Raw genomic sequence first — 54808 nt, 5'->3', positions numbered from 1 at the left:
GTTCACGGAGCGGTTCGGCGTCCCGCTGGTCGAGGGGTACGGGGCCACCGAGGGCGGCGCCTCCGTCCAGCGGACCCCCGACACCCCGCCCGGCGCCCTCGGCCGGCCGGGCGCGGGCGACGACCTGGCCGTCGTCGACCCGGAGACGGGCCGCGAATGCCCCCCGGCCGTCCTCGACGCGCGGGGCCGCCTGCGCAACGGCGAGGAGGCCATAGGCGAGCTGGTCAACCGCGGCCGCAGCCACTTCGAGGGCTACTGGCGCAACCCCGGGGCCGAGGCGGCCCGCACCCGCGACGGCTGGTACTGGACCGGCGACCTGTTCTTCCGGGACCCGGACGGCTTCCTCTACTTCGCCGGCCGCACCGACGACCGGCTGCGCGTCGACAGCGAGAACCTGGCCGCCGCGGTGATCGAGAACATCCTGGCCCGCTGGGAGGAGGCGGCCGCAGTCGCCGTGTACGCCGTCCCGGACGAGGCGGCGGGGGACCAGGTGATGGCCGCGGTCGCCCTGCGGGAGGGCGCGGCCTTCGACCCGGAGGCCTTCACCGCCTTCCTCGCCGCCCAGCCCGACCTCGGGACGAAGATGGCCCCGCGCTACGTCCGCGTCCTCGGCGCCATGCCCGTCACGGCGACGAACAAGGTCCACCGGGCCGCCCTGCGCCGGACCGGCTTCCTCTGCCCCGAACCGGTCTGGCACCGCGTCGCCGGCGCCTACCGCCCGCTCGGCGGGCCGGACCTGGAGGCGCTGCTGTCGGCGTACGGGGACCGGGGCCGCCGGGAGCTCCTGGAGGGCTGAGCGGAACCGGGAGGAGCGCGGAGCCCTCTTCCTCCGGGAGGGGGGTTCCCATGACGACCACACCGTCCGCCACACCGCCCGCCACGCCGTCGGCCGCGAAGGCCTGGGCGGCCGCGGCGGCCCTGCTCCTGAGCCTCGCCCTGGCGGCCTGCGGCACCCACGTCGCGGGCCGCGCGGCACCGCCCCCACCCCCGCCGCCCTCCCCGTCCTGCGCCCCCGCCGCCCCGAACCTCCCGACGGACGAGGACCCGGGCACCTCCCAGCCCCCCACGGACGAGGACACGGGCGCGCCCCGGCCCCCGACGGACGAGGACCCGGGCACCTCCCAGCCGCCCACCGACGAGGACACGGGCGCGCCCCAGCCCCCCACCGACGAGGGCCCGGGCACCTCCCAGCCCCCGACCGACCAGGACGCCGGCACCCCGCAGCCCCCGACCGACCAGGACACCGCCTCCGGCGCCCCCGCGGGCCCCTGCCCGGTCGTGGACGGCTGGTACGACATGACCCGCGAGTTCAACGCCTACTACGACCGCCACCGCACCGACGCGGACCGGCTCATGCCCTCCCGGGGCGCCCGGGAGGTCCGGGTCCGCAAGGACGGGGGAGCCGGGCAGGCCCGGCTCGTCTTCACCACCGGCTCCGTCGGCAAGGGCCTCGGCGAGGACGCGCGCCGGCTCGCGCAGGTCTTCGCGCAATGGCGCCACGAGGTCTACGGGGACACCGGCACGGTCCGGGTCCGCACCCCCGAGGGGACCGAGGTCGCGGCCCTGTCCTGGTGACCGGCGGATCTGGTTTGGAGCACCCCTCGGGAGCAGGTAGTATTTTCTCTGTCAGCAAGCGCCGCTAGCTCAGTTGGTTAGAGCAGCTGACTCTTAATCAGCGGGTCCGGGGTTCGAGTCCCTGGCGGCGCACCTGATCTTCGGGCGGTTCCCGGTTCACCGGGAACCGCCCGAAGTGCTTTCCGGGCCCGGGCGGCAGGCCCCCCGGCCCCACCCGGCGCCCCGGCTCCGACGCCGACGCCGGCCCCCGCTCAGAGCGTGAGCGACAGCAGCAGCGGCGCGGCCCTCCGGTTCAGCGCGTCGGCGGCGGCGCGCAGCCGGTGCGCGTGCTCGACGGGCATGGACAGCGCCAGGCAGCCCACGGCCGCCCCGGCCGTGATCGGGACCGCCGCGCAGACCGTGCCCACGGCGTACTCCTGGAGGTCCAGCACGGGCACCGTGGCCGGCTGGCTGTCCAGCTTCGAGAACAGGATCCGCTCGTTCACGATCGTCTTCGACGTCAGCCGCGCGATCTTGTGCCGGGACAGGTGGTCGCGGCGCCCGTTCTGGTCGAGCTGGGTGAGCAGGCACTTGCCGACCGCGCTGGCGTGCGCCGCCGAGCGGAAGTCGACCCACTCGTGGACCTTCGGGGTGCGCGGGCTGTCCGCGAACTGGGTGATCCGGACCTCGCCGTCCACGTAGCGGCTGATGTAGACGGCCGCGCCGACCGAGTCGCGCAGCCGGTCCAGGGTGTCCTGGAGCTTCTCCTGGAGGGCCTGCTGCCGGTCGCTCCCGGAGCCGAGCAGGACGAGGGAGTCCCCTATGGCGTAGGCGCCGTCGGAGACCTGGAGGACGTACCCCTCCCGGCGCAGCATGAGCAGCATCGGGGCGAGATGGACCGCGGGCAGGCCGGTCTCACGCGCGATCTGCACGTCGGTCACACCGCCGGTGTGCCGCGAGATCGTTTCGAGTACGCGAAGGGCGTACTGCACCGAGTGGAACGGCGCGGTCGGCTCGGGCTTCAGCGCCACGGTTTCCCCCTACCAGGTTGTTACCGCTTGCTCTACCACGATAGCCATCAAGAGGCCCACGTGGAGCGTGTGTTGAGGAGATTGATGGCTTGATCAAGCCCCTCTGCCTGGGTCTACCCGTCTGGCATATGCCAAGGTCATGCGCCTGCCCCGGTCTGCCGGGAATGCCCGGTGGGCGGTCGCCGTTCCCCTTCTCCGTACGGGTGCCGCGTGAGGCGCACGAGCCGGACGGAACGGGAGCGACGACGATGAGCGACAGCGAGGCCAGGGGCCCCGAGGGTACGGGACCCGGCGCGGGCGGAGCGCGGCCGGCCGGGGCGCACGCGACCGGAGCCGACCCCGTGCGCGGGACCGTCCGGGGCGGGGCGCCGGTGCCGCTGTCGGTCCTCGACCTGGTCACCGTCGGCGCGGGCGGCTCCGCCCGCGAGTCGCTGCGCACCAGCGTGGAGATATCCCGGCTCGCCGAGTCCCGCGGCTTCCACCGCCACTGGGTCGCCGAGCACCACTCCATGCCGGGGGTCGCCAGCTCCTCCCCGGCGGTGATCCTGGCCCACCTCGCGGCGCACACCTCCCGCATCCGCCTCGGCTCGGGCGGGGTCATGCTGCCCAACCACGCCCCGCTGGCCGTCGCCGAGCAGTTCGGCACCCTGGAGGCCCTCGCCCCCGGCCGGGTCGACCTCGGGCTCGGCCGGGCGCCGGGCACCGACCCCCGCACGGCCGCCGCGCTGCGCGGGCCCGGGCGGCTGGACGAGGCGGCGGAGGAGTTCCCCCGGCGGCTCGCGGAGCTGACCCGCTTCCTCGACGACGACTTCCCCGACGGGCACCCGTACGCCCGCGTGCACGCCGTCCCCGGCCCGGTCCAGGGGCCCGCCGCCCGGCCCCCGATCTGGCTGCTGGGCTCCTCCGGCTTCAGCGCCCGCCTCGCGGGGGAGCTCGGGCTGCCCTTCGCGTACGCCCACCACTTCTCCGCGGCCGGCACCCTGCCCGCCCTCGACCTCTACCGCCAGAGCTTCCGCCCCTCGGCGGTGCTGGACGCCCCGTACGCCCTCATCGGGGTCTCGGCGTTCGCCGCGGACACGGGCGCGCAGGCCCGCGCCCAGGTGCTCACCGGCGCGCTGTCGATGCTCCGGCTGCGCGGCGGGCGGCCCGGGCTGGTCCCGACGCCGGAGGAGGCGGCCGCGTACGCCTTCTCGCCGCCGGAGCGGGAGTTCGTGGACGGCTGGCTCGCGAACATCGTCCACGGCACCCCCGACGAGGTCCGCGCGGGGCTGGACGCGCTGGTGGCGCGCACCGGCGCGGACGAGCTGATGCTGACCGCCAACGGGCACGGCGGGGCCGCCCGGCTGCGCTCGTACGGGCTCGTCGCAGATGCGTACAGCATGCCCACGGACTCCTAGCCGCGGGCTCGATTCCCACCGGACGCCGGAGAACGGGGTTTGGCTGGTTTGTTGCCGAAAGCTTGCCGGAGCATGACCTAAGGCAGTCTTAAACCGCTCGTCACCAGGGGTGGCGGGCGGTTTTCGTTGTGCCCCCATGCCTCTGACGAGGGCATTTACCGCCTCAGTGGTCTAGTCCTTCTTTGGTCCAAACCATTGACTGGGGTGTGCCGTGATCGCTATCACTTCTCTCACCCGAAGCTGATGCCCTCCCCTCCCACCCCCCGGAGGCAGTTCATGCACATCCGTAAACCCCTCGTCGCGGCCGCCGCCACGGCCGCGCTGGCCGCCGGGGCACTGGCCGCCTTCGCGGGAATCGGCACCGCCCAGGCCGCCGGCGCGGCCACCGCCTCCGGAACCGCCGCCGGCGGCGTGCGGATCGCCTACTACGACCAGTGGAGCGTGTACGGCAACGCGTTCTACCCCAAGCACCTGGACACCCGGGGCATCGCGGGCAAGCTCGACGTCATCAACTACTCGTTCGGCAACATCCACCCCACCGACCTCACCTGTTTCGAGGCGAACAAGGCGGCGGGCGACGACAACAACCCCAACGCCGGTGACGGGGCGGGCGACTCGTACGCCGACTACAGCAAGTCCTTCAGCGCGGCCGACAGCGTCAGCGGGGTCGCCGACAAGTGGGACCAGCCGATCGTGGGCGTCTTCAACCAGTTCAAGCAGCTGAAGGCCAAGTACCCCAACCTGAAGATCAACATATCGATCGGCGGCTGGACCTACTCGAAGTACTTCAGCGACGCGGCGAAGACCGACGCCTCCCGCAAGAAGTTCGTGTCCTCCTGCATCGACCAGTACATCAAGGGCAACATCCCCAAGGCCGACGGCTACGGCGGCCCGGGCACGGCGGCCGGGATCTTCGACGGCATCGACATCGACTGGGAGTACCCCGGCTCCTCCGGCGGCCACCTCGGCAACCACTACGCCCCCGAGGACAAGCAGAACTTCACCCTGCTGCTCAAGGAGTTCCGCGACCAGCTCGACGCCTACGGCCAGGCCAACGGCGGCAAGAAGTACCTGCTGACCGCGGCCCTCCCGGCCGGCCAGGACAAGATCAAGTACATCGAGACCGACAAGATCGGCTCGTACCTCGACTACGCCAACATCATGACGTACGACATGCACGGCGCCTGGGACGGCGACGGGCCGACGTACCACCAGTCCCCGCTGCTGAACTCGGCCGCGGACCCGACCGACCCGATCGCCCCGGGCACCCAGAAGTACGGGGTCAAGAACGCCATCGACTCCTGGCTCGACGGCAACCCGGCCTACGGGATCGCGGGCGGCTTCCCCGCCAACAAGCTGACCCTGGGCTACGAGTTCTACTACCGCGGCTGGAAGGGCGTCCCCGCCGGCACCACCAACGGCCTCGCCCAGACCGCCACCGGCCCCTCCGGCGCCCGTCCGACCTCCCAGCAGGCCGGCATCGCCAACTACAAGGAGCTCGGCGGCATCGTCGACAACCCGGCGACCACCTTCTGGGACGACCAGGCCAAGGCCTCGTACTTCTACAAGGACGGCGAGTTCTTCACCGGCCTGAACCAGAAGTCCATCCAGGCCCGGGTCGACTACGGCAAGAGCCGCGGCCTGGCCGGCGCGATGATGTACTCCCTGCTCGGCCTGGACGACAAGACCACCCTGCTGAACCAGATCAACGACGCCCTCGGCGGCGCCACGACGCCCCCCACCACCCCGCCGACGACGCCGCCCACCACCCCGCCCACCACGCCCCCGACGACGCCTCCGACCACGCCGCCCACCACGCCCCCGACCACGGGCTGCGGCAGCACCCCGGCGTACGTCGCGGGCCAGGTCTACACCGCCGGCAACGAGGTCTCGTACAACGGCCGGAAGTGGAAGGCCCAGTGGTGGACGCAGAACGAGGTGCCCGGCACCACCGGTGAATGGGGCGTCTGGAAGGATCTCGGCGCCTGCTGATCTCCCCCCACCCGGCGCCGAGCGCCGACCGCCCCCGCGCCTGACCGCAGGCCGGGGGCGGCCGTGCGCCCGGGGGCCGTCGGCCGGCCGCGTGCGGCCGTCCGTACGGGAGCGTCAGCCGTGCCGGACGTCCGGGCGGGCGCTGATCATCTCGGCGATCCGCTCCGGGGCCACCGCGCGCGAGTACAGCCACCCCTGGCCGGTGTCGCAGCCCACCCGCCGCAGCCGGGCGGCCTGGCCCGCGGTCTCCACGCACTCGGCGGTCACCGTCAGCCCCAGCCGGTGCGCGAGCTGCACCAGGGCCTCCACGATGGTCTCGTCCGCCGGGTTCGGGTGCGTGCCCTCCTCGTAGCGGAAGCCGCGCACGAAGGACCCGTCCAGCTTCAGCACCGACACCGGCAGCCGTGAGAGGTAGGCCAGGTTCGAGTAGCCGGTGCCGAAGTCGTCGATGGCGATCCGCACGCCCATGTCGCTGAGCGCCTGGAGGGCCTGCAGGGGCCGCCCGGCGGAACCCATCACCGCGGACTCCGTCAGCTCCAGCTGGAGCAGCTGGGGCGCCAGCCCCGTCTCGGCGAGGATCTCCGCGACGTCGCCCACCAGGTCGGAGTCCCACACCTGGCGCACCGCCACGTTCACGGAGACGAACACCGGCGAGTCACTGGGCTGTTCGATCTGCCAGCGGCGCGCCTGCCGGCAGGCCGTGCGCAGCACCCACTGGCCCAACTGCACGATCGAGCCGTCCTCTTCGGCGATGCCGATGAACCGATTCGGCGTCAATGTGCCGAACTGCGGGTGGTTCCAGCGCACCAGGGCCTCCACCCCGCGCACCACCCCGCTCTCCAGGTCCACCAGCGGCTGGTACTCCAGCTCGAACTCGCCCTGCTCCACCGCCGGGCGCAGCGAGCTCGACAGGGCCTGGCGGGTCATCCGGTGCGCGTTGCGCTCGGGGTCGAAGAGGGTCCAGCGGGCCTTGCCGTCGGCCTTCGCCCAGTACAGGGTCGTGTCCGCCGCCTGCATCAGCCCCGTGGCCGAGGTCCCGGCCGCGTCGCGCTCGACCACGCCGATCGACGCGGACACCGACAGCCGCTGCCCGGCCAGGTCGAAGGGCTCCTGTACGGCGGCCAGCACGCTGCGGGCCAGGTCGGCGAGCTGCTCGGTGCCGGTGGAGTCCTCGACCAGCAGCGCGAACTCGTCGCCGCCGAGCCGGGCGACGAGGTGCCCGCCCGAGCGCCCGTACCCCGACTGGTCGGCGCAGTGGGTCAGCCGGGCCGCGACGGCGGTCAGCAGCCGGTCGCCGACCCGGTGGCCCAGGGTGTCGTTGACGGCCTTGAACCCGTCGAGGTCCAGGTAGCACAGGCCGATCCGGCCCGTCCCGCCGCTGCCGAACGCGGACGCCTCCAGGGCGGCCGAGAGCCGCTCGAAGAACAGCGCCCGGTTGGGCAGCCGGGTCACCGGGTCGTGCATCTGGAGGTGGCGCAGCCGGGCCTGGAGGTCGCGCCGGTCGCTGATGTCGGCGACCGACAGCAGGACGTCCGGGGTGCCGGGTACGGGGCCCAGGGTGACCTCGGTCCACAGCGAGTGGCCGTCGGGGTGCTTGAGGCGGCGCGTGCAGCGCAGCCGGGCCTGCCGGCCGCGCAGCACCTCCTGGTAGGCCTGCCAGGTGCGGGCCTCGGCCGCGAGGTCCACCAGGTCGGCGGCGCTCTGCCCGGTGAGTTCGTGCGGCTCGCCGCCCAGGAGGGAGGCGAGGGCCCGGTTGGCGGCGATGACGTCGCCGCCCCGGCCGACGAGGGCCATGGGCAGGTGGGCCGCGTCGAAGGCGGCGCGGTAGTCGCGGGGCCGGCCCGCGGCGCCGCCGATCACCCCGGCCGCCCTGAGGTCGGCGCCGGGGTCGGTCCGGGCGTCGGCGTCGGCGGCCCGGGCGGTGAGCCTCGGCGGCGGCGCCGCCATGCCCGGCACGGCAGGCACTGCTTGGTGACGTTCCGTAAGGGCCGAGCGGATGCCGTCGGCGGCCGAACCGGTTCCCTCTGAGCTTCCGCTCACCGTTGGCTCCCGCGGTGTTCGTGAGTGTCGGTGCAGGAAAGTGTGCCGATCATAGAGGCTGACGGAGGCCCTATCCAGCGGCGTCGCCGTGTGGGGCACGGGTCGTCGCCGTGCTGACGCCCCGTCGGGCCGGAGCTGACGCCGTGTCGGCCGCCGCCGCGTGACTGATTCCGCACGTCCGTGAGCGCAGCGAGTTCGAGTCTGATCCCGGGTGATCGTTCGTGACGTTCCGTAAGAGGGGCTGTCAACGTCGGGCGTCACCGGCTTGCCGTAGTGCTCACCCGTGTGGGGCAGGGGAACCATGCATAAATAAGACAATCACCTCAAGGTGGATGGAACAGGACGAATCCATCACCGGAGGTCGATGTGCCGCGACAGCTGACACCCGGGGGAGTGGACCGCTCCCGCATGCGAAGTACGGCGGCCATCCTCACCTCGATGACGGCGCTCGCCGCCATGTCGCTCGTCGCGGGACCCGCGGTGGCCGCCGGCCCCGTCTCCGGCGGGCCCTGCGCGCTGACCCGCACCGCGGCGCACCACTCCCTCGGCCTGGACACCTGGAACCGGGCCTACCCCAGGCCGGTGCGCACGCTCCACGCGGTGATGGTCTTCCTCTCCTTCCCCGACCACCAGACCGCCGTCACGCCGAAGGAGCTGGCCGCCGACTACTTCCCGGCCACGAGCGACTTCTTCGAGCGGGCCTCCTACGGCCGCTTCCGGCTCGTCCCGCACCCGCAGGAGGCGTGGATCCGGATGCCCCGCCCGTCGACCGCGTACGGGATACAGCGCGACTGGGCCCCGGACGCCCGGGCCGCCTACCTGAGGGACGCGGTGGCCGCCGCCGATCCCTCGGTGGACTTCAGCCAGTACGACATCGTGTACTTCGTCGCCGACCCGAACGCCCCGGGCGTGGACTCCGACGCCACCAAGGTCGTCAACTTCGACCGCCCCCTGCGGGCGGACGGCACCGACCTGCGGCGGATCGTCACCGTCTTCGAGCGGCACCCCCCGGACCGCAACGTGCTGGCCCACGAGACCGGGCACGTGTTCGACCTGCCCGACCTCTACCACCGCCCGGCGGACGGCAAGGGCGACTGGGACACCTACGTCGGCGACTGGGACGTCATGGGCAGCCAGTTCGGCATGGCCCCGGACCTCTTCGCCTGGCAGAAGTGGAAGCTGGGCTGGCTGGACGCCTCCCAGGTCGACTGCGTGCGCTCCGGGACCTCCCTGCACACCCTCCAGCCGCTCTCGCAGCCCCTCAAGCCCGGCGCTACGGGCGGAACCCGGCTCGCCGTGATCCGTACGGGGCCCGGCAGCGCTATCGCGGTCGAGGCGCGGGGCTCCTCCGGCAACGACGGGGACACCTGCACCGAGGGGGTCCTGGTCTACCGGGTCCGCAACGAGGCGGCCTCGGGCGGCGGCCCCATCGAGGTCCTGGACGGCCACCCGCGCACGGAGGCCTGCTGGGACCGCTCGGTGTACCCGCCGCTGGCCGACGCCCCCCTGGAGGTCGGGGAGACCTTCACCGTCCCCGGGGAGCGGATCACCATCGAGGTCGCGGACCGGACGCTGTCGGGGGCGTACACGGTGAAGATCACGACCTGAGGCCCGCCGGGCGGCCGGGACCGGCCCCCGGACACGGAGAAGGCCCCCACTCGTTGAGTGGGGGCCTTCTCCCGTCTGTGCGCCGCCAGGGACTCGAACCCCGGACCCGCTGATTAAGAGTCAGCTGCTCTAACCAACTGAGCTAGCGGCGCTTGCTGACGAGGTAGACACTAGCATCCGAATCCGCCGAACCGAAAATCGATACCGGGGCCGGACCCCGTGCGGCGTGCAGGAACGCCCACAGGAGGCAGTCCGGGCCGGGCAGCCAGGGCAGCCGGGTGTCCGGCGCGACCAGCCACCGGGAGGGCCCCGCTCCCGGCCGCAGCGGCGGCACGGTGACGGCGTCGCCGTGGCCGTGACACAGAGGTGCCGGAGCCGGGGCGGCGGGCCCCCACTCCTCCCAGGCGAGCAGCGCGGGGAGCCGCTGGGCGGTGCCGGGCGAGGCGAAGAGCAGCATCCGCCCCCGGTGCACGGCGGCGGGCCCGGAGCCGGGGCCGCGCTCCCACAGCAGGTCGAGCATCCGCCGCCCGAGGACGAGCGGGACGTTGACGACGTCGAAGGCGGTCCCGCAGGGCAGCACGGCGGGCGCTTCGGGCCGGCTCTCCCACACGGCGAGGGTGCTCCCCGGATGCGCGGAGGCGGAGGCCAGCCAGGCGGCGCCCCGGGGGGTGACCTGGGTGGCGGGCGCGGTGCGCGCGTCGATGCCGTCGAGGGCGGGGCGGGCGGCGGCCGTCGTCAGGATCGTCATATGCCAATGTCTACCGCGCGTAGTGTGTCGGTTCCCACGAGTTACCGAAAACCGGGACGCGGGGGCGTCGGCTGCGGTAGGTTGCGCGCCGCATATGCCGGGGGTGGGCCGCCGCCCCGCGCCGCGACCCCTCCCGCGCCCCCGTGGCCCCGGCCCGGTTCAGCGCTCCGTGGGCGTGCCGCGCTGGAGGTCCTCGCCGAACTCGATCATGCGGCGGGCGTAGTCCTCGGTCCACTCGGCCGCCTCGGCGATCGCGGACGCGGGGAGGCGGTCGAAGCGGCGGGGGTCGGCCAGTTGGGCCGCAGCGAGGGCCTGGAACTCCTCGGCCCGGTTCTGCGCGGCCCGGAAGGCGAGCGTCAGCTCGGTCGCGCGCGCCAGCAGTTCCCGCGGGTCCTCGATCGACTCCAGGTCGAAGAAGTGCTCCGGGTCCGCGACGGCCTCCGAGGGCTCGAAGAGCAGGGGTGCGGGCCGCTGCCTCCGCTCGGTCCGCTCGGGCTCTGCCATGCGTGTCCTCCTGCGCGTACGAATTCCTCCGGGGCCACCCTCCATTGTCGCGTGCCGCGCAAGGGTGCCGGGCGTCACGCCGCGGCGGGCTCCTTCACCAGGGCCGCGATGTCGTCGAGCACGCCCGCGACCTCGGCCGCCAGGCCCTCCGGGGCCTCGAAGCCCGCGGCGCCGACCAGGCCGCCGACGCCGGGCACCGCCACGGAGCGGGCGGCGGGGACCAGGCCGACCTGCTTGAGCACCGGCAGCAGCATCTCGGCGGCCGGGGCGCCGCCCGAGCCGCCCGCGCTGTAGCTGACCAGGCCGACCGGCTTGCCCTGCCACTCGGCGTACAGGAAGTCCACGGCGTTCTTGAACGGGGCGGTGAAGCCGCCGTTGTACATCGGCAGGACGAACACGAACGCGTCGGCGGAGTCGACGATCGCGCTCCAGTCGCGGGTGTGCTGGTGGGCGTAGTTGCCGCTGGAGGGGAACTCCGGCTCGTCCAGGAACGGGAGCGCGATCTCCGCGAGGTCGACCGGGGTGACCTCGAAGGCGCCGTGCTCGCGGGCGAGGTCGGCGACCCAGCGGGCGAGGGGGCGGCCGGAGGAGGTGGGGCGGTTGGCGGCGGAGATGACGTGCAGGCGGGTCATGCGGGTGAACTCCCTCGGGGCGCTGGCGTGATGTGCGGTGCCCAGTCTTGTTGTTGACGTGTCACCTAGGGAAGCCGGTGGTGCATGATGTGTCAACTAGGTAGGTGATGTGTCACCAAAATGGCTAGGCTGCCCCCATGACGGAAGTGCCCGAGCCCGCCCACCCCCGCTGGCTCACCGAGTCCGAACAGGACGCCTGGTACGCCTGGCGCCGGATGTTCCCCCTGGTCAACGCGGAGATCGCGCGTGACCTCCAGCAGGACAGCGCGCTGTCCGAGGCCGACTACGACGTGCTCTCGGTCCTCGGCTCCACCGACGGACACCGCATGCGGATCACCGCGCTCGCCGCACTGATGAGCTGGTCCCGCAGCCGGCTGTCCCACCAGCTCACCCGCATGGAACAGCGCGGCCTGGTCCGCCGCGAGGAGGTCGCCGCCGACGGCCGGGGAGCGGAGGTGGTGCTCACCGCCGCCGGGGAGACGGCGATCACCGCGGCCGCCCCGCCGCACGTGGAATCCGTACGCCGCCACCTGATCGACGTCCTGACCCCGGATCAGCTGCGCACCTTCGCCGAGGTGGGCGAAACCCTCCGCCACCACTTCGGCGCCACCCGCAAGTAGCCCCTACGGCCGCCGGCCCACCCGGTGTCCGGTCTACGGCCGCCGGCCCACCCGGTGTCCGGTCTAAGGACGCCAGCCCACCCGGTGTTCGGCCAGGTGGGACAGGACCGAGTGGTTGGCCTCCCACCCGTCCGGGAACTTGATCTGGGCCCCCAGCTGGACCGGTTCCGTCGACGGGTGGGCGTCCAGGAGGTCCGCTATGCCCGCCCGGGCCACCACCACGCAGGCGTGCCGGTGCCGGGAGGCCAGGACGCACAGGCGGCCCGTCTCCAGGTGGAAGGCCGTGGCGTCGGGGCGGCCCGACAGGGGGTGCAGGACCACCGTGAGGTCGTACTCGCGGCCCTGGAGCCGGTTCGCGGTGTCCACCGTGACGCCGCCGACGCCCAGGGACGCCAGGGCCGCCCGGACGGCAGCCGCCTGGTCGCGGTGCGCCGTGCCCACCGCGATCCGGGACGGCGTCAGGGGTACGGGCGCCGGGGACTGCTCGTCCGAGGTCACGGCCCCGCGGTCCAGGGCGCGCCGGACCACCAGGGCCACCGCCCGCACCGCCTCCGGGTCCGTGCGCGGGGTGTGCCGGGCGGGCAGCTCCAGCAGCCCCCAGCCCGACTCCGCCGCCTCGTCCAGCACCCGGTCCGGCCCGGACCCGTCGGAGGCCACCCCGTACGCGAGCCGCCGCTCGCCCGGGCCCGTCCCGCTGCGGAACCGCGAGTACGGGTAGAAGGCGCGCGAGACCAGCGGCGCGGCCGACGCCGGCAGCCGCCAGGACACCGGCAGCCGGTGCTGCGGCAGCTGCGGGTTGTGCGCCAGCAGCGTCGAGACCGCGGAGGCGGACGGGTCGTAGGACAGCCCGGCCCACTGCTCCGCGCCCACCACGCTGAACGGGTCCAGCTGCCCCGGGTCGCCCACGAACAGCGCCCGCTCGAACAGCCCCGCCACGGCCAGCAGCGCGTCGGAGCGCATCTGGTACGCCTCGTCGACGATCGCGTGCTCCCAGGGCTCCGCCTTCACGTACGCCCACTTCGCCGCCGTCGAGACGGTGACGGGCAGCTCGGCCAGCTCCGCCGGCTTCGCCGAGAGGGTGACCGACGGCAGCTCCCGCAGGGCCGGGTCGTAGGCGTCGGCGTCACTGCTGTGCAGCCGGCCGACCTTCAGCTCCGGGTCCTTCGCGGCCAGCCGCAGCACCAGGTCGTCCACCTGCGCGTTGGTCTGCGCGACCACCATCAGCCGGCGCCCGGCGGCGGCCAGCTCCCGGGCCGCGCGCACCACGAGCGTCGACTTCCCGGCCCCGGGCGGGGAGTCGACGACCACGCCCCGCTCCGTGCCGTGCAGGGTGTCGTGGAGGATGGCGGCGGTCGCCCGGTCGGCGGCAGCGCCCGGGTCGAAGGCGGTGGTCACAGCAGGTCCTCGTCGGTCACGGCGTCCAGGGCGGGGGCGGTCGGGGATCCCGGCGGGCCGCCGTGGGTCCACGGGGTGTTCTCCCGGTCGGGCAGCTTCGGGCCGCCGCGCGCGTCGTGCTCGAACAGGGTCCAGCACACCCGGTCGCCCTTCTCCGGCACCGAGCCCGCCACCGGCTCCCGGCCCGCGCCCATCTTGTCGAGGACGCGCAGCAGCAGCCGCCCGTCCTCCTCGCGGCCGGCGAACTCGAAGGCCTGCTGGCGGCCGTCCAGCGAACGGAACACCTTGCCGCCGCCCTCCTCCGCCAGCTGCGGAAGGTCCTCGGTGGCCACCGTCAGCAGCGGGCGCGGACGCGGCCGCTTGCCCTCCGTCCACTCCATCGTCACCTCGGTGACCTCGCCGGCGAAGGCCTCGCCCGCGAACCGCCGGCCCGCCATCACGAGGGGATCGTCCAGCGCCTCCTGCGCGTCGAGCCGCACCTGCTCGGTCTCCCGCGTGGCCAGCTTCTGGGCCGCCGTCACCGCGTCGTCGCGGCGCGGCTGCGGCGGTTCGCCCGCACGGACCCGGTCGCGGTGGCCGGTGAAGGACCAGCGGTCGCGGGTCCAGCGCTCCCCGGTCCGCTCGCCGGGCGGCAGGGCGCGCAGCAGGCCGATCGCCTCCCACGTCTGCCACCAGGTGTGCTCCATCTGGCCCACGACCAGCCGGCGGATCGCCCGCTCGGCGAGCCGGGCGCCGTCCCCGTCGCGGGGCTCGCCCGCCGCCCGGGCCGCGTCGAACCGGGCCATCGCCGGCGCCAGCAGCTTGTTGTCGAAGGCCGGGTCGGTGGCCGGACCGGCCGGCGGGAACAGCAGCTGGCCGTCCCCGTCGCGGCCGAGCTCCACCCGCAGCGCCCACTCGGCGCCCGAACACCCCTCGGGCGGGGAGATCCAGCCGAGCAGGGAGCCCAGGTGCTGGTCCTCCAGGCTGCTCTGGCCGGTCGCCCAGTGCCGGGAGAGCAGGTCGGTGGCGGACAGCAGCATGGCGGAGCCGGGCACCCGGGAGCGCTCGGCGAGGTGCGTGAACCAGCGGCCCAGCAGCGGTACTCGAGAGGGCGCCGGGTACGGGTTCTCCGGGTCCTCCTCGGCGGTCCGGCGGAACCGCATCGACCGGCCCAGCAGCCGTACGTACTCGACGCCGGCCCGGCTCGGCACGATGATCTGCGGCGCGTCCACGCACAGTTCGGCCTCGACCTTGGTCTTCCGGCCGGTCTCCGGGTCGGTCTCGGTCCGCTCGGCGGGCTCGACGACGTCCGTGTACGACTCGATGTACGGCATCAGCAGCCGTGCCAGCTCGCCCAGGAACTCCCAGCGCAGGTCCCGGTCGCGGGGCTGCGGTATGACGAGGATCCGCGGCTCGTTCGGGTCGGTGCCCAGCATCGCGCCGAGCGGGGCGCCAGCCTCGCCGGCGGTGGTCAGCGGTACGAGGACCAGCGGCTCGGCGCTCAGGTGGCGGTGGCGGACGGTCGCCAGCGGCCGGGCGTGGCCCGCGCGGACCGCCTCCAGCCGGGCGAGGGTGCTCAGCAGGGGCATTCGGGGTTCTCCGGGGCCTCGTACGGGGGTCGGGCGGCGGCGGCCGCTTCCAGGGCCTCGGCGCGCAGCCGGGCCGCCCGGCGCAGCGCGTCCGCGGTGGGATCGCCCTCGGGGCCCGCGCCGGAGGCCGCCGCCAGGGCCTCCTCGACACCGGCCAGGCCGCCCAGCTCGCCGCGTACGGACCGGCCGAGCAGGGCGGGGTCCCCGGCGGCGCGGGAGCGCTCGCGGCAGTGGAAGGCCAGCTCGCAGGCGGCCAGGCACTCGGGGGCGTAGGAGGCGGAGACGGCGGACACGGCCTCGGTCAGCTCCTCGGCGCTGCGGGAGGGGTCGAAGCAGAGGCCCTCGGGCAGGCCGGCGGCCAGGTCCTCGATCCGGGTCAGCCGCTCCAGCTGGCGGCGGGTGACCTGGTGCTCGCGGCGGACGTCGACGGGTTCGGCGGTGGGCTGGTTGGAGAAGTCCCTGGGGCACACCAGCAGGACCCGGTGGCCGACCTCGGCTCCCGGCAGCTTCGCGGCGGTCTGCTCCAGGGCCAGTACGTACACGGCGGCCTGCCGGGCGGCGGCCCCGACCTTCGCGGCGTCGGCGGCCCCGTCGATCATCGGGAAGGACTTGATCTCGACGACGGTCCAGCGACCGTCGGGATGCACGACGACCGCGTCCGGCTCCAGGTAGGCGGGGGTGCCCGCCACCTCCAGGGCCAGCATCGGATGGTCCAGCAGGGTCCAGGTCCGCGCGGCGGTGGCCTCGCGCAGGGCCAGCGCGGTGCGGGCGGCCCGCCCCTCCGGCCCGGCGGCGGTCAGGTCGGGCACGCGGGCGTCCGCGCCGGGGGGCTCGGCCCCGCCGCCGAGGCGGGCGTGCACCAGGCGCAGCAGTTCGGCCCCGCCGTCGCCCTTGACCTTGGCCTCGAAGGAGTTCCCGCGCACGATCGCGAACTGGGACTGTCCGAAAGCCGCCGGTGTGCCGAGCGCCGCGGCCAGGGCGGTCTTGTCCACCCCGCCGCCGTCGAGGACGGCCCGTCTGCCGCACCCCGGGTTGGCGGCGAGGGCGGCCAGCGCCCGGGCGTCGAGCGGGCGGGGCGGCACGGCGGGGCCGCGCAGGTCGGCGAGCCGCTGCCGCAGTGTCGTCGTCTGGGGCGGGCCGCTGGGCGGGTAGGAGCTCACGGGCGGAAGTGTCCCATCCGCCACTGACAATCGGGGACGTACGGCCGAAACGGACCGGTTCCCGCCGCCGTCCGGCGGGCGGGCGGGGCGCGGGCCGATCCGGCGGCTCGTGGATGATGGACGGACCACGGATTCGCGCATCCCAGGGCGAACCACCACGGACCGGGAGAAACACAGATGGCCCCCCGCATCCTGCTGGCCCGCCACGGCCAGACGGCATGGTCCCTGCTCGGCAAGCACACCGGACGCACGGACGTGCCCCTGCTGGAGGAGGGCAGGCAGGGCGCGAAGCGGCTGGGCGAGCGGCTCGCCGGTGAGCCCTGGGCCTCGCTGCGCGGCATGGAGGTGCGCACCAGCCCCCTGGTCCGGGCGAGCGAGAGCTGTGACCTGGCGGGGTTCGGGGTGCGGGCGGAGCCCTGGGACACCCTCATGGAGTGGGACTACGGCGACTACGAGGGGATGACCCCGGCCGAGATCCAGGCCGTCCGGCCGGGCTGGCTGATCTGGCGCGACGGGGTGCCCGGCGGCGAGTCCGTCGCCGACGTGGCCGCCCGCGCGGACGAGGTGGTGGCCTGGGCGCGGTCGGCCGAGCGGGACGTCCTGGTCTTCGCGCACGGACACGTCCTGCGCACCCTGGCCGCCCGCTGGCTGGGCTTCGAGGCCTCCTTCGGCGCCCGGATCCGCCTGGAGCCGACCTCACTGTCGGTGCTCGGCTGGGCTTACGGGGCGCCGGCGCTGGAGCGCTGGAACGACACCGGGCACCTGGAGGGGTAGTACGGGCTCAGGCCTGGGCGTGGCGGGTGAGGAACGCGCCCACGCGCGGGGAGCGCTGGTGCGGGACCAGGGTGCGGGCGGTGCCCGCCAGCATGGAGCGGATCCGGGTCGACTGGACCTCCGCCAGCAGGTCCAGCACCCGTCCGCCGGCCCAGGCGGCCTCGTCCGGCGCTCCCGCGCGGGCCAGGTCGTCGGCGAGCTCGGCGGTGTAGAGGGCGACGTTCCGGGCGAAGTGCGGGTCCTGGAGGTCGGCCGCCCGGCGGGCGTGCCGGGCCGCGCGGGCGTACTCGCCGAGCGCCGCCCAGCAGCGGGACTCCAGGGACTCCAGTTCGGCCTCCCCGAAGAAGGACATCCACTCCGGGTCGGCGGCGCGGGGCCCCCGCGCGAACTCGGTGTGCGCCCGGGTCAGCGCCTCCTCGCAGGCCCGCCGGTCCCCGAGCCCCGACCAGCCGCCGGCCTCCCGCAGGGCCAGCAGCGACAGCAGCCGGGGCGAGCCCAGCGAGCGGGCCGCGCGCAGGCCCGCCTGGGCGGCCCGCACCGATTCGCGGGGGCGCCCGCAGTCGCGGGCGAGGAAGGCCATGTTGCTGAAGGCGTGCGCCTCCAGGCCCGCGTCCCCCGCCACCCGGGCGGTGGCCAGGGCCTCGGCGTAGTGCGAGCGGGCGTCCTCGAAGCGGCTCGAGTCGTGGGCCAGCCAGCCCACGGAGACGGCCAGCTCCCCGGCCCCCGCGTGCAGCCGGTCCTCGGTGGACTGCCGGGTGGCTCCCGCGTCGAGCAGGGCGTAGGCGGTGCGCAGGGGCTGGGCGGCCCGCCGGTAGAGGGCGTCGGCGCCGTGCCGGTCGTCCAGCAGCCGGATCTGGCGTACGGCGTCCTCGACGGCGTCGGCCTCGGCCTCGCCGGCGCGGGAGGGGAGCCGGCGGCTGTCGCCGAGCAGGGTGAGGCTGAGCGTCGCGGCCGCCACGGTCGCGGAGCCGCCCGCCATGAAGGCGCGCCGCAGCACGTCGCTCTCCTTGGAACGGTGGGTGAGGTGGGTGAAGACGGGTGGTTCGGGCAGGGTGCGCTGGGCGGCCCGCCCGCGGACCGCCTCGCGGGGGGAGAAGCCCAGGTCGGCCAGGGTGCGGCCGGGGAACATGTGGAGGAAGACGCGTTCGTAGGCGTAGTTGGGGCAGCGGATCTCGCCCGATTCGACCCGGCCGATGTAGCGGGCGTCGCAGGAAACCGTTTCGCCGATCTCCCGTGCGGCCCGGCGCACCATGCCCGCGAACTCGGCCGGGGAGTGTGCTCCGCGCAGCCGCCGGAAGCTGGAGTTGGGTGAGTGGGGTGACGCCGCCATGGACGCTGCCTCTCTGGACATGCTCGCCCCGGAGTCGGGTGCTCCGGCGCGCATGAACGTACCGCCGGGGAAGGGGGCCCCACGCGGTGTTTGGCTACAAAACGGATATCTCACCCGCGATCCGCCATGAACTGCCATCCTTTGCGGCGTCTTGCCGCCGCACCTGTTGACGCTTCGCCGCGTTGAACCCATGCGGACACGGATCGAGGAGGGGTTCCCTTGGTGGAGGCCGGCATGGACAGCATTGGTACGAACACCGCGCCCGAGGCCGGCGCGACCCCGCTCACCGTCCAGGCGCCGGTCGCGGGGTCGGCCCCGGACCTGGTGACCGTCTCCGTCCGGCAGGGGCTGGAGGCCGTGGACATCATCCGGCGCGGCGCCGGGGCGGCCGTGCCCGCGGTCGGGCCCGTGCTGCACGACGGCTCGGACGGCACCCTCGGCTTCCTGGTCCCGCCCGGCACGGCCGACGCCTGGGACCTGCCCGGCAGCGCCTGTACGCAGACCAACGGGCGCGGGATGCGCTTCGACCTCGCCGCCGCGCCCACGGCGGGCGGTACGGGGTGGCTGCTGCCGCCCGAGGCGGTGGGGCCCGTCACCGATCCGGAGGTGCTGCGGGCGGCGCTCGGCGAGGCGGCCCGGCTCATCGAGGCGGCCGACAACTGCCGGTAATGCTCTGGCCAGCGATAATGGGGGCGTGGCAGGCAAGGGCATAGGCAGGGACAAGGGCAGGAACCGCGACGGGGGCCGGCGGGGCACCGCCGATCCGGTCGCCGGGCAGGTGGGCGGCGGTCTGGCCGAGCTGTCCCCGGACCGCGAGCGCGCCCGCGCCTGGACCCTGCTGATCGACGGGGCCCCGCAGTCCCACGTGGACCTGGACGACCCCGGCCACCTCGACTTCGCGTACCAGCGCCGCATCGGCCACCTGATCGACCTCATCGCGCCCGCCCGGCAGCCCCTGAACGTGGTGCACCTGGGCGGCGGCGCCTTCACCCTGGCCCGCTACACGGCCGCCGCGCGGCCCCGCTCCGCGCAGCAGGTCGTGGAGATCGACGAGGCCCTGGTGGCCTTCGTACGGGAGCACCTGCCGCTGGACCCGCAGGCGCGGGTCCGGGTCCGGGCGGTGGACGCGCGGGCCGGGCTGGCGAAGGTGCCGGACGGCTGGGCGGACCTGGTCATCGCGGACGTCTTCAGCGGCGCGCGCACCCCGGCGCACCTGACCAGCGCCGAGTTCCTGGACGACGTGCGCCGGGCCCTGTCGCCCACCGGGTGGTACGTGGCCAACCTCGCGGACGGGCCGCCGCTGACGCACCTGCGGGGCCAGGTCGCCACCGCCGCCTCCCGGTTCGAGCGGCTGGCGCTGGCGGCGGACCCCGTCGTCTGGCGGGGGAAACGTTTCGGCAATGCGGTGCTCGTGGCCTCCGACCGGGAGCTTCCGGTGGCGGAGTTCACCCGGCGCGTGGCGAGCGACCCGCACCCCGGCCGGGTGGAGCACGGCCGGGCCCTCGCCGACTTCACGGGCGGCGCGGTCCCCGTCTCCGACGCCTCGGCGACGGCCTCGCCGCAGCCCCCGGCCTCGGTGTTCCGCTAGGGAGGCGCGGGCGTGCGGGTATGCGTACCGGTGCGCCCTACGGGTCGACGGTCTCCACCGTCGGCGGGTGGTCGTGCCAGGTGCAGAACACCGACACCTCGCGGCCGTCCCGGGTGAAGGTGACCCGGATCCAGAAGTCCTGCTTCCACACCTGCACCCGCCACCCCGCCTCCGGGGTCGCCGAGACCAGGGCCGCCGAGGAGGTCCCCAGGTCGAAGACCACCCGGCCGCCCGAGACCGAGTACCCCTTCACGTTCCCGGACCCGCCCTGCCCGCCGCCCTCCTGCACCGGGCGCTGCTGCCCGGGCGGCGGCGCGGACCTCGACCGCGCGGGCGCCGAGGAGGAGGCCGGCGCCGAGGAGGCCCCGGGCGCGGAGGGCGGTGACGGGGACGGGGACGACGGCGAGGGCGACGCGGACGGGCCGGGCGGCGAAGGCTCCGCGCCCCGGGTGGAGGAGGACAGCGGCCGCGTGGCCAGCGGAACCGCGAGCGGGGGGTCGTAGGCGGTCCCGGACATCACGGTGCGCACGCCCCACCACGACAGGGTCACGGCGGCCGCGGTGGCCGCCACCCAGGCCATGGCGTGTACAAGTCCTCGTCGCATCAGGGCACATACTGCACCACACGTCACAAGCCCGTCCCGGCCCCTCCCGGGGTCGCCCGAATGGACTACCGTGCGGCCATGGCTAGTGTGCTCGTGGTCGAGGACGACCAGTTCGTACGTTCCGCCCTGATCCGGCACCTGACCGAGGCCTCCCACACGGTACGGAGCGTCGGCACGGCCCTGGAGGCCCTGCGCGAGGTCGCCCACCACCGGTTCGACGTGGTCATCCTCGACCTCGGACTGCCCGACCTCGACGGCTCCGAGGCCCTGAAGATGCTGCGCGGCATCACCGACGTGCCCGTCATCATCGCCACCGCCCGCGACGACGAGGCCGAGATCGTCCGGCTGCTCAACGACGGCGCCGACGACTACCTCACCAAGCCGTTCTCCGTCGAGCACCTCTCCGCCCGGATGGCCGCCGTCCTGCGCCGCTCCCAGGCGGCCGCGGCCGAACCGCCGCCGCGGGTGCTGCGGGTGGGCGGGCTGGCCATCGACCCGCTGCGCCGCCAGGCCGAGCTGGACGGGGCCGTACTCGACCTCACCCGCCGGGAGTTCGACCTGCTGGCCTTCCTCGCGGGGCGGCCCGGGGTGGTCGTGGCCCGGCGCGAACTGCTCGCCGAGGTCTGGCAGCAGTCGTACGGGGACGACCAGACCATCGACGTCCACCTGTCCTGGCTCCGCCGCAAACTCGGCGAAACCGCCGCCCGGCCGCGCTACCTGCACACGCTGAGGGGTGTCGGGGTGAAGCTGGAGCCGCCGCTGTGAGATGGGCGCTGGTCAAGGTCTGCCTCGCCGTCACCACCATGGTGGTCGTGGCCTTCGCGGTGCCGCTGGGGCTGGTGGTGCAGGAGATGGCCAGTGACCGGGCCTTCTCCAACGCCGAGCGGCAGGCCGCCACCATGGGGCCGACCCTGTCCATCACCACCGACCCGGTGCAGCTGCGCAAGGCCGTCGAGTCCACCGAGATGGGCGCCGCCCGGCGGATGGCCGTCCACGTCCCCGCCATCGACGGGGCCGCCCCCGTGGACATCGGCGACGGCTGGGCCGGCGCTCGCGCGGTCGCGGAGACCCGTTCCATGGGCCGTGCCACCACCGCCGAGGCCGCCGGCGGGGGCTCCGCGCTGCTCCAGCCCATCGCCCTCGGCTCCGGGGACATCGCCGTCATCGAGATCTACGTGCCGGAGAGCGAGGTCAGCAACGGGGTCGCCACCGCCTGGCTGATCCTCGCCGGCGTCGGCCTCGCCCTGGTCGTCGGGTCGGTGGCGGTCGCCGACCGGCTCGGCGCCCGGCTCGTCCGCCCGGCCGAACGGCTCGCGGACGCCGCGCACCAGCTGGGGGAGGGGCGGCTCGGGGCCCGGGTGCCCGAGGACGGGCCGAAGGAGCTCCGCTCGGCCGCCGTCGCGTTCAACTCGATGGCCGACCAGGTCGTCGAGCTCCTCGCCAACGAGCGGGAGCTCGCCGCCGACCTCTCGCACCGGCTGCGCACCCCGCTGACGGTGCTGCGGCTCAACGCCGCCTCCCTAGGCGACGGCCCCGCCGCCGAGCACACCCGGGCGGCCGTGGAGCAGCTGGAGCGCGAGGTCGACACGATCATCCGGACCGCCCGCGAACAGCGCCCGCCCGCCGCCGCGGCGGCCACGGCCGGCTGCGACGCCTCCGAGGTGATCCGGGACCGGATGGCCTTCTGGTCCGCGCTCGCGGAGGACGAGGGCCGGGAGGTGCGGCTCGCGGGCGTGGACCGCACCGTACGGGTCCCGGTGGCCCGGCCCGAGCTGGCGGCCGCCCTGGACGCCCTGCTCGGCAACGTCTTCCGGCACACCCCCGAGGGCACCCCCTTCGCCGTCGACGTGCACGACGCGGGGGACGCCGTCCTCGTCCTCGTCTCGGACGCGGGCCCCGGCATCACCGACCCGGACGCGGCCCTGCGCCGGGGCAACGACGGAGCCCGCGACGGCTCGACGGGGCTCGGCCTGGACATCGTGCGCCGGGTCGCGGAGTCCACGGGCGGCGACGTACGGCTGGGGCGCTCGGTGCTCGGGGGTACCGAGGTGCGGGTGTGGCTGGCCCTGGACGACCGGGCCCGCCGCCGCGGCCCGGGAGGCCGCCGCGCCCGCCGCACGCGCGGCAGGCGCCGGGGCGAGCGGACCGACCCGGCGGGGTGAGGGTGCGCTGCGTGCCGCGCGGGTGGAATACCGTACGGTCCCAGCCAGTTGGGGGCCGGTGTGCACCGGTCGTCCCGCCCGGCCGCATCCCGCGCACGGCTCGTGTCACATCCTTCCCGATTGGACGTACGCATGCGTTACGCAGTTCTCGGCACCGGCATCGTCGGCCGTACGGTGGCCGCCCGCCTGGCCTCCCTGGGCCACGAGGTGGTCATCGGCACCCGCGATCCGCGCTCCACCCTCGACCGGGCGGAGTACGCCGAATGGCAGGAGGCCCACCCCTCGGTCGGCCTCGCCACCTTCCCCGAGGCCGCCCGGCACGGCGAGACGCTGGTCAACGCCACCGGCGGACGGGTCAGCGTCGAGGCGCTGACCGAGGCCGACGCCGCCCACCTCGACGGCAAGGTCCTGATCGACATCGCCAACCCGCTGGACTTCTCCCAGGGCTTCCCGCCCCGCCTGGACCCCGTCGACGACGACAGCCTCGGCGAGCTGATCCAGCGCACCTTCCCGCAGCTGCGGGTGGTCAAGACCCTCAACACGATGAACTGCCAGATCATGGTCGACCCGGCCCGGGTCCCGGGCGAGCACTCCGTCTTCCTCTCCGGCGACGACTCCGACGCGAAGAAGGCCGTGCACGGCCTGCTGAGCTCCTTCGGCTGGTCCGACCGGTCGATCATCGACCTCGGCGGGATCGAGACCGCACGCGGCACGGAGATGCTCCTGCCGGTGTGGCTGCGCCTGATGAACGCGCTCGGCCACGCGGACTTCAACTTCCACGTCCAGACGGCCCGCCCCTCCTCCTGACCCCGTGACCCCGTGATCCCGCCCGGACGGGGGCGCAGATGTTGCCGCGCCCCCGGCCCGTGCGGAGGGTGGGGGTGACGGAGGGAGCCACACGTGAGAGTCATGCTCAGGGCCCATCTGGACACGGCCGCCGCCAACGAGGGCATCAAGACGGGGGCGCTGGTCCAGGCCCTGCGGAAGTTCATGGAGCGGGTCCGCCCGGAGGCGGCCTACTTCGGCCTGCACGAGGGCGTGCGCTCCTGCTGGATCGTCTTCGACCTCCAGGACAGCGCCCAGGTGCCGCTGCTGACCTGGGACCTGTTCAGCCGCTTCCACGCCGAGGTGGAGATCTCCCCCGTCACGACGGGGGAGGAGCTGACGGAGATCCTCTCCGAGGTCCGCACCCTGGCCTAGGGCGCGCCCGCCCCCGGACATGCGGAAGGCCCCGGCTCGCTCGCGCGAACCGGGGCCTTCCCACAGGGTGAGTGACGGGACTTGAACCCGCGGCCACCTGGACCACAACCAGGTGCTCTACCAACTGAGCTACACCCACCATGTCCGGTCGTGGAACGACCGGCTCGAAGAAAAGGGTACAGGGTCCGGGAGTGTGCTCGCTCCCCCCTTTTCCCCGCACCCCCTCCTGCGGTGTCCCGGGCGGTCCTACTCGCCGGCGACCACGTGTTTGGCGGCGATGGCCTTGGCCGTGTCCGAGTCGGGCCCGGGCTGCGGGACGAAGACCGCCTCGCGGTAGTAGCGGAGCTCGGCGATGGACTCCTTGATGTCCGCGAGCGCCCGGTGGTTGCCGTTCTTCGGCGGGCTGTTGAAGTAGGCCCGCGGGTACCAGCGGCGCGCCAGCTCCTTGACCGAGGACACGTCCACGATCCGGTAGTGCAGGTGGCCCTCCAGCGCCGGCATGTCGCGCGACAGGAAGCCGCGGTCGGTGCCGACGGAGTTCCCGCACAGCGGGGCCTTGCGCGGCTCCTTGACGTGCTCACGCACGTACGCCAGGACCTGCGCCTCGGCGTCGGCCAGGGTCGTGCCGCCGGCCAGCTCGTCGAGCAGGCCGGAGGAGGTGTGCATCTCGCGCACCACGTCCGGCATGTTCTCCAGGGCCGCGTCCGGCGGGCGGATCACGATGTCCACGCCTTCGCCGAGCACGTTCAGCTCCGAGTCGGTGACCAGTGCGGCCACCTCGATAAGTGCGTCGTCCGTCAACGAGAGCCCGGTCATCTCGCAGTCGATCCACACCATGCGATCGTTCATGCGCCCCACCTTATGCCGAAGGCCCCCGCGGTGGTGTCCGGCCGATGCGGGGGCCTTCGTCATGCGTCTTCCGGATGTTTCCGGACGGCGGGTGCTACGCGTGCTCGCGCAGGACCCGGCCCGGGGCGTACAGCTCCGTCACGCTCGGACCGGAGGCGGCCAGGGCCGCCGCGGCCCGCTGGGGCTGCGGGGTGCGCTGGTGCGGCAGCGGGCTCCCCGAGAGCTCCGAGACGGGGGAGACGTCGGCCTGCGGCCGGCGCGCCCGGTAGGCGGAGCGGTAGGCGGCCGGGGAGGACCCCAGCTGCCGGCGGAAGTGACCGCGCAGGGCGACCGGCGAGCGGAAGCCGCAGCGCCCGGCGACCTCGTCGACCGAGTAGTCGGAGGTCTCCAGCAGCCGCTGGGCCTGGAGCACCCGCTGGGTGATCAGCCACTGGAGCGGAGCGCTGCCGGTGAGCGAGCGGAACCGCCGGTCGAAGGTGCGCCGGCTCATGTAGGCGCGGGCGGCCAGCGTCTCCACGTCGAACTGCTCGTGGAGGTGTTCCAGGGCCCAGGCGACGACCTCGGCGAGCGGGTCGGCGCCGATCTCCTCGGGCAGCGACCGGTCGAGGTAGCGCTCCTGGCCGCCGGTGCGGCGCGGCGGGACGACGAGCCGGCGGGCCAGCGCCCCGGCCGCCTCGCTGCCGTGGTCCGTGCGCACGATGTGGAGGCACAGGTCGATTCCGGCCGCGGTGCCGGCGGACGTCAGCACGTCGCCGTCGTCGACGAACAGCTCGCGCGGGTCGACGTGGACGGACGGGTAGCGCTTGGCCAGCGTCGGCGCGTACATCCAGTGCGTCGTGGCCGGCCGGCCGTCGAGCAGTCCGGCGGCGGCGAGCACGAACGCCCCCGTGCACAGACCGACGATCCGGGCGCCCTCCTCGTGCGCCAGCCGCAGGGCGTCGAGCGCCTCCGGCGGCGGCGGGGAGGTGATGGAGCGCCAGGCCGGGACGACGACCGTGCCCGCGCGGGCGATGGCCTCCAGTCCGTACGGCGCCGTCAGTTCGAGTCCGCCGGTGGTCCGCAGCGGACCGTCCTCCCCGGCGCACACGAGCAGTCGGTAGCGCGGCACTCCGGCGTCCTGGCGGTCGATGCCGAACACGGACAGCGGAATGGAACTCTCGAAGATCGGCCCGCCGCTGAACAGCAGCACGGCGACGATCTCTCTGCGGCGACGCCCCGCGAGCTTCCTGCCCGCGTCGGCGATGACTGCGGTGGAATCCTGGCTCATGGCGCTAAGCCCCCCTTGGGTGTCGCGACTCCTTGGTCTGGTCGCACCTGCACGTTTCCCCTCGGCCTTGCACGTGGATCCCCCGCCGTAAATACATGATCGAATCTACTGCGTCCCGTGGTGTCGGCGTGACAAGTTCAGCACGCAGCGCTATGTCGACTTGGCAACTTGGCGAAAAGCATTCGATCAGGAAGCGTTCCACTCCGCTACCCGCAGGGGAACCTCACGATCCGGTCGTGGCCAGTACCCATGGGGTGTTTTCGCCCCCTTCGCTCTGTCGTCGCTGGTGGTGGGGGGGTTGGGGGGACATTCCGGCAAGGGAAGCATCCGGTCCGGAAGTTGGCTGAAAACAACCGGGTGTGTACGTGCGAATCGGTCAGTCGTGAGGGGACGTGCCCGGGGAGGAGTGGCAGCCGCGGTGGCCGCCGGACCCGCTGCGGGAGTGCCGGCCGCGGTGTCCGTGCGCGAGCGGCTCCTCCGCCGCGACCCGCACGGCGGCCCGAGCGGTCTTCTCCGACTGGCGCAGCAGCACCCGGCAGGCGGCCGTGACGGCGGCCAGCCCCAGGGTCGCCACGGCGGCCCCGCCGTACGAGGTCCCGTAGACCACCAGGACCACGGGTACGAGCAGGCAGCTGAAGGCGGCCCAGCGCACGACGTCACCCGCAGGGTCGTCATCGGGCCGCCCCGCGGCGGACCGCACGGACGGGTGAAGCCGGGGACGGGCCGGCGGGGGGAGGGGAGCGGGGCGCCCGGAGGGGGCGGACCGCGTCGGCGGAGCGGGCTGGACGGGCTGGACGGGGTGAACCGGATGGCCGGGCACGGCGTACTCCCTGCGGGCTCTTCCTGGACGGTCGGACTCCTGTCCAACGTCCGTGCGCAGGTCCCGGTCACTGCGCGCACGGGTGGCGCGAGGGCCTTCGGTCACTGGCTGTAGGGGACAGCGGCCATTGCCAAGGGGGCTCCGCTCCGGCATGCTCCCTTGGACGCTCTCCAAGGGCGGCATGCCCTGTGCAGGACGGGAGTGTCGCCGTACCCTGGTGGGTAAGGGCTTGGAAAGATGCTTCCTGGACAGAGCTCCGTCACGCAGCGTCGCCAAAACGCCCTCGTCATCGTCAGAAAGCCCGAGTCGCCGAAACCGCCCCTGTCGCTTCCCCCGAGGACTTTTCGCCGAGACATCCATGGCCGGTCACGAATTCTTCGAACCCGCGGACCGCAAGCGCAAACACCAAATCGCCGATTCCGTATCGAGCGACCTGCGCGCGGTGGAACAGACACGTATGCCCTGCGATCCGGCCTTCCGGCACGGGGTCGTCGTGGGCTTCGACGGCTCCACGTCCAGTGAGCGCGCCCTCGCGTACGCGATCGGCATGGCCCGCCGCTCCGGGTCCGGCCTGATCATCGTGCACGTGGCGAACCGGCTCCCCACCACGGTGTGGGCCGGCTGCGAGCCGCCGGTTTTCGTGGACGTCCCCGACCACCGCACCGAGGTGCTGGGCCTGGAGCTCGCCTGCGCGGACTACCTCTCCGAGGTGCCGTGGATCCTCGTCGAGCGCGGCGGCGACATCTGCCACGAGCTGGAGGAGGTCGGCCGGGAGTACTCGGCGGACGCGATCGTGGTGGGTTCCACCCACGGCATCGTCGGCCGGATCTTCGGCTCGGTGGCGGGCCGTCTGGCCAAGCGCGCGCAGCGACCGGTCGTTGTCATTCCGTGACCGTCTGTATTCCGGTTGTGCGGTTGTGAACCCGTGTAAAGGGTAAATAAGTGCTGCTGGGACGCAGCAAACAACTGCAGATCGAAGGGAGCCCGCCGTGGACAATGGTGTCTCTGCGGGAAGCACGGCCTCGACTTCGACCCTGGGGAACATCGCCCTGGGTCTCACCCTTCTCGCGTTCGGTATCGGCCACACCGGCGTCCTCTCCGGTGTCACCGCCGCCAACTCCGTGTCGCTCGCGATGTACGTCGGCGGCGCGGCCCTCTTCCTCCTCGGCCTCATGGAGTACCGGGGCGGCAACGGGTTCAACGGCACCGCGTTCGCGGGCCTGGGCGTCTTCTGGTTCACCTGGGCCAAGGGTGCGGGCGCCTCGGTGTCCGACGAGGCCGCCGGAACGTTTCTGGTCCTCTTCGCGCTGCTCGCGCTGACCCTCACCCTCGCCGCGTCGAGCGGCCTGTTCGGGCAGGGCGTCTACGGCCTGCTCACCCTCTCCCTCGTCCTGCTGGCCATCGCCTCCTTCGCGGACAGCGCCGGCCTGGCCAAGGCGGGCGGCTGGGCCGCGGCCGTGTCCGGGCTGCTGGCCTGGTACGGGGCGACCGCCGCGCTGGCGCACTGGCCGACGGCCTTCGGCAAGGCGGCGGGCAGGGGCGCGGTCGCGGCGGGTTGAACCCCGCCCGCCGCGCGGGCGCAACGGGCAGGGGCGCCACCGGAGTCACCGGTGGCGCCCCTGTCGTGTGCCGTGGGTGCGGCGGGTCTCAGCCGCGGGTCTGCCGGGGGAAGGGGGCGAGGTCCGGCTCGGTCCAGGCGGCCTTCGCCTCCTCCGAGGACAGGACGGCCGCGCTGTAGAACCGCTTCGGCAGCTCCTTGTCCAGGAGTTCCGGGTGGCGGGCGGCGAACTCCTCGAAGTCCCGGGCGGGTTCGCCCCCGCCCTCCGCGCGGGCGACGAGCTCGACCCAGGCACGGGTGAGGGTCGCGTGGAACTTGCCGGGGACGCCCGCCCGGGTGGCGGTCGCCAGGATCCCCTCGCCGACCAGCTCCACGGTCGCCGCCGGGCCGTGGGCCCGTACCGCCAGCCACGTCAGGTGGACGTGCTCGCGGTGCCCGAAGCGGCCGGTGGCGGCCGTGGCCTCGGCCATCAGTTCCTCGAAGCGGCCGGGCGCGGTCATGCGGGTACCTCGTTCAGGTGGAAGGCGTGCGGGAAAAAAGGGGGACGGCCCCGGGGAGCTCCCCGGGGCCGTCCCGCGTCTGCGGTGCGGGTCCTACTCGACCGTGACGGACTTCGCCAGGTTGCGCGGCTTGTCGATGTCCCGGCCCAGGGCCAGAGCGGTGTGGTACGCCAGCAGCTGGAGCGGGATGCCCATCAGGATCGGGTCCAGCTCGTCCTCGTTCTTGGGGACGAGGATCGTGTGGTCGGCCTTCTCCTGCACCCGGTGGGCGACCGCCAGGATCCGGCCGCTGCGGGCCTTGATCTCCTCCAGCGCCGCGCGGTTCTTCTCCAGCAGGTCGTCGTCCGGGACGATCGCGACCGTCGGCATCGCCGGCTCGATGAGCGCGAGCGGGCCGTGCTTGAGCTCGGAGGCCGGGTAGGCCTCGGCGTGGATGTAGGAGATCTCCTTCAGCTTGAGGGAGGCCTCCAGGGCCACCGGATAGCCGCGCACCCGGCCGATGAACATCATCGACTTGGCCTCGGCGTACTCGGCCGCCAGCTTCTTGATGTCCTCCTCGCCCTCCAGGATCTCCTGGATCTGGCCGGGGAGCTTGCGCAGGCCCTCGATGATCCGCTTGCCGTCGGCGACGGACAGGTCGCGGATGCGGCCCAGGTGCAGGGCGAGCAGGGCGAAGGCGGTCACGGTGTTCGTGAAGCACTTGGTGGACACGACGCAGACCTCGGGGCCGGCGTGCACGTACACGCCGCCGTCGGCCTCGCGGGCGATGGCGGAGCCGACCACGTTGACCACGCCGAGGACGCGGGCGCCCTTGCGCTTGAGCTCCTGCACCGCCGCGAGCACGTCGTAGGTCTCACCGGACTGGGAGACGGCGATGTAGAGGGTGTCGGGGTCCACGACCGGGTTGCGGTAGCGGAACTCGGAGGCCGGCTCGGCGTCGGCGGGGATGCGGGCGAGGCTCTCGATGAGGCCGGCGCCGATCATGCCCGCGTGGTACGAGGTGCCGCAGCCGAGGATCTTGACCCGGCGGATGCCGCGCGCCTCGCGCGGGTCCAGGTTCAGGCCGCCCAGGTGCACGGTGGAGAAGCGGTCGTCGATCCGGCCGCGCAGCACGCGGTCGACCGCGTCGGGCTGCTCGGAGATCTCCTTGTGCATGTAGGTGTCGTGGCCGCCCATGTCGTAGGAGGCGGCCTCCCACTCCACGGTCTCGGGCGTGGCGGTGGTCGTCGTACCGCTCGTGGTGTACGTGCGGAAGTCGTCGGCCTTGAGGGTGGCCATCTCGCCGTCGTCGAGGGTGACGACCTGGCGGGTGTGGGCGACGAGCGCGGCGACGTCCGAGGCGACGAACATCTCCTTCTCGCCGATGCCGAGGACGACGGGGGAGCCGTTGCGGGCGACGACGATGCGGTCGGCGAAGTCGGCGTGCATGACGGCGATGCCGTAGGTGCCCTCGACGACCTTGAGCGCCTCGCGGACCTTCTCCTCCAGGGTGACGGCCTGGGAGCGGGCGATCAGGTGGACGAGCACCTCGGTGTCGGTCTCGGAGACGAAGACCACACCGTCGGCCTCCAGCTTGGCGCGGAGCTCGGCGGCGTTGTCGACGATGCCGTTGTGGACGACCGCGACCTTGTTCTCGGCGTCCAGGTGCGGGTGCGAGTTGATGTCGCTCGGCGCGCCGTGGGTGGCCCAGCGGGTGTGGGCGATGCCGGTGGTGCCGGCGAAGCGCTTGGGGACGCGGGACTCCAGCTCGCGGACCCGGCCCTTGGCCTTGACGACCTTCAGGGCCGCCGACTTCGGGCTGTTGACGACGATGCCCGCCGAGTCGTAGCCGCGGTATTCCAGCCGCTGGAGGCCTTCCAGCAGCAGTGGTGCCACGTCGCGCTTGCCGATGTAACCGACGATTCCGCACATACGGTGTTGCCCCTCCTGAAGTTCGGTGTCCGTGCCCGGAGACGATGCGGCGTCTCAGCCGTAGACGATGCGGCGCAGCTGCCGGAGCGAGAGCTCCGGGGGCGCCACCGCGCGGTGCGGCAGTTCTGCCGCGATCCGCTCGAAGATCTCCGCGTTGACCGATCCGCCGGACTGAAGCTCGCGATGGCGGCGACGGACGAACTCCTCGGTCGTCTCGTCGAAGTACGCGAGCACGTCGAGCACCACCCGGGAGGCCTCGCCGCGCTGCAGCGCGGTCGTGCGTACCAGGTGGTCGACGAGGTCGTCATGGGACGGTCGGCGGTCGAGCACCAGTAGATATTGACGGTCCAAGGGGTGGAACGCAAAAATCCTGCCCGGAATCGGGCAGGATCATGCTGGTCTGGACCAGGGAATGGGTGATTCCGGCCTCGTTGGGCTAGAAACCGCCCAAAATGGCAGCCTTCGCCGCCGAGAACTCCTCCGCCGTGAGGACCCCGCTCCGGTGCAGCTCCCCCAGCTCGCGCAGCCGGCGCAGCAGCGTGTCGTGGTCGGCCGGCTCGCCCGCCAGGGCCGGGGCCGCGTCCGCGAGGGGGAGGGCGGCGGGGGCCTCCGCGGCCGGGGCCGGGGCCGCCGGGTGGGGCATCCGTACCGCCACCGCCGCCGCGACCAGCGCCATCAGCGGGTCCTTCTTGAAGCCGAAGAGCTCCACCGCGCAGGGGTCGTACTTGGGCGCGGGCGCCGACGGGGCACCCGTCAGGGTGAACCGGAGCCAGCCGTTCTCCAGACCCTTCGACGGGGCCCACTCCACCGTCCGCAGGTCCCCGACGCGGAACTCGCGGGGGCCGCCCGAGGACTTCGCGTCCTCGGTGGTCCAGTTCCACTCCAGCACCACCCGGTCGCCGTCGAAGGCGGCCGTCCCGTCGCCCGCGCCGACCGTGATCGGCACCGCCGGGCCCGGCAGCAGGTACGCGTCCGAGGGGCCGGGGTCCACCCCGTCCAGCAGCAGGGCGTTGCGGACCTCGTCCACGAAGTACTCCGCCACCCCGGCCCGGTCCGCCTCCACGGTCAGCCGGTAGGGGTCCGAGGACTCGGGCAGCCGCCCGCCCGTCACCTGGAGCAGCGGGTCCGCGCCGTCGCGCAGCCGCAGCCGCAGCCGGCCGGACTTGCGGCCCGGCTCGTAGCTGATCCCCGCGATCGCGCGCAGCGGCACCAGCACCTCACCGAGCTGCTGCCGCAGCAGCCCCACCCCCTTGTCGCGGCCCGGCACGATCCGCACCGCGTCCCCGTCGAAGGTCCACGTACCGTCCTTCTGGATGATTTCCGCCATCCGGGGATTCTCGCACCGGTATGTGGGGCCCGGGTGGAGACCGTTTGGCCTATATCTGGGCACATGAGAGTCCCGCGAGTACCGCGCCGCACGCTCGGCACCCTCTGCTCCCTCCTGCTCCTGAGCGCCGCCGTCTCCTGCACCGCGGCCCACGGCGACGACGCCAAACCGGCCGCCGCCGCCCTCACCCCCTACGAGCGGCTCCTGCCCGCCCCGGCCTCCGTACGGGCCGAGGGCCCCGGGTACGGCTTCGGGGCGGGCACCGTCATCCGCGCCGGCGGCCCGGGCGCGCCCGAGGAGGTCCGCCGGATCGGCGAGCTCCTCGCGGAGCAGCTGCGCGGACCGACCGGGCTGCCGCTGCCGGTGGCCGACGGGCCGGACGGGGCCGGCGGGCCGGGCGGCGAGGGCGGCGACGGGGTCCGGCTGCGGCTCGACGGCGGGGCCGGGGAGCTGGGCGAGGAGGGGTACCGGCTGCGGACCACCCCCGCCGGGATCACCCTCACCGCCCGCACCCCGGCGGGCCTCTTCCACGCGGGCCAGACGCTGCGCCAGCTGCTGCCGGTGAAGGGCGCGGGGACCGTCCCGGGCGGAACGGTGACGGACACCCCCCGCTTCGCCTACCGCGGGGCCATGGTCGACGTCGCCCGCCACCACTTCCCGGTGGCGCAGGTGAAGCGGTACGTCGACCAGCTCGCCCAGTACAAGATCAACACCCTGCACGTGCACCTCACCGACGACCAGGGCTGGCGGATCGCCGTCGACTCCTGGCCGAGGCTCGCCGAGTACGGCGGCGCGAGCGAGGTCGGCGGCGGCCCGGGCGGCTCCTGGTCCAAGGACGAGTACCGCGACCTGGTCGCCTACGCGGCGGACCGCTACGTCACCCTCGTCCCCGAGATCGACATGCCGGGCCACGTCAACGCCGCCCAGGCCGCCTACGGCGAGCTGACCTGCGACGGCAAGGCACCCGCGCGCTACACCGGCGTCAAGGTCGGCTTCAGCTCCCTGTGCGTGGGCAAGGAGCGCACGTACGAGTTCATCGACGACGTCCTCGGCGAGATCGCCGCCCTCACGCCCGGCCCCTACCTGCACATCGGCGGCGACGAGGCCCACTCCACCCCGGCGGCGGACTACGCGGCGTTCATGGACCGCGCCCAGGCGGTGGTGGCCCGGCACGGAAAGACGGTGATGGCCTGGCACCAGCTGGCCGCCGCCCGCCCGGCACCCGGAGCCGTCCTCCAGTACTGGGGCCACGACCGGACCCCGGCCGCGGAGAAGGCGGCCGTGGCCGCCGCCGCCAAGGCGGGCCACCGCCTGGTGCTCTCCCCGGCGGACCACGCCTACCTGGACATGAAGTACGACAAGCAGACCGGTCCCGGTCTGGCGTGGGCCGGATACGTCCCCGCCCAGCGCGCCTACGCCTGGAACCCGGGCTCCTACCTCCCCGACGTCCCCGAATCGGCGGTCCTGGGCGTGGAGGCCCCGCTCTGGACGGAGACCATCTCCACCCGCTCCGACTGGGAACTGATGGCCTTCCCCCGCCTCCTCAGCCTCGCGGAACTCGCCTGGTCCCCGGCGACGGCCCTCTCCTGGCCCGCCCACCGCACCCGCCTCGCCGCCCAGGGGCCCCGCCTGGACGCCCAGGGCATCACCTACTACCGCGCCCCGGAGGTCCCGTGGTCGTAGCCCGTCGCTCGTCGGCCGATCTCCTGACGGCGGAGCTACATCCGAGCTAGTGTGGATGTCATGCCTGCGGCCTTTGAGGACGTCTCCTTCAGCGAACTTCTCCACCACCCCGCCGCGACGACCCGCAGACTCGACATGTTCCGCGCACTAAGGCTGCGGCGCCGAGGTGCGGGAGACCTCGCCCTCATGCGGCTGGACCGTATGGAGCGGGACGCCTCGGTCGTGGACTTCACCTCGCGTCTGCTGGCCGGCCTGCTCCGGACGGAGAACACCGACGTCTTGCGCCAAGCCCTGCCCGACGCCCTGCCATGGATCACGTTCCTGCCCGACGGCGACGTGGACGCCTTGCTCTCCGAGCTGGTCGACACGGCCCGCGGCGCGGCCGCCCTGGAAAACCTCGCGCCGATCGCGAGCCTGCTCACGCAGTGGCGCCACAGTGCCGAGATCTACGCGGATCCCGAGTTGCTCGCCGCTCTCACCCGTGAGCCCGAGGGCGACTTCGGTCCGGTCCCGGCGCCCGGTCCCGGAGAGTGAGCCCGAAGCGCGGAGACCGTGCCGCACCGCCGCCGGTCGGGGACGAATACGACCTGCGCTTCGCCGGCGCCGAGGCCGCCGCAGGCTGGGAGGACCTGAGCCGTCAGGCGGCCGGTAACCTGCGCCGTGCCTTCGAGAAGATCCGCAGCGCTCCCCGCGCTACGGACAGTCCGGACCGCCAGCACCGCTTGAAGGGCGCCCTCGGTACCGGCACCTTCAAGGGGCAGGGGCTGGAACGCTGGCAGTACGAGGTCACAGGAGGCGGCCGTCTTTGGTATCTCGTGGACGAGGCCACCCGGACGGTCTGGATCACCTACGCCGGTACGGGCCACCCGAAGGCGACGGACTGAGGGTAGGGCGGGCGCTCCTGCGAGGGACCGTAGTCGCAGGGGCGCCCGCCCGTTGATCACCGTCGCGCGGCGAAGGGCGCGACGGGGTTCTGGAGGGTGCCGATCAGCTGGAGGGCCGCGGCCGGGTCGGCCAGGTCGACCATCTGCTTGTTGTTGCGCAGCTGGAGGCGGTTGAGGCAGGACAGCTGGAACTCGGGAGTGAAGAGGTCGTAGCGGGCGAAGCGGTCCGCCAGGGCGGGGAGGGACTCCTGGTAGCCGTGGGCGCAGTCCGCCACCGCCTGCCAGAAGGTGGACTCGTCGCAGATGCCCTCCGTGACCAGGATCGAGTTCAGGAAGCGGAAGAAGCAGTCGAAGACGTCCGTGAAGATCGACAGGAGCTTCATGTCCTCCGGGATGTCGGCCCGGATGCGCTCCACCGCCGGCGGGAGGACCGCGTCCGGGTCCATGACCACGATCTCCTCGGCGATGTCCTTGAAGACCGCCCGCTGGACCACCCCGTCCTTGATGACCAGGATCGTGTTCTCGCCGTGCGGCATGTAGGCGAGGTCGTACTGGTAGAAGCAGTGCAGGAGGGGGAGCAGGTAGGCGCGGAGGTACGGCTTCAGCCACTCGGCGGGGGTCAGGCCCGATTCGGCGATGAGGGCGCCGACGAAGGACTTGCCGTCCGCGTCCACGTGGAGGAGGGAGGCCATCGTGGCCAGCCGCTCCCCGTCGCGCAGGGAGCCCACCGGGGACTCGCGCCACAGGGCGGCCAGCATCTTGCGGTACGGGGAGTAGCGGTCCGTCGCGCGCTCGTACTGGCGGTGGTGGTAGCCGATGGCGGCGCGCTCGCGGATGATCGAGAAGTCGACGGAGCGGAGCACCTCGTCCGACTCGATCAGCTGGTGCAGCCAGTCGTTGATGGCCGGGGTGGCCTCCATGTAGGCGGCCGACAGCCCGCGCATGAAGCCCATGTTGAGGACCGAGATGGCGGTCTTCACGTAGTGCTTCGTGGGGGTGGTGGTGTTGAAGAAGGTGCGGATCGACTGCTGGGCGAGGTAGGCGTCCTCGCCCTCGCCGAGCAGGACCAGGCGGCGGTTCGCGATCTCGGCGGCGAAGGTGACCGCGGTCTTGTTCCACCACTGCCAGGGGTGGACGGGCAGGTAGTGGTAGTCCGACGGGTCCAGGCCGAGGGCCGTCAGCTTCGCCGCGAAGCCGGCCAGGGCCGCCTCGCCCAGCTCCTCGCGCATGAACGCGTCGTGGTCCAGGCCCGCGCCCGCCGTGAAGGTGGAGACGTCCTTGTGGGCGGCCGCCCACACCAGGTGGACCGGGTTCGCGGTCTCCGGGGCGTACGCGCGGTACTCGTGGACGCCGAAGCCCAGGCGGCCGTTGTTGGCCACGAAGCAGGGGTGGCCCTCGGTCATGCCCGTCTCGATGTCCTGGAAGGAGGACTTCGCGAGGACCGCGGAGGGGGTCTGGGGCTTGGTGTACTTGTAGCCCGTGCCGGCCAGGGTGGAGGAGATCTCCTCCAGGTAGACGGGGAGCACCTCCGCGCTCAGGCCGAGGGTCTCCCGGAGTTCTATGTGGAAGTCCAGGGCGTCGAGCTCCGCCTCCGCCCCGCCGAGGCGGCGGGTGACGGAGTCCTCGTCCACGGACCAGTGGTCCAGGGCGTGGCGGACGGCGCGGAAGCGGTACTCGACGGCGCCGTCGTCGGACAGGACGCGGTAGTGGTCCTCGCCGAGGGGCTCCGGGGTCAGCAGGCGCTCGTGGGAGAACTCCGCGAGGGCCTTGCGGACCAGCGCGCGGTTGGCGCGGGCCCACAGCTCGGGGCTGAGGTGGGCGATGTCGGCGGACAGGTTCATATCGAGACCCCGGTGGTGAGGGCGGTGGCCGCCTCGAACTGGGCGCGGGTGCAGAAGCTGAGGAGGGCTTCCTTCTCCGGCTTGGTGACGGGGCCTTCGGCCACGAAGCCGACGGCCTCGTTGAGGGCGTGGACGGCCGTGTTGCGCACGTCCGGCTCGACGACGACGCGCTCGGTGGCGGGGTCGGCGAAGAGGGCCGCCATGACCGTGGTGATGACGGCGCGGGTGAAGCCGGAGACGGGGGTGTCGGTCGGGGCGACCAGGAAGTGCATGCCCACGTCGCCGGGGCGCGCGTCGTACAGGCCGACGAGCTCCAGGTGCGCGGGGTCGTAGCTCTCCATCAGGAAGGCCGGGCGGTCCTCGTGGAAGCCGAGGAAGGCCTGGTGGTGTTCGTGCGCGGTGATGCGCACGTACTCGCGTTCCACGTCCGGGAGGGTGGCGTCCTGCATCATCCAGAACGCGGCTTTCGGGTCGGTGACCCAGGTGTGGAGCAGTTCCGCGTCCGAGAAGGGGTCCAGGGGCCGGATGGAGAAGGCGCCGAGGACGGGGTCGGTGCGGGTGAAGAGGGTTTCGGCGGTGCTCATGCGTGGGTGCCTTCCGGGGCGGCGAACTGCTGGAACGCGATGGACTTCTCGACCTTGTAGTACTCGCGGCCGAGGAGCTCTCCGACGATGTACGCGTTGCGGTACGCGGCCATGCCCAGGTCGGGGGAGGTGAGGGAGTGGTTGTGGGTGGTGCCGTTCTGGAGGTAGACCCCGCGGCCGGTGACGTCGACGGCGTAGTTGCGGCCGGCGTCGAGGCGGCCGTGGCCGTCGAAGACCAGGCGGTCGCGGACCGGGGCCAGGAACTCGGGGACGCGGTACTTGTAGCCGGTGGCGAGGACCAGCCCCTCGGTGGTGAGGGAGAAGTCGCGCTCCTGCTCCTCCTGGCGCAGGCCGAGGGTGTACGCGCCCGTGGTGGTGTCGTACGCCGTGCTGTTCAGGGAGGTGTTGGTGAGCAGGGTCGTGGGGACCGGGCCCGGCATGGTGATCTTCTTCTGGTAGAGCAGGTCGAAGATGGCGTTGATGAGGTCGCCGTCGATGCCCTTGAAGAGGTTCTTCTGCTGGGTCTCCAGCCGGTAGCGGGTCTCCTCGGGGAGGGCGTGGAAGTAGTCCACGTACTCCGGGGAGGTCATCTCCAGGGTGAGCTTGGTGTATTCGAGCGGGAAGAAGCGCGGGGAGCGGGTCACCCAGTTGAGCTGGTAGCCGTGGACGTCGATCTCGGCGAGGAGGTCGTAGTAGATCTCGGCGGCGCTCTGGCCCGAGCCGACCAGGGTGATCGACTTCTTCTGCTGGAGGGCCTCCTTGTGCTCCATGTAGGAGGAGTTGTGGAGGAAGTCGCCGCCGAGGTTCTCGCAGGACGCGGGGACGTGCGGCGGGGTGCCGGTGCCGAGGACCAGGCGGCGGGCGAGGAACGTTTCGCCGCGGTCGGTGTGGACCTCGTAGAGGCCGGCCGTCTCGTCGTACGCGACCTCGGTGACGGAGGTGGAGTAGCGGACGTTGTCGAGCCGGTCGGCGGCCCAGCGGCAGTAGTCGTTGTACTCGGCGCGCAGCGGGTAGAAGTTCTCGCGGATGTAGAAGGAGTACAGCCGGTCCCTGTCCTTCAGGTAGTTCAGGAAGGAGAAGGGCGAGGTCGGGTCGGCGAGGGTGACCAGGTCCGACATGAACGGCGTCTGGAGGTGCGCGCCGTCGAGGAACATCCCGGCGTGCCACTCGAAGTGCGGCTTCGACTCGATGAACAGGCCGTTCAGCTCGTCGATCGGCGCGGTGAGGCAGGCGAGTCCCAGGTTGAAGGGGCCCAGGCCGATGCCGATGAAGTCGTAGGGCTTAGCGGTGGACGGCAAGGGACTCTCCCAGGAACTGCTCGGCGTGTGCGGCGACGAGGTCGAGGACGGCCGTGATGTCGGCCGTCGTGGTCTGCGGGTTGAGGAGGGTGAACTTCAGGTACTGCTTCCCGTCGACCTTGGTCCCGGCGACGACGGCCTCGCCGGAGGCGAACAGGGCCTTGCGGGCGTGCAGCTGGGCCTCGTCGAGGAGGTCGGCGCGCGGGGCGTCGCCGCCGGCGCCGGCGTCGGGGACGTAGCGGAAGACCAGGGTGGAGATCTGCGGCTTGACGACCACCTCGAAGCGGGGGTCGGCGTCGAGGATCTCCCAGCCGGCGGCGGCGAGGGAGACGACCTCGTCGAAGAGGGAGCCGACGCCGTCGGCGCCCATGATGCGCAGGGTCATCCAGAGCTTGAGGGCGTCGAAGCGGCGCGTGGTCTGGATGGACTTGTCGACCTGGTTGGGGATGCGCTCCTCGGCCATCCGGCGCGGGTTGAGGTAGTCCGCGTGGTAGGTGGCGTGCTTGAGGGTGTCGCGGTCGCGGACCAGGACGGCGCTGGAACTCACGGGCTGGAAGAAGGACTTGTGGTAGTCCACGGTGACCGAGTCGGCGTGCTCGATGCCGTCGAGGAGGTGCCGGCGGGTGGGGGAGACCAGCAGTCCGCAGCCGTAGGCGGCGTCCACGTGCATCCACGCGGAGTGCTCGGAGGTCAGGCGGGCGATCTCGGGGAGCGGGTCGATGGACCCGAAGTCGGTGGTGCCGGCGGTGGCGACGACGGCCATGGGGAAGAGGCCCTCGGCGGCGCAGTTCTCCAGCTCCAGGGCGAGCAGGGAGGTGTCCATGCGGCGGTTGCGGTCGACCGGGACCGAGATGACGGCCTCGTAGCCGAGGCCGAGCATGGCGGCGGACTTCTGCACGCTGAAGTGGCTGGCCTCGGAGGTGAAGATGCGCAGCCGCGGCAGGAGTTCGGCCTTGGTGAGCTCGGTGCCCGCGTCCAGGGCGCGCTTCATGACGCTCCGGCAGGCCTCGTCACGGGCGAGGAGCAGCGCGTGGAAGTTCGACTGGCTGCCGCCGGAGGTGAAGACGCCGTCCGCGCCCTCGCCGAGGCCGATGCGGCGGGCGGTCCAGTCGATGAGGCGGCGTTCGATGAGCGTGCCGCCGATGGACTGGTCCCAGGTGTCGAGCGAGGAGTTGACGGCCGACAGTACGGCTTCGCCGACCACCGCGGGGATGACGACCGGGCAGTTGAGGTGGCCCAGGTAGCGCGGGTGGTGGAAGTAGACGGCGTCGCGCAGGTACACGTCCTCGAGCTCGTCGAGGGCGGCGGAGGCGTCACCCAGCGGGCGGTCGAGGTCGATGCCCTCGATGACCGGGGCGAGTTCGTCCACGGAGATGCCGGTGTGGGGGCGGCGCGTGGTCGCGAGTTTGGCGGCGACGCGGTCGACGCCCTCGGTGACGTTGCGCCGGTACAGGTCCGCGGTCGTCTCGTTCAGCAGATGCGAGCGCATCAACTTTCCTCCGGGCAGGGGGAGCGGGGGGTGGGGTGCGGGATTTAGGTTAGCCTAACCTAAGTTAGATCACAAATGAGGAAGGGCCCCGGCTGATGCCGGGGCCCTTCCTCGAATGCGTTGTGGACAGCGGGAGTTGACTACAGGTCGGAGCTCGGGTCCTCGCTCGGGGCCCGGCCCGCGTACGCCTCGGCGAGCAGCTGCTCCTCGCTCGCGCCGAGCTTCCAGTAGCCGGTGAACCGCACCGCGCGCCGGTCGAAGGAACGTTCCTGCACGAGGTGGCGGCGTACCGCCCTGACCGTCCCCGCCTCGCCCGCGAGCCAGGCGTACGGGGTCCCGTCGTCGGGCAGCCGGGCCGCCCGCAGCTCGGACAGCACCCTCTCGGTGCGCGCCGGCCCGCCCGCGCCCTTCTCGCGCACGATCCAGGTGATGTCCGCGTCCGCGAGGGTGTGCAGGCCGAGCCGGTCGTCCGGGTGCGGGACCTCGAAGAAGGCCTTCACCCGGGTCCCGGCGGGCAGCCGGTCCAGGATCGCGGCGGCCGCCGGCAGGGCGGTCTCGTCCGCGTACATCAGCACCGTGCCGGCGCCCTCCGGCCGCTGGAAGCGGACCGACTTGTTCGCCGCCACGGCCGGGCCGATCGCCATGATCCGCCGGCCGGTGACCGCCCGGCCCGCCCAGCGGGAGGCCGGGGAGCCCGCCGCGGCAGCGGCTGATGTCTCCGTGCCGTGGAGGACGAAGTCGACGTCCACCTCGACCGCCCCGTCCGGCGTGCGCCGCTGCTCGCGCACCGTGTACGAGCGCATCACCGGGCGCTCCTCGTCCGGCACCGCCCGCCAGGCCCCGAACCAGGTGTCCTCGTCGGTGGACGGGAGTTCGGTGTGCTCCCGGTCCCCCACGGGGAGGAAGAGCGAGAGGCTCTGGTCGTAGCCGCCCGAGCGGAACTCCGCGAGGGACTCCCCGCCGAAGGTCACGCGCAGGAACGAGTGGCCCAGCCGGCGGGTGCGCAGGACTTCGAGGGTGAAGAAGCGGAAGTGCGCGGCGGCCGGGGCCGCGTCGGCGGCGTCGGGAGCGGTGGCGGAAGCGGTGGCGGTCATGCGGAGGTCCCCCCTGGGTTACCGGGTCAGCCGAGCTTCTTGGCGTTCTGGATGGTCTTCGCGAGGTCCTCGAGGATCTGCGCGCACTTCTCGTACGAGTAGATCGGCTCGGTCACGCGCGGGGCGACCTGGCCCGCCTTGACCGCCGGGAGCTCGTTCCAGGTCGGCTTGGCCTTCAGGGCCTCGGGCTGGAGGGCCTGGGTGCGGTTGTCGAGGAGGATGACGTCGGCCTTGTACTTGCCGGCGTTCTCCCAGCTGAGGCTCTCGAAGAAGCCCTGCGGGTCCAGCTTGTCCTGCTCCGGGCTGACGAACTCGACGCCGAGGGACTCGAAGTACTTCAGGTCCGCGGAGGTCTTCGGGGTGGAGACGTAGAACATCTGGTCGGAGCCGGAGCCGACGAGGACCTTGACGCCCGGGTTGGCCTTGACGGCCTCGCGGACCTTGGCGGAGGCGGCGTCGAAACGGGCCTTCGCGTCGGCGCTCTTCTTGGTGTTGAGGTCGGCGCCGAGGGACCTGGCGAGGTCCGCGGTGCGCTCCAGGGCCTTGTCCATGGAGACCTTGTCGCCCACGCCGATGGCGGCGGCCGGGGCCAGCTTCAGGATCTTGTCCTTGGAGGCCTCGGGCACGTACCAGTACGAGCCGTCCCAGGTGTTGGTGGCGAGGAGGTCGGGCTTGAGGGCCGCGTACTTCTCGACGTTGAACTCGTCGTAGACGTTGCCGAGGATCTCGACCTTGGAGATGTCCATCGTGCCGGCCATCGGGTCGGGCTTGCCGTCCGCCAGCTTGGTCGGGCCGAAGACGCCCTTGACCTGCACGCCGTAGTCGTACAGCGCGGCGGCGGTGCCGGTGTAGGCCACGATGTTCTTCGGGGTGGCCTTGGCGGTGGCCTCCTTGCCCAGGTCGTCCTTGAAGCTCCAGGCGCCCGACGCGGCGCTCGCGCCCTTGTCGCCGCCGTCCTTCGCCTTGTCGCCGCCGCCGCACGCGGTGAGCGCCGCGACGAGGCCGAGGGCGCCGCCGGCCGCGATGAGACCGCGGCGGGAGAGGAAGGTGGAGCTGGGCTTGGGCATGTCGGTGTCCGCTTTCGTACGTGCTGGGCGCTGCGAGGGTAGGCCGTTCGGGGGGAAGGTTAGCCTAACCTTGGCCGAAAGCGGTAAGGCGGCCCTAACTTCTTTCGGGGGCGCACGGGCGCACGAAGCGCGAACGGCCCGCGCCGGGGGCGCGGGCCGTTCGTCGGGAGGGTGTTGCGGAGGGCCCGGATCAGCCGGCGAAGCCCAGTTCGCGGGCGATGAGCATGCGCTGGACCTCGCTGGTGCCCTCGCCGATCTCCAGGATCTTCGAGTCCCGCCACATACGGGCCACCGGGTACTCGTTCATGAACCCGTACCCGCCGTGGATCTGCGTGGCGTCGCGGGCGTTGTCGACGGCGACGGTGGAGGAGTACAGCTTCGCGATCGCCGCCTCCTTCTTGAACGGCTCGCCCGCCACCAGCCGCGAGGCCGCGTCGCGCCAGCCCAGACGGGCCATGTGGGCGCGCGTCTCCATGTCGGCCAGCTTGAACTGGATGGCCTGGTTGTCGCCGATCGCCTTCCCGAAGGCCTGTCGCTCCTTGGCGTACTTCACCGACTCGTCCACACAGCCCTGCGCCAGACCGGTGGCCAGCGCCGCGATGGCGATCCGGCCCTCGTCGAGGATCCGCAGGAACTGGGCGTAGCCGCGGCCCTCCTGGCCCACCAGGTTGGCGACCGGCACGCGGACGTCGGAGAAGGACAGCTCGCGGGTGTCCGAGGAGTTCCAGCCGACCTTGGAGTAGGGGGCCGCCACCGTGAAGCCCGGGGTGCCGGACGGGACGATGATCGAGGAGATCTCCGGGCGGCCGTCCGCCTTGCGGCCGGTGACCGCGGTGACCGTGACCAGGCCGGTGATGTCCGTACCGGAGTTGGTGATGAAGCACTTGGAGCCGTTGATCACCCACTCGTCGCCGTCGCGGACGGCCGTCGTGCGGGTGCCGCCGGCGTCGCTGCCGGCGCCGGGCTCGGTCAGGCCGAACGCGCCGAGGACCTCGCCGGAGCACAGCTTCGGCAGCCACTCCCGCTTCTGCTCCTCGGTGCCGAAGAGGTAGAGCGGCATGGCGCCCAGCGAGACGCCCGCCTCCAGGGTGATGGCCACCGAGGAGTCGACGCGGGCCAGCTCCTCCAGGGCGATGCCGAGCGCGAGGTAGTCGCCGCCCATGCCGCCGTACTCCTCCGGGAAGGGCAGGCCGAACAGGCCCATGCGGCCCATCTCGCGGACGATCTCGTACGGGAACTCGTGGCGCTCGTACAGGTCGCCGATCTTGGGCGCCACCACATCGTGCGCGAACGCCTCGACGGTACGGCGGAGTTCCTCGTGCTCGGGGGTGAGCCGGTGGTCGAGGGGCATGGCTTCGTTACTCCTTGTGGGAGAGGGCGCGGACGGTACGGGAGGGGCTGGGACGTCCCAGCCGTTCGGCCATCCACACGCTCGTGGCGGTGAGGGCGGCCAGGTCGACCCCGGTCTCGATGCCGAGGCCGTCGAGCATCCACACCAGGTCCTCGGTGGCGAGGTTGCCGGTGGCGCTCTTGGCGTACGGGCAGCCGCCGAGGCCGCCGGCGGAGGCGTCGACCGTGGTCACGCCGCACTGGAGCGCGGCGAGGGTGTTGGACAGGGCCTGGCCGTAGGTGTCGTGGAAGTGCACGCCGATCCGGTCGGTGGCCACCCCGGCCGCGTTCAGCTCGCCGAGGAGCGCCTGGACGTGGCCGGGGGTGGCGACGCCGATCGTGTCGCCGAGGCTCAGCTCGTCACAGCCCAGGTCCAGCAGGTCCTTGGCCACGCGGACCACCTGGTGGACCGGGACGGCGCCCTCCCAGGGGTCGCCGAAGCACATCGACAGGTAGCCGCGCACATGCGCCCCCGCGTCCTTGGCGCGGGCCACGACGGGCTCGAACATCGCGAGGGACTCGGCGACCGTACGGTTCAGGTTGCGCGCGGCGAAGGTCTCGGTGGCCGAGCCGAACACCGCGATGCGGGTGGCCCCGAGGGCGAGCGCGCGGTCCAGGCCGCGCTCGTTGGGCACCAGGACGGGCAGGTCCGCCGGGACGTCGGAGAGCAACGGGAAGAGCTGCTCGGCGTCGGCCAGCTGGGGCACCCACTTGGGGTGGACGAAGCTGGTGGCCTCGATCGTGGTCAGGCCGGCGGCGGCCAGCCGGCGGACGAACTCGGCCTTCACCTCGGTGGGTACGGCCGTCTTCTCGTTCTGCAGCCCGTCCCGGGCGCCGACCTCGTGGATCCGCACCCGGGGCGGGAGCCCGGCCGGCGCCGGGACGGTCATGGGCAGCCCGTTCACGCGCTCGCCTCCGCGTTCTCGCCGGCGTCGTCGGCGTCCGGGGTGACCACGGCCAGGACCTGGTCCATGGCCACCGTGGAGCCGGGGACGACGTCTAGTTCGGTGACGGTGCCGGCGTGCGGGGCGGAGATGGCGTGCTCCATCTTCATCGCCTCGACGACCAGCAGGCTCTGGCCCGCCGCCACCTTGTCCCCGACGGTCACCTTCACGACGGTGACGGTGCCGGGCATGGGGGCGGCAAGGGTGTCGGCGCCCGCGCTGGCCGCGCCCTTCGCGGTGACGGGGTCGTGGTGCTGGAGGTGCCAGCTGTCGGCGTCGCGGCCGAGCCAGGTTCCCTCCGGGGAGGTGGCGTGGGAGAAGCGGTGCGTGACGCCGTCGAGTTCGAGGGTCAGGGTGTCGTGGCCGAGGCTGACGATGCGGCCGCGGGCCGGTGCGCCGGGGCTCTGCCCCAGACCCCGCGCCTCAAACGCCGGCGAGGCTGGAGTGGCCTCGTCCAGCAGGATCTCCTGCTCCGCGCCCCGCTGTCGGGTGCGGACCGTGATGGGGTCCTGGCCCGGGAGGCGGAAGTGGTGGACCGTCCAGGCCGGGGTGCCGCCCAGGCGCCAGCCGTTGGCGGCGGAGAACGGGTCCGCCCATGCCCCGGCCACATCCAGCCCCGCCGGGGCCGCCTGGGCCAGCAGGGCCGCGGCGGCGTACACCTCGGCCGGGACCCCCTCCGGCAGGAGGGACGGCAGGTCGCGCTCCACCAGCCCGGTGTCCAGGTTCCCGGACACCACGTCCGGGTGCGCCAGCAGCCTCCGCAGGAAGCCCGCGTTCGTCTGGACGCCCAGGATCACCGTGTCCGCGAGGGCCCCCCGCAGCATCCGCAGGGCCGTCGCCCGGTCCGGGCCGTGGACGATCACCTTCGACAGCATCGGGTCGTACGTGGACCCCGTGTCCACCCCGGCCACCAGCCCGGAGTCCGTCCGCACCGCCCCGCCCGAGGGCTCGGACAGCGCCAGGACCGTGCCGCCGGACGGCAGGAACCCGCGCGCCGGGTCCTCCGCGCAGACGCGGGCCTCGATGGCGTGCCCGGTGAGGGTGACGTCGGCCTGGCCGAAGCCCAGTTCCGCCCCGGCCGCCACCCGCAGCTGCTGCTCCACGAGGTCCAGCCCGGTGATCAGCTCCGTGACCGGGTGCTCCACCTGGAGGCGGGTGTTCATCTCCATGAAGTAGTACGAGGACGGGTCCCCGCCCGGCACGATGAACTCCACCGTGCCCGCGCCGACGTACCCGCAGGACCGCGCCGCCTCCACCGCCGCCGCGCCCATCGCCGCCCGGATCTCCGGGGTCAGCAGGACCGACGGGGCCTCCTCGATGACCTTCTGGTGGCGCCGCTGGAGCGAGCACTCGCGCTCGCCCAGGTGCACCACGTTGCCGTGCGCGTCGGCCAGCACCTGGATCTCGATGTGCCGCGGCCGGTCCACCCAGCGCTCCACCAGCAGGGTGTCGTCCCCGAAGGAGGACCGCGCCTCGCGCCGGGCCGCCGAGATCTCCTCCGCGAGCAGGTCCGCGTCCCGGACCAGCCGCATGCCCTTGCCGCCCCCGCCCGCCGAGGGCTTCAGCAGCACCGGCATACCGATCTTCTCGGCGGCCTCGGCCAGTTCGGCGTCCGACAGCCCGCTGCCCGAGGACCCGGGCACCACCGGCACCCCGGCGGCCTTCACGGTCTCCTTGGCCCGGATCTTGTCGCCCATCAGGGAGATCGCCGGGGCGGGCGGCCCGATGAAGGCCAGCCCCGCCTCCGCGCAGGCGGCCGCGAAGGCCGCGTTCTCCGCGAGGAAGCCGTAGCCGGGGTGGACGGCCTCGGCCCCCGTGCGGCGGGCGGCGTCGAGCAGCCTCTCGACCGACAGGTAGCTCTCCGCGGCCGCCGCCGGGCCGATCCGGACGGCCGTGTCGGCCTCCCGTACGTGCCGGGCGTCCGCGTCGGCGTCGCTGAAGACGGCCACGGACCGGATCCCGAGCTCCCGCAGGGTGCGGATGACCCGTACGGCGATCTCGCCCCGGTTCGCCACCAGAACAGTGCTGAACATCTGTGAGGTCCTCACGTCACAAGTCACAAGTCACGGGTCACATGCGGAAGATGCCGTAGCCGCGCTCGCCGAGCGGGGCGTTCGCGCACGCGGTCAGGGCCAGTCCCAGCACCTGCCGGGTCTCCAGGGGGTCGATGACCCCGTCGTCCCACAGGCGCGCGGTGGCGTAGTAGGCGTTGCCCTGCTCCTCGTACTGCGCGCGGACCGGGGCCTTGAAGGCCTCCTCGTCCTCGGCGGGCCACTCCTGGCCCGCGCCCTCGATCTGGTCGCGCTTGACCGTGGCCAGGACGGAGGCCGCCTGCTCGCCGCCCATGACGGAGATCTTGGCGTTGGGCCACATCCACAGGAAGCGCGGCGAGTACGCCCGGCCGCACATCGAGTAGTTGCCCGCGCCGTACGAGCCGCCGACCACCACCGTCAGCTTCGGGACCCGGGCGCAGGCCACGGCGGTGACCATCTTCGCGCCGTGCTTGGCGATGCCGCCCGCCTCGTAGTCGCGGCCGACCATGAAGCCGGAGATGTTCTGGAGGAAGAGGAGCGGGATGCCGCGCTGGTCGCACAGCTCGATGAAGTGCGCGCCCTTCTGCGCGGACTCCGAGAAGAGGATGCCGTTGTTGGCGATGATGCCGACCGGGTGGCCGTGGATCCGGGCGAAGCCGGTGACCAGGGTCTGCCCGAACTCCGCCTTGAACTCCTGGAAGCGGGAGCCGTCCACGACGCGGGCGATGATCTCCCGGGCGTCGTAGGGGGTGCGGGAGTCGACGGGGACCGCGCCGTAGAGCCCGAGCGGGTCCACCTTCGGCTCCTCGGCCGGCTCGACCGACCAGGGCAGGGCCCCGCGCTCGGGCAGGGTCGCCACGATGTTCCGGACGATCCGCAGCGCGTGCGCGTCGTCCTCCGCGAGGTGGTCGGTCACGCCGGAGGTGCGCGAGTGCACCTCGCCGCCGCCGAGCTCCTCGGCCGTGACCACCTCGCCGGTGGCGGCCTTCACCAGCGGCGGGCCGCCGAGGAAGATCGTGCCCTGGCCGCGCACGATGACGGCCTCGTCGCTCATCGCCGGGACGTACGCCCCGCCCGCCGTGCAGGAGCCGAGGACGGCCGCGATCTGCGGGATGCCGGCGCCGGACATGCGGGCCTGGTTGTAGAAGATCCGGCCGAAGTGCTCCCGGTCGGGGAAGACCTCGTCCTGCATGGGCAGGAAGGCGCCGCCGGAGTCGACCAGGTACAGGCAGGGGAGCCGGTTCTCCAGCGCCACCTCCTGCGCCCGCAGGTGCTTCTTCACCGTCATCGGGTAGTAGGTGCCGCCCTTGACCGTGGCGTCGTTGGCGACGATCACGCACTCGCGGCCGCTGACCCGGCCGATGCCCGCGATGACGCCGGCCGCCGGGGCCGCGCCCCCGTACATCCCCTCGGCGGCCAGCGGGGCCAGCTCCAGGAAGGGCGAACCGGGGTCGAGGAGGGCGTCCACGCGGTCGCGGGGCAGGAGCTTGCCGCGCGCGGTGTGCCGGGCGCGGGCCTTCTCCCCGCCGCCGAGGCTGGCCGCGTCCAGCCGGGCGCGCAGGCCCTCGGCGAGCTCGCGGTGGGCGGCCTCATTGGTCCGCCAGGCCTCGGACGCCGGGTCCGCGGCGCTCGTCAGCACTGGTGCCTGCTGCATCGGTCGAGCTCCCTTGCTCGGTACCTGCTGTGTTAATGACCGTTAACGCGTGTGGGTCACAGGTTAACGAGCGCTAACCGCCCTGTCTAGAATGGATTCCCATGAGCACCAGAGCTGCCACCCCGACCCGCCGCGAGCAGATCCTCCGAGAGGCCGCTCGTCTTTTCGCGGAGCGCGGCTTCCACGGCGTGGGCGTGGACGAGATAGGGGCCGCGGTCGGCATCAGCGGCCCGGGCCTCTACCGGCACTTCGCGGGCAAGGACGCGATGCTCGCCGAACTGCTCGTCGGGATCAGCGAGCGGCTGCTGACGGGCGGCCGGCGCCGGGTCGAGGAGGCCGCGGGCGACCCCGGGGCGCTGCTGTCCTCCCTGGTCGAGGGCCACATCGACTTCGCGCTGGACGACCGGGCGCTGATCACCCTGCACGACCGGGAGCTCGACCGGCTCAAGGACGAGGACCGCAAGCTCGTACGGCAGCTCCAGCGCCAGTACGTCGAACTGTGGGTGGCCGTCGTACGGGAGCTGCACCCCGCGGTCGGGGAGGCCGAGGTGCGGGTCGCCGTGCACGCGGTGTTCGGCCTGCTGAACTCCACCCCGCACCTGGGCGCGCTGAGCCGCGAGGCGACGGAGTCGCTGCTGCGCCGGCTCGCGCACGGGGCCTTCGGGGCGCTGTCGGGGTGACGCGGGGGAGGGGCGGGGGCGAGGGCGGCGGCGAGAGCCGGAGTGAGGGCCGGGGCGAAGGCTTGAGGGCGGCTTGGCGGAACGGACGGATCCGGCCGCGCGGCGGCAGAATGGGCCGCATGCCGAAGCCGACAGAGCCCATAGAGACCCCCAGCCGAGCGCAGCTCGTCGACCACCTGGTGCGCACCCGCATCGCCGGACAGGTCGCGACCCCGCGCGAGAACAACCTCTCCCACTACCGCAAGCTCGCCAACGGCGACCGGCACTACTGGCTCGGCCTGGAGCTGGGCGACCGCTGGACGGACGAGCAGGACGTCCTGGCCGTGATGGCGGAGCGCGTCGGCGTCGTCGACGACCCGGCGCACCGGGCCGGGCAGGACACCATCGACCCGGAGCTGACGGCCGCGGGCCTCGACCGGATGGCGGCCCGCCTGCGCAAGGCGGCGCTGGACCGGCAGAGCGTGCTCTTCGCCACCGGGCACCCGGGCGGGCTGCTGGACGTCCACCGGGCCACGGCCGACGCCCTGCGCGCGGCGGGCTGCGAGATCGTCCGGATCCCGGCGGGGCTTGTCGCGGACGAGGGCTCGGTGTGGCAGTTCGCCGACGTGGCGGTCCTGGAGCGGGGCGCGACCCTGTGGCACACCCACTCCCCGGCCCCGATGGCGGCCATCCTGGACGCCCTGGCGGCCGAGGGGCGCCCGCAGCCGGAGCTGGTCGTCGCCGACCACGGCTGGGCGGGCTGCGCGGCGCAGCGGGGGGTGGACGCGGTGGGCTACGCCGACTGCAACGACCCCGCGCTGTTCCTGGCGGAGGCGGAGGGGACCCTCCAGGTGGCGGTGCCCCTGGACGACCACGTCCGCGACCCGCGGTTCTACGACCCGATGGTCGCGTACCTCCTCACCGCGGCGGGCCTGCGGTAGCGGTCCGCGCATCGGGACGGCTCAGCGGAGCCAGCCGCCCATCTCCGTCTGGACGGCCGAGCCGTCCAGGTCGGCGAGCTTCGTGCCCACGAAGGCGCGCGCCCAGTCGGAGGTCTGGATCCGGAACGGCATCCTCTCGGCGGTCAGTGCCTCGACGACCGGCGCCGCCGCCTGCTCCGGGGTCTGCGCGGTGTCGCTGCCGAAGGACCGCATGGCGTGGTCGATGTAGCCCTGGAGCTGGGCGGCGTACGGGCCGGCCTGGGCGAGCAGCGCCGGGATGTCGAGTCCGACGTTGTTGACGAACTCGCTGGAGACGGCGCCCGGTTCGACGACGGAGACCTGGACGCCCGCGGCCGCGGCGACCGGTGCGAGGGACTCCATGAAGCCCTCGACGGCGAACTTGGCCGCGCAGTAGGACTCGTTGAAGGGCTGGCCGACCACGCCGCCGACGCTCGTCACGGTGATCACCCGGCCGCCCGAGGCGCGCAGGTGGGGGAGGGCGGCCCGGGTCAGCTCGACGACGCCGAAGAAGTTGACCTCCATCACGGAGCGCACCTGCTCCATCCCGTGCTGCTCGACGGTGCCGACGAAGCCGGCGCCCGCGTTGTTCACGACGGCGTCGAGACGGCCGTGCTCGGCGACGACCTCGGCCACGCAGGCGGCGACGGAGTCCGCGTCGGTCACGTCCAGCCGCTTGACCTGGACGAGGCCGTCGACCCCGGCCTCGGCGGCGGCCTTGAGCAGGGCGTCGGAGCGGGTGGTGTCGCGCATGGTGGCGACGGTGTGCCAGCCGGCCCCGGCGGCCGCGACCGCGGCGGCGAGTCCGATGCCGGAGGAGGTGCCGGTGATGAGGACGGTCTTGGCGGTGGTGGCGCTCATGGAAGGCTCCCTAAAGGTTTGTGCGTGCACACACACATTAATGATGTGTGCGTGTGCACGCAACCCGGTACCCTGTCCCCATGGCGCACACGAACCTCAACCTGGACGGCCTCACCCCCCGTGACCACGCCTTCTACGGCCTGGTCTGGGCCGGGACCACCCTCACCGCCCGGGTCGACCAGGCGCTGACGCGCCGCCACGACCTGCCGCTCTCGTGGTTCGAGGTGATGCTCTGGCTGAGCGTGCAGCAGGAGCCGGTCGCCCCCTCGGAGCTGGGCGCGAGGACCCTGCTCAGCCGCAGCCAGGTCTCCCGCGTCGCCGACTCGCTCCAGGCCCGCGGGCTCGTCGAGCGGATACCCTCCCCGACCGACGCCCGCTCGGTGGGCATCGCCCTCACCGGGGCCGGCCGCCGCCTCTACGCCGAGGCCGACGCCACCCGCCGCGAGGCCCTGGCGGAGGTCTTCGACGACCGGCTGGACGACGCCGACATCGCCGCCCTGGAGGCGGTCTGGGCGAAGCTCAAGGCCCGCCCGAAGGAGTAGCGCACGCCGAAGGCCCCCGGACGCGGTCCGGGGGCCTTCGGGAAGCGGCGGGTCAGGCGCGCGGTACGCGGACCACGCCCTCCTGGATGACGGTGGCGGCCAGCCGGCCGTCCTGGGTCCAGATCCGGGCCTGGCCCAGGCCCCGGCCGCCGTGCGAGGTGGGGGAGTCCTGGTCGTACAGCAGCCACTCGTCCGCCCGCAGCGGCCGGTGGAACCACATCGCGTGGTCCAGCGAGGCCCCGACCACGTCGCCCACCGCCCAGCCGCCGCGCCCGTGCGCGAGCAGCACCGAGTCCAGCAGGGTCATGTCCGAGACGTACGTGGCCAGGCACGTGTGCAGCAGCGGGTCGGCGCTGTCCAGCTTGCCGGCCGTGCGGAACCACACCTGCGAGCGCGGCTCCACCGGCTCGCCGATCGACCCCCACGGGGGCGTCGTCGCGTAGCGCAGGTCCACCGCGCCCCGCGCCTCCAGCAGCCGCTCCACCGTGCCCGGGTCCCGGAACAGGTCCCGGTAGGCGGGCAGGGCCTCGGCGGCCGTCGGCAGGGTCTCCGGGTCGGGTGCGTCGGGCATGCGGATCTGGTGGTCCAGCCCCTCCTCGTACACCTGGAAGGAGGCCGAGAGGTGGAAGATCGGCTGCCCGTGCTGCACCGCGACGACCCGGCGGGTGGTGAAGGAGCGCCCGTCGCGGATCCGGTCGACGGTGTAGACGATGGGTGCGCCCGGGTCACCCGTGCGCAGGAAGTACGAGTGCAGCGAGTGCGCCGTACGGTCCCCGGGCACGGTGCGGCCGGCCGCGACCAGTGCCTGGGCCGCGACCTGTCCGCCGAAGACGCGCGGGACCAGGGAAGGACGGCTGGTCCCGCGGAAGATGTTCTCCTCGATCTGCTCCAGGTCGAGCAGATCGAGGAGGCCGCCGAGCGACTCGTTCAACGGGACTTACAGACCCATCGACTTGGCGATGATCGACTTCATGATCTCGCTGGTGCCGCCGTAGATGCGGTTGACGCGGTTGTCGGCGTACAGGCGGGCGATCGGGTACTCGTTCATGTAGCCGTACCCGCCGTGCAGCTGGAGGCAGCGGTCGATCACGCGGTGCGCGACCTCGGTGCAGAACAGCTTCGCGGAGGCGGCCTCGGCCGGGGTCAGCTCGCCCGCGTCCAGGGCCTCCAGCGCGCGGTCGGCGACGGCCTGGGCGGCGTCCACCTCGGCCTGGCAGGCGGCCAGTTCGAACTTGGTGTTCTGGAAGTGCGCGACCGGCTTGCCGAAGACCGTGCGGTCGGTGACGTACTGCTGGGCGAACCGGACGGCCGCGGCGGCCTGGGCGTAGGCGCCGAAGGCGATGCCCCAGCGCTCGGAGGCCAGGTTGTGGCCCAGGTAGTAGAAGCCCTTGCCCTCCTCGCCCATGAGGTCCTCGACCGGGACCTTGACGTCGACGAAGGCCAGCTCGGCGGTGTCGGAGGTCTTCAGGCCGAGCTTGTCGAGCTTGCGGCCGATCGAGTAGCCCTCGGACTTGGTGTCCACGGCGAACAGGGAGATGCCGAAGCGGCGGTCGTCCTCGCTCGGGGCAGAGGTGCGGGCGCAGACGATCACGCGGTCGGCGTGGACGCCACCGGTGATGAAGGTCTTGGAGCCGTTGAGGACGTAGTGCGTGCCGTCCTCGGAGAGCTTGGCGGTGGTCTTCATGCCCGCGACGTCGGAACCGGTGCCCGGCTCGGTCATCGCGAGGGCCCACATCTCCTCGCCGGAGACGAACTTCGGCAGGAAGCGCTTCTTCTGCTCGTCGGTGGCGAGCATCTTGATGTAGGGCAGGGCGAGCAGCACGTGCACGCCGGAACCGCCGAAGTTCACGCCCGCGCGGGAGGTCTCCTCGTAGAGGACGGCCTCGAACTTGTGGGTGTCCAGGCCCGCGCCGCCGAACTCCTCGGGGACGTTGATGCCGAAGACGCCCAGCTCGCCGAGCTGGTAGTAGAACTCGCGCGGCGCCTGGCCGGCCTGGAACCACTCGTCGTAGACCGGGACGACCTCGGCCTCGATGAAGGCGCGGAGGGTCTCGCGGAACGCCTCGTGGTCCTCGTTGAACACCGTACGGCGCACGGCCGGCTCCCTTCGTCGCGGCGGTCCGCCGCTTATGTCTAAGCGCTTGCTCATACCTAAGTTACCGGCGGGTTGTCGATCCTGTCCAGACTCGGGCCCCCGGCGGTGAATCCTTTCCGCGGGCCGCTGTCTCTTATCCCCGTACCGCGACGGACGCGGGTACGGAACGGGGCCTGGAGGTCGCCATGATCATCGGTATCGCCATCGGCGTGGGCGCGGTGCTGCTCTGCACGTGCGTGTTCGTCCTGAAGCGGGGGCGGCGCGGTGCGCGTGGCTGAGGCCTCCTGGCCCGGGGAGCGGCTGATCGCCGCCGCCCAGGGGGGTGACCTCGACTCGATCACCGCCCTGGTCTCCGGTTCGCACCCGAACGTACGGCGCTTCGCCCGCTCCCTGTGCGCGACGCCGGAGGACGCCGAGGACGCGGCGCAGGAGGCCCTGATCATCCTGTACCGCAAGATCGGGATGCTGCGCGCGTCCGGCGCCCTGGCCTCGTGGATGTTCCGCATCGTCCGCAACGAGTGCCTGCGGCGCGCCCGGGCCGTCGTCCGCGACCGGGAGCGCCCCGAGGCCCCGGAGACCGCCGTGGACTCGGCCGAGGACGAGGCGCTGCGGCGGCTGGAGGCGGGCAGGGTGGCGGCGGCGGTCGCGGCCCTGCCGCCCGACCAGCGGCGGGTGCTGATCATGCGGGACGTCCAGGGCCACAGCGGGCGGATGGTCGCCGACGCGCTGGGCCTGAGCCAGGCTGCGATGAAGTCCCGCCTCCACCGGGCCCGCGCGGCGGTCCGCGCGACGCTCCTCACCCCACCCGAACCGGCCCCCGGAGGGAAGGCGCCATGACGGCCACGAGGACCGGCCCCCGGAGGGAACGCAGCCTGACGCCCGCGAAGACCGACCTCCGGAGGGAGCGCAGCATGACGCCCATGAAGACCGGCCCCCGCCCCGACTTCGCGAGCGCCTCGCTGCCCCGGCACCTGGTGCGCGGGGTGCTCGGCTTCGGCGCGATCGCCCTGGCCGTCGTCCTCCTCCCGTACGCCTGGCCGGTGAGCCTGGCCCTGCTGCCGGCCGGGCTGCTCGCGCTGCGGGGCTGCCCGATGTGCTGGGCGGTCGGGCTGGCGCAGACCCTCTCCCGGGGCCGGCTGGAGCGGAGCTGCGAGGACGGGCGGTGCACGCTGACCCCGGCCCGGTGAGCGCCGCTCCGGCGCGACCCGCCGTCAGCCGAGGGGGCCGGCCGGCCGCTCCGGCGCCGGGCCGACCCAGCGCAGGGCGAACCAGAGCTCCATGCGGGTGTCCGCGTCGTCCAGGTCGGCGTCGCCGAGCAGGGCCGCGCAGCGGGCGATCCGCTGGCGGACCGTGTTCCGGTGGAGGCCCAGGGCCGCCGCCGCGCGGTCCCAGCCGCCGTGGTGGGCGAGCCAGGCGCGCAGGGTCTCCCGGAGGGCGGGGGAGAGGGGGCCGAGGAGGGCTTCGGCGTGGGCGCGGGCCTCCGCCTCGCCGACCAGCCCGGTGACGCCGGGGTCCGCGTGGCGGGCCAGGGGGGTGCGGGAGGCCTCGGCGCGGGCCAGGGCCGGGACGGCCGGCTCCCCGGCGCGGAGCCGG

At 73.1% G+C, this 54808-nt stretch carries 54 protein-coding genes and 3 tRNA genes (1 of these 57 cut by a window edge); 24 read left to right on the top strand and 33 right to left on the bottom strand.

The window, feature by feature from the left end; all coding sequences use genetic code 11:
* From AB0O29_RS09755 to AB0O29_RS09745, 3 genes are all read left to right on the top strand, one after another.
* Positions 1 to 796, top strand: the 3' end of a protein-coding gene (locus tag AB0O29_RS09755; protein WP_365148739.1) for an AMP-binding protein. The gene continues 923 nt to the left of window position 1, outside the view; only the last 796 of its 1719 coding nucleotides appear in the window; its start codon lies beyond the left edge, outside the window; it ends in the stop codon at positions 794 to 796.
* 50 nt (positions 797 to 846) lie between these two features.
* Positions 847 to 1575 carry a hypothetical protein gene (locus AB0O29_RS09750; RefSeq protein WP_365148738.1) on the top strand — a complete coding sequence of 243 codons (729 nt, stop codon included), beginning with the start codon at positions 847 to 849 and terminating at the stop codon, positions 1573 to 1575.
* Positions 1576 to 1633: 58 nt separating this feature from the next.
* A tRNA-Lys gene (locus AB0O29_RS09745) sits at positions 1634 to 1707 on the top strand.
* A 119-nt stretch (positions 1708 to 1826) separates the two neighbouring features.
* On the opposite strand, the gene AB0O29_RS09740 is transcribed toward AB0O29_RS09745, so the two are convergent.
* On the bottom strand, positions 1827 to 2585 hold the full coding sequence (locus AB0O29_RS09740) for an IclR family transcriptional regulator C-terminal domain-containing protein (RefSeq protein WP_365148736.1): 759 nt from the start codon (positions 2583 to 2585) through the stop codon (positions 1827 to 1829).
* Between the two features lie 248 nt (positions 2586 to 2833).
* On the opposite strand from AB0O29_RS09740, the gene AB0O29_RS09735 reads away from it, so the two are divergent.
* Both AB0O29_RS09735 and AB0O29_RS09730 read left to right on the top strand, forming a co-directional pair.
* A complete protein-coding gene (locus AB0O29_RS09735) occupies positions 2834 to 3982 on the top strand; it encodes an LLM class flavin-dependent oxidoreductase (protein ID WP_365148733.1) in 1149 nt (382 codons plus the stop codon).
* 276 nt (positions 3983 to 4258) lie between these two features.
* Positions 4259 to 5974: a glycosyl hydrolase family 18 protein gene (locus tag AB0O29_RS09730; protein ID WP_365148730.1), complete on the top strand. Its 1716-nt coding sequence runs from the start codon at positions 4259 to 4261 to the stop codon at positions 5972 to 5974.
* 114 nt (positions 5975 to 6088) lie between these two features.
* On the opposite strand, the gene AB0O29_RS09725 is transcribed toward AB0O29_RS09730, so the two are convergent.
* Positions 6089 to 8014, bottom strand: a complete 1926-nt coding sequence (locus AB0O29_RS09725) for an EAL domain-containing protein (protein ID WP_365148727.1) — start codon at positions 8012 to 8014, stop codon at positions 6089 to 6091.
* Positions 8015 to 8422: 408 nt separating this feature from the next.
* On the opposite strand from AB0O29_RS09725, the gene AB0O29_RS09720 reads away from it, so the two are divergent.
* Entirely contained in the window at positions 8423 to 9622 is a 1200-nt protein-coding gene (locus AB0O29_RS09720) for a M6 family metalloprotease domain-containing protein (protein ID WP_365148724.1), read from the top strand.
* Positions 9623 to 9700: 78 nt separating this feature from the next.
* On the opposite strand, the gene AB0O29_RS09715 is transcribed toward AB0O29_RS09720, so the two are convergent.
* The 4 genes from AB0O29_RS09715 to AB0O29_RS09700 all read right to left on the bottom strand — a co-directional run bounded on the left by AB0O29_RS09715 (position 9701) and on the right by AB0O29_RS09700 (position 11506).
* Positions 9701 to 9774, bottom strand: a tRNA-Lys gene (locus AB0O29_RS09715).
* Complete coding sequence (locus AB0O29_RS09710) at positions 9765 to 10370, bottom strand: bifunctional DNA primase/polymerase (RefSeq protein ID WP_365148721.1); 606 nt, start codon at positions 10368 to 10370, stop codon at positions 9765 to 9767. Before AB0O29_RS09710 ends, AB0O29_RS09715 begins: the two co-directional genes overlap by 10 nt.
* A 159-nt stretch (positions 10371 to 10529) precedes the next feature.
* Complete coding sequence (locus AB0O29_RS09705) at positions 10530 to 10874, bottom strand: hypothetical protein (protein WP_365148718.1); 345 nt, start codon at positions 10872 to 10874, stop codon at positions 10530 to 10532.
* Between the two features lie 74 nt (positions 10875 to 10948).
* A complete protein-coding gene (locus tag AB0O29_RS09700; RefSeq protein ID WP_365148715.1) occupies positions 10949 to 11506 on the bottom strand; it encodes an NAD(P)H-dependent oxidoreductase in 558 nt (185 codons plus the stop codon).
* A 137-nt stretch (positions 11507 to 11643) separates the two neighbouring features.
* Here AB0O29_RS09700 and AB0O29_RS09695 point away from each other — a divergent pair, with 137 nt between their 5' ends.
* A complete protein-coding gene (locus AB0O29_RS09695) occupies positions 11644 to 12126 on the top strand; it encodes a MarR family winged helix-turn-helix transcriptional regulator (RefSeq protein WP_365148713.1) in 483 nt (160 codons plus the stop codon).
* Positions 12127 to 12189: 63 nt separating this feature from the next.
* Here AB0O29_RS09695 and AB0O29_RS09690 read toward each other — a convergent pair whose 3' ends face one another.
* From AB0O29_RS09690 to AB0O29_RS09680, 3 genes are read right to left on the bottom strand one after another with little or no spacing between them, the layout of a single operon-like run.
* Entirely contained in the window at positions 12190 to 13521 is a 1332-nt protein-coding gene (locus AB0O29_RS09690; RefSeq protein WP_365148710.1) for an AAA domain-containing protein, read from the bottom strand.
* Positions 13518 to 15089: a hypothetical protein gene (locus AB0O29_RS09685; RefSeq protein WP_365148707.1), complete on the bottom strand. Its 1572-nt coding sequence runs from the start codon at positions 15087 to 15089 to the stop codon at positions 13518 to 13520. The genes AB0O29_RS09690 and AB0O29_RS09685 overlap by 4 nt, the downstream gene beginning before the upstream one ends.
* Positions 15077 to 16249: a hypothetical protein gene (locus AB0O29_RS09680; RefSeq protein ID WP_365148705.1), complete on the bottom strand. Its 1173-nt coding sequence runs from the start codon at positions 16247 to 16249 to the stop codon at positions 15077 to 15079. Before AB0O29_RS09680 ends, AB0O29_RS09685 begins: the two co-directional genes overlap by 13 nt.
* Before the next feature lie 177 nt (positions 16250 to 16426).
* Between AB0O29_RS09680 and AB0O29_RS09675 the strand changes: the two genes are divergently transcribed.
* Positions 16427 to 17023, top strand: coding sequence for a histidine phosphatase family protein (locus tag AB0O29_RS09675; RefSeq protein WP_365148702.1), 597 nt, complete (start codon positions 16427 to 16429; stop codon positions 17021 to 17023).
* A gap of 7 nt (positions 17024 to 17030) precedes the next feature.
* On the opposite strand, the gene AB0O29_RS09670 is transcribed toward AB0O29_RS09675, so the two are convergent.
* On the bottom strand, positions 17031 to 18353 hold the full coding sequence (locus tag AB0O29_RS09670) for a tetratricopeptide repeat protein (protein WP_365148699.1): 1323 nt from the start codon (positions 18351 to 18353) through the stop codon (positions 17031 to 17033).
* 234 nt (positions 18354 to 18587) lie between these two features.
* Here AB0O29_RS09670 and AB0O29_RS09665 point away from each other — a divergent pair, with 234 nt between their 5' ends.
* Positions 18588 to 19022, top strand: coding sequence for a hypothetical protein (locus AB0O29_RS09665; RefSeq protein WP_365148697.1), 435 nt, complete (start codon positions 18588 to 18590; stop codon positions 19020 to 19022).
* Positions 19023 to 19062: 40 nt separating this feature from the next.
* Entirely contained in the window at positions 19063 to 19941 is an 879-nt protein-coding gene (locus AB0O29_RS09660) for a fused MFS/spermidine synthase (protein WP_365148796.1), read from the top strand.
* Between the two features lie 37 nt (positions 19942 to 19978).
* Here the strand turns inward: AB0O29_RS09660 and AB0O29_RS09655 are convergent, their stop codons facing one another.
* A complete protein-coding gene (locus AB0O29_RS09655; RefSeq protein WP_365148694.1) occupies positions 19979 to 20545 on the bottom strand; it encodes a hypothetical protein in 567 nt (188 codons plus the stop codon).
* A 78-nt stretch (positions 20546 to 20623) separates the two neighbouring features.
* Here AB0O29_RS09655 and AB0O29_RS09650 point away from each other — a divergent pair, with 78 nt between their 5' ends.
* From AB0O29_RS09650 to AB0O29_RS09635, 4 genes are all read left to right on the top strand, one after another.
* Positions 20624 to 21310 carry a response regulator transcription factor gene (locus tag AB0O29_RS09650; protein ID WP_185117278.1) on the top strand — a complete coding sequence of 229 codons (687 nt, stop codon included), beginning with the start codon at positions 20624 to 20626 and terminating at the stop codon, positions 21308 to 21310.
* Complete coding sequence (locus AB0O29_RS09645; RefSeq protein WP_365148691.1) at positions 21307 to 22707, top strand: HAMP domain-containing sensor histidine kinase; 1401 nt, start codon at positions 21307 to 21309, stop codon at positions 22705 to 22707. Before AB0O29_RS09650 ends, AB0O29_RS09645 begins: the two co-directional genes overlap by 4 nt.
* 132 nt (positions 22708 to 22839) lie before the next feature.
* On the top strand, positions 22840 to 23514 hold the full coding sequence (locus AB0O29_RS09640; RefSeq protein ID WP_365148688.1) for an NAD(P)-binding domain-containing protein: 675 nt from the start codon (positions 22840 to 22842) through the stop codon (positions 23512 to 23514).
* A gap of 102 nt (positions 23515 to 23616) precedes the next feature.
* On the top strand, positions 23617 to 23907 hold the full coding sequence (locus tag AB0O29_RS09635) for a hypothetical protein (protein ID WP_344156845.1): 291 nt from the start codon (positions 23617 to 23619) through the stop codon (positions 23905 to 23907).
* 66 nt (positions 23908 to 23973) lie between these two features.
* Here the strand turns inward: AB0O29_RS09635 and AB0O29_RS09630 are convergent.
* The 4 genes from AB0O29_RS09630 to AB0O29_RS09615 all read right to left on the bottom strand — a co-directional run bounded on the left by AB0O29_RS09630 (position 23974) and on the right by AB0O29_RS09615 (position 26723).
* Positions 23974 to 24046, bottom strand: a tRNA-His gene (locus tag AB0O29_RS09630).
* A 107-nt stretch (positions 24047 to 24153) separates the two neighbouring features.
* Positions 24154 to 24756, bottom strand: coding sequence for an oligoribonuclease (gene orn / locus AB0O29_RS09625; protein ID WP_365148686.1), 603 nt, complete (start codon positions 24754 to 24756; stop codon positions 24154 to 24156).
* Positions 24757 to 24850: 94 nt separating this feature from the next.
* A complete protein-coding gene (locus AB0O29_RS09620) occupies positions 24851 to 26023 on the bottom strand; it encodes a helix-turn-helix domain-containing protein (RefSeq protein WP_365148683.1) in 1173 nt (390 codons plus the stop codon).
* A gap of 376 nt (positions 26024 to 26399) precedes the next feature.
* Entirely contained in the window at positions 26400 to 26723 is a 324-nt protein-coding gene (locus AB0O29_RS09615) for a hypothetical protein (RefSeq protein ID WP_365148680.1), read from the bottom strand.
* Between the two features lie 478 nt (positions 26724 to 27201).
* Between AB0O29_RS09615 and AB0O29_RS09610 the strand changes: the two genes are divergently transcribed.
* Together AB0O29_RS09610 and AB0O29_RS09605 are read left to right on the top strand one after the other, a co-directional pair.
* The gene (locus AB0O29_RS09610) at positions 27202 to 27735 is read left to right on the top strand and encodes a universal stress protein (RefSeq protein WP_365148677.1); all 534 of its coding nucleotides are present in this window, start codon (positions 27202 to 27204) and stop codon (positions 27733 to 27735) included.
* A gap of 97 nt (positions 27736 to 27832) precedes the next feature.
* Positions 27833 to 28402, top strand: a complete 570-nt coding sequence (locus AB0O29_RS09605) for an acetate uptake transporter (RefSeq protein WP_365148674.1) — start codon at positions 27833 to 27835, stop codon at positions 28400 to 28402.
* A gap of 88 nt (positions 28403 to 28490) precedes the next feature.
* Here the strand turns inward: AB0O29_RS09605 and AB0O29_RS09600 are convergent, their stop codons facing one another.
* From AB0O29_RS09600 to AB0O29_RS09585, 4 genes are all read right to left on the bottom strand, one after another.
* Positions 28491 to 28901, bottom strand: coding sequence for a hypothetical protein (locus AB0O29_RS09600; RefSeq protein ID WP_365148671.1), 411 nt, complete (start codon positions 28899 to 28901; stop codon positions 28491 to 28493).
* 93 nt (positions 28902 to 28994) lie between these two features.
* Entirely contained in the window at positions 28995 to 30812 is a 1818-nt protein-coding gene (glmS, locus tag AB0O29_RS09595) for a glutamine--fructose-6-phosphate transaminase (isomerizing) (RefSeq protein WP_365148668.1), read from the bottom strand.
* 54 nt (positions 30813 to 30866) lie between these two features.
* On the bottom strand, positions 30867 to 31142 hold the full coding sequence (locus tag AB0O29_RS09590) for a hypothetical protein (RefSeq protein ID WP_365148793.1): 276 nt from the start codon (positions 31140 to 31142) through the stop codon (positions 30867 to 30869).
* Positions 31143 to 31248: 106 nt separating this feature from the next.
* Positions 31249 to 32139, bottom strand: coding sequence for a DUF4429 domain-containing protein (locus AB0O29_RS09585; RefSeq protein ID WP_365148665.1), 891 nt, complete (start codon positions 32137 to 32139; stop codon positions 31249 to 31251).
* Positions 32140 to 32202: 63 nt separating this feature from the next.
* On the opposite strand from AB0O29_RS09585, the gene AB0O29_RS09580 reads away from it, so the two are divergent.
* Genes AB0O29_RS09580 through AB0O29_RS09570 form a run of 3 tightly spaced genes read left to right on the top strand, consistent with a single transcriptional unit; the run spans position 32203 to position 34706 of the window.
* Complete coding sequence (locus AB0O29_RS09580) at positions 32203 to 33822, top strand: family 20 glycosylhydrolase (RefSeq protein WP_365148662.1); 1620 nt, start codon at positions 32203 to 32205, stop codon at positions 33820 to 33822.
* 60 nt (positions 33823 to 33882) lie between these two features.
* Positions 33883 to 34356, top strand: a complete 474-nt coding sequence (locus tag AB0O29_RS09575; RefSeq protein ID WP_365148659.1) for a hypothetical protein — start codon at positions 33883 to 33885, stop codon at positions 34354 to 34356.
* Complete coding sequence (locus AB0O29_RS09570) at positions 34353 to 34706, top strand: hypothetical protein (protein WP_365148656.1); 354 nt, start codon at positions 34353 to 34355, stop codon at positions 34704 to 34706. The genes AB0O29_RS09575 and AB0O29_RS09570 overlap by 4 nt, the downstream gene beginning before the upstream one ends.
* A 56-nt stretch (positions 34707 to 34762) precedes the next feature.
* Here the strand turns inward: AB0O29_RS09570 and AB0O29_RS09565 are convergent, their stop codons facing one another.
* From AB0O29_RS09565 to AB0O29_RS09520, 10 genes are all read right to left on the bottom strand, one after another.
* On the bottom strand, positions 34763 to 36547 hold the full coding sequence (locus AB0O29_RS09565; RefSeq protein WP_365148653.1) for an IucA/IucC family siderophore biosynthesis protein: 1785 nt from the start codon (positions 36545 to 36547) through the stop codon (positions 34763 to 34765).
* Positions 36544 to 37131, bottom strand: a complete 588-nt coding sequence (locus AB0O29_RS09560; protein WP_365148650.1) for a GNAT family N-acetyltransferase — start codon at positions 37129 to 37131, stop codon at positions 36544 to 36546. Before AB0O29_RS09560 ends, AB0O29_RS09565 begins: the two co-directional genes overlap by 4 nt.
* Positions 37128 to 38429 carry a SidA/IucD/PvdA family monooxygenase gene (locus AB0O29_RS09555; protein WP_365148647.1) on the bottom strand — a complete coding sequence of 434 codons (1302 nt, stop codon included), beginning with the start codon at positions 38427 to 38429 and terminating at the stop codon, positions 37128 to 37130. Before AB0O29_RS09555 ends, AB0O29_RS09560 begins: the two co-directional genes overlap by 4 nt.
* Complete coding sequence (locus AB0O29_RS09550) at positions 38413 to 39918, bottom strand: aspartate aminotransferase family protein (protein WP_365148644.1); 1506 nt, start codon at positions 39916 to 39918, stop codon at positions 38413 to 38415. Before AB0O29_RS09550 ends, AB0O29_RS09555 begins: the two co-directional genes overlap by 17 nt.
* A 140-nt stretch (positions 39919 to 40058) precedes the next feature.
* A complete protein-coding gene (locus AB0O29_RS09545; protein ID WP_365148641.1) occupies positions 40059 to 41012 on the bottom strand; it encodes a siderophore-interacting protein in 954 nt (317 codons plus the stop codon).
* A 26-nt stretch (positions 41013 to 41038) separates the two neighbouring features.
* The gene (locus AB0O29_RS09540) at positions 41039 to 42079 is read right to left on the bottom strand and encodes an ABC transporter substrate-binding protein (protein WP_365148638.1); all 1041 of its coding nucleotides are present in this window, start codon (positions 42077 to 42079) and stop codon (positions 41039 to 41041) included.
* Between the two features lie 190 nt (positions 42080 to 42269).
* A complete protein-coding gene (locus AB0O29_RS09535; RefSeq protein WP_365148635.1) occupies positions 42270 to 43430 on the bottom strand; it encodes an acyl-CoA dehydrogenase family protein in 1161 nt (386 codons plus the stop codon).
* A gap of 7 nt (positions 43431 to 43437) precedes the next feature.
* Positions 43438 to 44358 (bottom strand): hydroxymethylglutaryl-CoA lyase, encoded by a 921-nt coding sequence (locus AB0O29_RS09530; protein ID WP_365148790.1) that lies wholly within the window; start codon positions 44356 to 44358, stop codon positions 43438 to 43440.
* Between the two features lie 11 nt (positions 44359 to 44369).
* Positions 44370 to 46445: a biotin carboxylase N-terminal domain-containing protein gene (locus AB0O29_RS09525; protein WP_365148632.1), complete on the bottom strand. Its 2076-nt coding sequence runs from the start codon at positions 46443 to 46445 to the stop codon at positions 44370 to 44372.
* A gap of 37 nt (positions 46446 to 46482) precedes the next feature.
* Positions 46483 to 48099: a carboxyl transferase domain-containing protein gene (locus AB0O29_RS09520; protein WP_365148629.1), complete on the bottom strand. Its 1617-nt coding sequence runs from the start codon at positions 48097 to 48099 to the stop codon at positions 46483 to 46485.
* 101 nt (positions 48100 to 48200) lie between these two features.
* On the opposite strand from AB0O29_RS09520, the gene AB0O29_RS09515 reads away from it, so the two are divergent.
* Both AB0O29_RS09515 and AB0O29_RS09510 read left to right on the top strand, forming a co-directional pair.
* Positions 48201 to 48779 carry a TetR/AcrR family transcriptional regulator gene (locus AB0O29_RS09515; protein WP_365148626.1) on the top strand — a complete coding sequence of 193 codons (579 nt, stop codon included), beginning with the start codon at positions 48201 to 48203 and terminating at the stop codon, positions 48777 to 48779.
* A gap of 140 nt (positions 48780 to 48919) precedes the next feature.
* Positions 48920 to 49699, top strand: coding sequence for a phosphatase (locus tag AB0O29_RS09510; RefSeq protein WP_365148787.1), 780 nt, complete (start codon positions 48920 to 48922; stop codon positions 49697 to 49699).
* Positions 49700 to 49720: 21 nt separating this feature from the next.
* On the opposite strand, the gene AB0O29_RS09505 is transcribed toward AB0O29_RS09510, so the two are convergent.
* Positions 49721 to 50578, bottom strand: a complete 858-nt coding sequence (locus AB0O29_RS09505; protein ID WP_365148623.1) for an SDR family NAD(P)-dependent oxidoreductase — start codon at positions 50576 to 50578, stop codon at positions 49721 to 49723.
* Between the two features lie 80 nt (positions 50579 to 50658).
* Between AB0O29_RS09505 and AB0O29_RS09500 the strand changes: the two genes are divergently transcribed.
* The gene (locus AB0O29_RS09500; protein WP_365148620.1) at positions 50659 to 51120 is read left to right on the top strand and encodes a MarR family transcriptional regulator; all 462 of its coding nucleotides are present in this window, start codon (positions 50659 to 50661) and stop codon (positions 51118 to 51120) included.
* Between the two features lie 52 nt (positions 51121 to 51172).
* On the opposite strand, the gene AB0O29_RS09495 is transcribed toward AB0O29_RS09500, so the two are convergent.
* Together AB0O29_RS09495 and AB0O29_RS09490 are read right to left on the bottom strand one after the other, a co-directional pair.
* The gene (locus tag AB0O29_RS09495) at positions 51173 to 52051 is read right to left on the bottom strand and encodes an acyl-CoA thioesterase II (protein WP_365148617.1); all 879 of its coding nucleotides are present in this window, start codon (positions 52049 to 52051) and stop codon (positions 51173 to 51175) included.
* A 6-nt stretch (positions 52052 to 52057) separates the two neighbouring features.
* Positions 52058 to 53215 carry an acyl-CoA dehydrogenase family protein gene (locus AB0O29_RS09490; protein WP_358896161.1) on the bottom strand — a complete coding sequence of 386 codons (1158 nt, stop codon included), beginning with the start codon at positions 53213 to 53215 and terminating at the stop codon, positions 52058 to 52060.
* 270 nt (positions 53216 to 53485) lie between these two features.
* Between AB0O29_RS09490 and AB0O29_RS09485 the strand changes: the two genes are divergently transcribed.
* A complete protein-coding gene (locus tag AB0O29_RS09485) occupies positions 53486 to 54052 on the top strand; it encodes an RNA polymerase sigma factor (protein ID WP_365148614.1) in 567 nt (188 codons plus the stop codon).
* Between the two features lie 83 nt (positions 54053 to 54135).
* Positions 54136 to 54402, top strand: coding sequence for a hypothetical protein (locus AB0O29_RS09480; RefSeq protein ID WP_365148784.1), 267 nt, complete (start codon positions 54136 to 54138; stop codon positions 54400 to 54402).
* 24 nt (positions 54403 to 54426) lie between these two features.
* On the opposite strand, the gene AB0O29_RS09475 is transcribed toward AB0O29_RS09480, so the two are convergent.
* On the bottom strand, positions 54427 to 54808 hold a 382-nt coding region (locus AB0O29_RS09475), incomplete at its 5' end, for a helix-turn-helix domain-containing protein (protein WP_365148611.1).

Source organism: Streptomyces sp. NPDC089915 (assembly GCF_040684675.1).
GTDB lineage: Bacteria > Actinomycetota > Actinomycetes > Streptomycetales > Streptomycetaceae > Streptomyces.
Note: the sequence above shows the minus strand (reverse complement) of the source record. Positions and strands in the feature narration are given on the sequence as shown.

Bases quoted from the DNA above. Each gene is read 5' to 3' on its own strand.
- AB0O29_RS09620 (WP_365148683.1), bottom strand. From the start codon at position 26,023: ATGAGCCAGGATTCCACCGCAGTCATCGCCGACGCGGGCAGGAAGCTC.
- AB0O29_RS09610 (WP_365148677.1), top strand. From the start codon at position 27,202: ATGGCCGGTCACGAATTCTTCGAACCCGCGGACCGCAAGCGCAAACAC.
- AB0O29_RS09650 (WP_185117278.1), top strand. From the start codon at position 20,624: ATGGCTAGTGTGCTCGTGGTCGAGGACGACCAGTTCGTACGTTCCGCC.
- AB0O29_RS09735 (WP_365148733.1), top strand. From the start codon at position 2,834: ATGAGCGACAGCGAGGCCAGGGGCCCCGAGGGTACGGGACCCGGCGCG.
- AB0O29_RS09720 (WP_365148724.1), top strand. From the start codon at position 8,423: ATGCGAAGTACGGCGGCCATCCTCACCTCGATGACGGCGCTCGCCGCC.
- AB0O29_RS09560 (WP_365148650.1), bottom strand. From the start codon at position 37,131: ATGAGCACCGCCGAAACCCTCTTCACCCGCACCGACCCCGTCCTCGGC.
- glmS (WP_365148668.1), bottom strand. From the start codon at position 30,812: ATGTGCGGAATCGTCGGTTACATCGGCAAGCGCGACGTGGCACCACTG.
- AB0O29_RS09700 (WP_365148715.1), bottom strand. From the start codon at position 11,506: ATGACCCGCCTGCACGTCATCTCCGCCGCCAACCGCCCCACCTCCTCC.
- AB0O29_RS09665 (WP_365148697.1), top strand. From the start codon at position 18,588: ATGGACAGCATTGGTACGAACACCGCGCCCGAGGCCGGCGCGACCCCG.
- AB0O29_RS09635 (WP_344156845.1), top strand. From the start codon at position 23,617: ATGCTCAGGGCCCATCTGGACACGGCCGCCGCCAACGAGGGCATCAAG.
- AB0O29_RS09710 (WP_365148721.1), bottom strand. From the start codon at position 10,370: ATGACGATCCTGACGACGGCCGCCGCCCGCCCCGCCCTCGACGGCATC.
- AB0O29_RS09520 (WP_365148629.1), bottom strand. From the start codon at position 48,099: ATGCAGCAGGCACCAGTGCTGACGAGCGCCGCGGACCCGGCGTCCGAG.
- AB0O29_RS09705 (WP_365148718.1), bottom strand. From the start codon at position 10,874: ATGGCAGAGCCCGAGCGGACCGAGCGGAGGCAGCGGCCCGCACCCCTG.
- AB0O29_RS09480 (WP_365148784.1), top strand. From the start codon at position 54,136: ATGAAGACCGGCCCCCGCCCCGACTTCGCGAGCGCCTCGCTGCCCCGG.
- AB0O29_RS09640 (WP_365148688.1), top strand. From the start codon at position 22,840: ATGCGTTACGCAGTTCTCGGCACCGGCATCGTCGGCCGTACGGTGGCC.
- AB0O29_RS09500 (WP_365148620.1), top strand. From the start codon at position 50,659: ATGGCGCACACGAACCTCAACCTGGACGGCCTCACCCCCCGTGACCAC.
- AB0O29_RS09550 (WP_365148644.1), bottom strand. From the start codon at position 39,918: ATGCGCTCGCATCTGCTGAACGAGACGACCGCGGACCTGTACCGGCGC.
- AB0O29_RS09580 (WP_365148662.1), top strand. From the start codon at position 32,203: ATGAGAGTCCCGCGAGTACCGCGCCGCACGCTCGGCACCCTCTGCTCC.
- AB0O29_RS09535 (WP_365148635.1), bottom strand. From the start codon at position 43,430: ATGCCCCTCGACCACCGGCTCACCCCCGAGCACGAGGAACTCCGCCGT.
- AB0O29_RS09585 (WP_365148665.1), bottom strand. From the start codon at position 32,139: ATGGCGGAAATCATCCAGAAGGACGGTACGTGGACCTTCGACGGGGAC.
- AB0O29_RS09505 (WP_365148623.1), bottom strand. From the start codon at position 50,578: ATGAGCGCCACCACCGCCAAGACCGTCCTCATCACCGGCACCTCCTCC.
- AB0O29_RS09695 (WP_365148713.1), top strand. From the start codon at position 11,644: ATGACGGAAGTGCCCGAGCCCGCCCACCCCCGCTGGCTCACCGAGTCC.
- AB0O29_RS09670 (WP_365148699.1), bottom strand. From the start codon at position 18,353: ATGGCGGCGTCACCCCACTCACCCAACTCCAGCTTCCGGCGGCTGCGC.
- AB0O29_RS09545 (WP_365148641.1), bottom strand. From the start codon at position 41,012: ATGACCGCCACCGCTTCCGCCACCGCTCCCGACGCCGCCGACGCGGCC.
- AB0O29_RS09655 (WP_365148694.1), bottom strand. From the start codon at position 20,545: ATGCGACGAGGACTTGTACACGCCATGGCCTGGGTGGCGGCCACCGCG.
- AB0O29_RS09685 (WP_365148707.1), bottom strand. From the start codon at position 15,089: ATGCCCCTGCTGAGCACCCTCGCCCGGCTGGAGGCGGTCCGCGCGGGC.
- AB0O29_RS09530 (WP_365148790.1), bottom strand. From the start codon at position 44,358: ATGACCGTCCCGGCGCCGGCCGGGCTCCCGCCCCGGGTGCGGATCCAC.
- AB0O29_RS09575 (WP_365148659.1), top strand. From the start codon at position 33,883: ATGCCTGCGGCCTTTGAGGACGTCTCCTTCAGCGAACTTCTCCACCAC.
- AB0O29_RS09750 (WP_365148738.1), top strand. From the start codon at position 847: ATGACGACCACACCGTCCGCCACACCGCCCGCCACGCCGTCGGCCGCG.
- AB0O29_RS09515 (WP_365148626.1), top strand. From the start codon at position 48,201: ATGAGCACCAGAGCTGCCACCCCGACCCGCCGCGAGCAGATCCTCCGA.
- AB0O29_RS09730 (WP_365148730.1), top strand. From the start codon at position 4,259: ATGCACATCCGTAAACCCCTCGTCGCGGCCGCCGCCACGGCCGCGCTG.
- orn (WP_365148686.1), bottom strand. From the start codon at position 24,756: ATGAACGATCGCATGGTGTGGATCGACTGCGAGATGACCGGGCTCTCG.
- AB0O29_RS09565 (WP_365148653.1), bottom strand. From the start codon at position 36,547: ATGAACCTGTCCGCCGACATCGCCCACCTCAGCCCCGAGCTGTGGGCC.
- AB0O29_RS09540 (WP_365148638.1), bottom strand. From the start codon at position 42,079: ATGCCCAAGCCCAGCTCCACCTTCCTCTCCCGCCGCGGTCTCATCGCG.
- AB0O29_RS09600 (WP_365148671.1), bottom strand. From the start codon at position 28,901: ATGACCGCGCCCGGCCGCTTCGAGGAACTGATGGCCGAGGCCACGGCC.
- AB0O29_RS09675 (WP_365148702.1), top strand. From the start codon at position 16,427: ATGGCCCCCCGCATCCTGCTGGCCCGCCACGGCCAGACGGCATGGTCC.
- AB0O29_RS09525 (WP_365148632.1), bottom strand. From the start codon at position 46,445: ATGTTCAGCACTGTTCTGGTGGCGAACCGGGGCGAGATCGCCGTACGG.